Origin of the sequence: Pedobacter nyackensis (assembly GCF_900176505.1) — a bacterium.
Classification (GTDB): Bacteria; Bacteroidota; Bacteroidia; order Sphingobacteriales; family Sphingobacteriaceae; genus Pedobacter; species Pedobacter nyackensis.
Genome location: NZ_FWYB01000019.1, coordinates 57,672 through 100,044 on the forward strand (window position 1 = coordinate 57,672; position 42,373 = coordinate 100,044).

At 38.5% G+C, this 42,373-nt stretch carries 32 protein-coding genes; 28 read left to right on the forward strand and 4 right to left on the reverse strand.

Annotated elements, in window-relative coordinates:
* The first annotated feature begins 69 nt into the window (after positions 1-69).
* The 13 genes from B9A18_RS22880 to B9A18_RS22940 all read left to right on the forward strand — a co-directional run bounded on the left by B9A18_RS22880 (position 70) and on the right by B9A18_RS22940 (position 25,593).
* Positions 70-1,221, forward strand: coding sequence for a FecR family protein (locus B9A18_RS22880; protein ID WP_084291913.1), 1,152 nt, complete (start codon positions 70-72; stop codon positions 1,219-1,221).
* A 291-nt stretch (positions 1,222-1,512) separates the two neighbouring features.
* The gene (locus B9A18_RS22885; RefSeq protein ID WP_159452732.1) at positions 1,513-4,800 is read left to right on the forward strand and encodes a TonB-dependent receptor; all 3,288 of its coding nucleotides are present in this window, start codon (positions 1,513-1,515) and stop codon (positions 4,798-4,800) included.
* 19 nt (positions 4,801-4,819) lie between these two features.
* Positions 4,820-6,442, forward strand: a complete 1,623-nt coding sequence (locus B9A18_RS22890; protein ID WP_084291917.1) for a RagB/SusD family nutrient uptake outer membrane protein — start codon at positions 4,820-4,822, stop codon at positions 6,440-6,442.
* A gap of 17 nt (positions 6,443-6,459) precedes the next feature.
* Positions 6,460-7,806 (forward strand): IPT/TIG domain-containing protein, encoded by a 1,347-nt coding sequence (locus B9A18_RS22895; RefSeq protein ID WP_159452733.1) that lies wholly within the window; start codon positions 6,460-6,462, stop codon positions 7,804-7,806.
* A gap of 24 nt (positions 7,807-7,830) precedes the next feature.
* Positions 7,831-10,128, forward strand: coding sequence for a hypothetical protein (locus tag B9A18_RS22900; protein ID WP_084291921.1), 2,298 nt, complete (start codon positions 7,831-7,833; stop codon positions 10,126-10,128).
* Between the two features lie 21 nt (positions 10,129-10,149).
* Entirely contained in the window at positions 10,150-11,454 is a 1,305-nt protein-coding gene (locus tag B9A18_RS22905) for a hypothetical protein (RefSeq protein WP_084291923.1), read from the forward strand.
* A 33-nt stretch (positions 11,455-11,487) separates the two neighbouring features.
* Entirely contained in the window at positions 11,488-13,344 is a 1,857-nt protein-coding gene (locus B9A18_RS22910) for a beta-N-acetylhexosaminidase (RefSeq protein ID WP_084291925.1), read from the forward strand.
* A 29-nt stretch (positions 13,345-13,373) separates the two neighbouring features.
* Positions 13,374-15,479, forward strand: a complete 2,106-nt coding sequence (locus tag B9A18_RS22915) for an outer membrane protein assembly factor BamB family protein (protein ID WP_084291927.1) — start codon at positions 13,374-13,376, stop codon at positions 15,477-15,479.
* Between the two features lie 30 nt (positions 15,480-15,509).
* On the forward strand, positions 15,510-16,412 hold the full coding sequence (locus B9A18_RS22920) for an apurinic/apyrimidinic endonuclease family protein (RefSeq protein ID WP_144009595.1): 903 nt from the start codon (positions 15,510-15,512) through the stop codon (positions 16,410-16,412).
* Between the two features lie 73 nt (positions 16,413-16,485).
* Positions 16,486-19,266, forward strand: coding sequence for an alpha-L-rhamnosidase (locus tag B9A18_RS22925; RefSeq protein ID WP_159452734.1), 2,781 nt, complete (start codon positions 16,486-16,488; stop codon positions 19,264-19,266).
* Positions 19,266-22,103: a family 78 glycoside hydrolase catalytic domain gene (locus B9A18_RS22930; RefSeq protein ID WP_235005421.1), complete on the forward strand. Its 2,838-nt coding sequence runs from the start codon at positions 19,266-19,268 to the stop codon at positions 22,101-22,103. Before B9A18_RS22925 ends, B9A18_RS22930 begins: the two co-directional genes overlap by 1 nt.
* A 660-nt stretch (positions 22,104-22,763) precedes the next feature.
* A complete protein-coding gene (locus B9A18_RS22935; RefSeq protein WP_159452735.1) occupies positions 22,764-24,734 on the forward strand; it encodes an AbiJ-related protein in 1,971 nt (656 codons plus the stop codon).
* Positions 24,727-25,593 carry a hypothetical protein gene (locus B9A18_RS22940; RefSeq protein ID WP_084291933.1) on the forward strand — a complete coding sequence of 289 codons (867 nt, stop codon included), beginning with the start codon at positions 24,727-24,729 and terminating at the stop codon, positions 25,591-25,593. The genes B9A18_RS22935 and B9A18_RS22940 overlap by 8 nt, the downstream gene beginning before the upstream one ends.
* 429 nt (positions 25,594-26,022) lie before the next feature.
* Here B9A18_RS22940 and B9A18_RS22950 read toward each other — a convergent pair whose 3' ends face one another.
* Positions 26,023-26,199, reverse strand: a complete 177-nt coding sequence (locus tag B9A18_RS22950; protein ID WP_084291937.1) for an Arm DNA-binding domain-containing protein — start codon at positions 26,197-26,199, stop codon at positions 26,023-26,025.
* Between the two features lie 496 nt (positions 26,200-26,695).
* On the opposite strand from B9A18_RS22950, the gene B9A18_RS22955 reads away from it, so the two are divergent.
* The 8 genes from B9A18_RS22955 to B9A18_RS22990 all read left to right on the forward strand — a co-directional run bounded on the left by B9A18_RS22955 (position 26,696) and on the right by B9A18_RS22990 (position 33,873).
* A complete protein-coding gene (locus B9A18_RS22955) occupies positions 26,696-27,397 on the forward strand; it encodes a hypothetical protein (protein WP_084291938.1) in 702 nt (233 codons plus the stop codon).
* On the forward strand, positions 27,390-28,289 hold the full coding sequence (locus tag B9A18_RS22960; protein ID WP_084291940.1) for a PD-(D/E)XK nuclease domain-containing protein: 900 nt from the start codon (positions 27,390-27,392) through the stop codon (positions 28,287-28,289). The genes B9A18_RS22955 and B9A18_RS22960 overlap by 8 nt, the downstream gene beginning before the upstream one ends.
* Before the next feature lie 2 nt (positions 28,290-28,291).
* Positions 28,292-29,374 (forward strand): hypothetical protein, encoded by a 1,083-nt coding sequence (locus B9A18_RS22965; protein WP_084291942.1) that lies wholly within the window; start codon positions 28,292-28,294, stop codon positions 29,372-29,374.
* Between the two features lie 16 nt (positions 29,375-29,390).
* Positions 29,391-30,110, forward strand: a complete 720-nt coding sequence (locus B9A18_RS22970; RefSeq protein ID WP_084291944.1) for an abortive infection system antitoxin AbiGi family protein — start codon at positions 29,391-29,393, stop codon at positions 30,108-30,110.
* Positions 30,111-30,137: 27 nt separating this feature from the next.
* Complete coding sequence (locus B9A18_RS22975; protein ID WP_144009596.1) at positions 30,138-31,136, forward strand: hypothetical protein; 999 nt, start codon at positions 30,138-30,140, stop codon at positions 31,134-31,136.
* A gap of 325 nt (positions 31,137-31,461) precedes the next feature.
* Entirely contained in the window at positions 31,462-32,139 is a 678-nt protein-coding gene (locus B9A18_RS22980; RefSeq protein ID WP_084291948.1) for a Gabija anti-defense Gad2 family protein, read from the forward strand.
* Positions 32,139-33,038, forward strand: coding sequence for a phosphotransferase family protein (locus B9A18_RS22985; RefSeq protein WP_084291950.1), 900 nt, complete (start codon positions 32,139-32,141; stop codon positions 33,036-33,038). The genes B9A18_RS22980 and B9A18_RS22985 overlap by 1 nt, the downstream gene beginning before the upstream one ends.
* A gap of 1 nt (position 33,039) precedes the next feature.
* Positions 33,040-33,873: a hypothetical protein gene (locus B9A18_RS22990; RefSeq protein WP_084291952.1), complete on the forward strand. Its 834-nt coding sequence runs from the start codon at positions 33,040-33,042 to the stop codon at positions 33,871-33,873.
* A gap of 410 nt (positions 33,874-34,283) precedes the next feature.
* Here the strand turns inward: B9A18_RS22990 and B9A18_RS22995 are convergent, their stop codons facing one another.
* Positions 34,284-36,833, reverse strand: a complete 2,550-nt coding sequence (locus tag B9A18_RS22995; RefSeq protein WP_084291954.1) for an AAA family ATPase — start codon at positions 36,831-36,833, stop codon at positions 34,284-34,286.
* A gap of 207 nt (positions 36,834-37,040) precedes the next feature.
* Between B9A18_RS22995 and B9A18_RS23000 the strand changes: the two genes are divergently transcribed.
* From B9A18_RS23000 to B9A18_RS23020, 5 genes are all read left to right on the forward strand, one after another.
* On the forward strand, positions 37,041-37,799 hold the full coding sequence (locus tag B9A18_RS23000; RefSeq protein WP_084291956.1) for a hypothetical protein: 759 nt from the start codon (positions 37,041-37,043) through the stop codon (positions 37,797-37,799).
* A gap of 102 nt (positions 37,800-37,901) precedes the next feature.
* A complete protein-coding gene (locus B9A18_RS23005) occupies positions 37,902-38,168 on the forward strand; it encodes a helix-turn-helix domain-containing protein (protein WP_084291958.1) in 267 nt (88 codons plus the stop codon).
* Entirely contained in the window at positions 38,165-38,473 is a 309-nt protein-coding gene (locus B9A18_RS23010) for a hypothetical protein (protein WP_084291960.1), read from the forward strand. Before B9A18_RS23005 ends, B9A18_RS23010 begins: the two co-directional genes overlap by 4 nt.
* A gap of 252 nt (positions 38,474-38,725) precedes the next feature.
* Positions 38,726-39,298, forward strand: coding sequence for a BfmA/BtgA family mobilization protein (locus tag B9A18_RS23015; RefSeq protein WP_084291962.1), 573 nt, complete (start codon positions 38,726-38,728; stop codon positions 39,296-39,298).
* A 2-nt stretch (positions 39,299-39,300) separates the two neighbouring features.
* Positions 39,301-40,284 carry a DUF5712 family protein gene (locus tag B9A18_RS23020; RefSeq protein ID WP_084291964.1) on the forward strand — a complete coding sequence of 328 codons (984 nt, stop codon included), beginning with the start codon at positions 39,301-39,303 and terminating at the stop codon, positions 40,282-40,284.
* Between the two features lie 146 nt (positions 40,285-40,430).
* On the opposite strand, the gene B9A18_RS23025 is transcribed toward B9A18_RS23020, so the two are convergent.
* Positions 40,431-40,712 (reverse strand): hypothetical protein, encoded by a 282-nt coding sequence (locus B9A18_RS23025; RefSeq protein WP_084291966.1) that lies wholly within the window; start codon positions 40,710-40,712, stop codon positions 40,431-40,433.
* Positions 40,713-41,317: 605 nt separating this feature from the next.
* Here B9A18_RS23025 and B9A18_RS23030 point away from each other — a divergent pair.
* Both B9A18_RS23030 and B9A18_RS23035 read left to right on the forward strand, forming a co-directional pair.
* Positions 41,318-41,587 (forward strand): helix-turn-helix domain-containing protein, encoded by a 270-nt coding sequence (locus B9A18_RS23030; RefSeq protein WP_084291968.1) that lies wholly within the window; start codon positions 41,318-41,320, stop codon positions 41,585-41,587.
* Entirely contained in the window at positions 41,584-42,141 is a 558-nt protein-coding gene (locus tag B9A18_RS23035; protein WP_084291970.1) for a GNAT family N-acetyltransferase, read from the forward strand. The genes B9A18_RS23030 and B9A18_RS23035 overlap by 4 nt, the downstream gene beginning before the upstream one ends.
* 10 nt (positions 42,142-42,151) lie before the next feature.
* Here the strand turns inward: B9A18_RS23035 and B9A18_RS25485 are convergent.
* Positions 42,152-42,373: hypothetical protein (locus B9A18_RS25485; RefSeq protein ID WP_449415909.1), on the reverse strand; the 222-nt coding region annotated here is incomplete at its 5' end.

Here is a 42,373-nt window from a genome sequence, read left to right on the forward strand (position 1 = left end):
TTTATATTTTATCGGTACTTTTTCAACGCCATGTAGTTTAAGTATTAAAATCAGATATACAGAACTGGAATGAAACAGGATTACGATAAGATCATTACATTAATTGGTAATTACAATTCAGGGAAAATTGATGAAGCTGGTTGGAAAGAACTGGAGGCTTGGATTGCCCTTGATCAGAACAATCAATTGGTTTTTGACCGACTTACATCTGATGAAAAGCTTAGGGCCGAACTGGAAATTATGCATGAATTCAATGCGGAAGATAACTTTTCTGAGTTTGAACGTACGCATATGGCGCCTGTAAAAAGGCTTTGGATTAGGATTGCTGTAGCAGCTTCCATTGTTCTCGCTTGTACTATGGGTGGGTATTACTATTTCTTTTCGGAAAAAATCAATACACAATCTGATTTTGCAGTGACCAATGATATTGTTCCCGGTAAAAATGCGGCAACTTTAACACTGGCAAATGGTAAAAAGATAGCATTGGCAGATGCCCATAACGGAGAACTCGCTAAGGAGGCAGGAGTAGTAATCACAAAGACCAGCGACGGTCAGCTTATTTATGAAATTAAAGACCAGGGTGATTTAGCAGGATCTAAAAATAATACACTGTCAACTACCCGGGGAGAAACTTATCGCGTTCGTTTACCTGATGGAAGTCTGGTGTGGATAAATGCCGCGACAACTTTAAGCTATCCTGCATCTTTTGCTAGCTTGAAAAAACGAACAGTGGAATTGAATGGAGAAGCTTACTTTGAGGTTTCTAAAGATAAGACACGGCCCTTTGTTGTGAAAACAGCTAAACAGCAGCTTGTCGTGCTTGGAACACATTTCAATATCAATAGTTACGGCGATGAAGAGCAGACAGTAACAACTTTGCTGGAAGGTTCGGTAAAAATAAATGAAGGAACTTTGCTGAAACCTGGCGAACAAGCGCAGTTATCCGATAATGGAAACATTACAGTAAGCCCTGCCAATATAGAGGAGGCATTAGGCTGGAAGAATGGTTTTTTCCTATTTGATAAGGATGATTTACCTGCTGTAATGCGACAAATCTCGAGATGGTATAACATCAATGTGAAATATGAAGGAGAAATTCCTAAAGCAAGTTTTGATGGTAAAGTATACAGAAATCTTAATCTCTCAAAAGCCCTTGAAGTATTGAAGTATGCCAATGTCAAATTCAGAATTGAAGGAAAAACCATCATCATTATGCCTTAAAGGCAATTATAATAATTGAATTAAACAAAACCATAAAATAACCAAATAAACCAGAATATGAAGAAAAGCTTACGAAGCAGGGCTTAGCGCCCTATTGGTGACCGGTGAAAAACCGCAGAAGTGTTAGCGCACCTCTGCGGAAATAGCTTGGGTCAACCCTTCCCGGAAAGCCGGGATAAAATCTATATGAACCGATTTACGAATTAGCCCAAACCAATCAAAAGTATGAAAATAAATGCTTTTAACCTAGGCGTGCCCAAACTATGGCTGCCTCCCAAATTATTATTGATTATGAAGTTGACCGTTTTCATTATGATCATATCATTGGCACACGTATTTGCCAGTTCCTTTGGTCAGAATGTAAATCTAGAACAAAAAAATGTATCACTAAAAACTGTGTTGAATTCTATCGAGGCACAAACGGGGTATGTTTTTTTGAGTCGGGATTATGATCTGAATAAACCGAAAATAAGTGTTACGCTTAAAAATGCAAATATTGAAGAAGCCGTTAAAACGGTATTTAAAGGCCTTCCGATTAATTACAAAATTGTAGACAACAATATTATTCTGTCTAAAAAAATACCATCGTTTCTGGAGAAAGTAAGTAGTTATCTGGCTGCAATAGAAATTACAGGAAAAGTGGTGGATGAAAAAGGGATTCCACTTCCTGGAGCATCTGTAACTGTAAAAGGAGGTGGCGTTACAGCAAGTACCGATAAAGATGGTCGTTACAGTATTAAATTGCCAGAAGGAAATGTGGTGTTGGTTTATTCTTATATTGGATTTGTAAGTCAGGAAATTACAGTAGGAGCGGCTGATAAGGTGCTAAATGTAACGCTTAAAGCAAGTGATGAGTCTTTAGATGAGTTGGTTATCCTTGGCTTTGGACAAACACAAAAGAAGATTGCACAAACCGGATCTTCAGTTTCAATCGGACTTAAGGAATTGAAACAAAGTCCTACTGCTAATATTACCAATGCACTGGCAGGAAGGTTACCCGGATTAACTGCTATACAGATTAGTGGAGAACCTGGGAATGACAAATCGCAATTGCTGATCAGAGGGCGGGCCACGGTGAATGGCCAGGAACCATTGATTACTATTGATGGGGTAAAGAAAGACTACAGAGCTATCGCTTTACTCGATGTTAATGAAATTGACAATATTACTATACTTAAAGATGCATCAGCTACCGCATTATATGGTGTGAAAGGTGCAAATGGTGTGATCATTGTAACCACCCGAAGAGGTAAGCAAGGTAAGCCATCAGTTTCGGCAAGTGTCCAGCGTGCGGTACAAACCTCGATCCGTTTACCAGAGTATGTGGATTCCTATAATTATGCTGTTTTAGCCAATGAAGCTTACCTCAATGATCATCCGGGAGGAACTGTACCCTATAATGCAGAGGCCCTGAACGCCTACCGTACGGGATCAGATCCTTACAAATATCCTAATGTTGACTGGTTTGATGAGATGATGAAGCCCGCAATGCAGACACAAGCCAATTTTAACATTGGGGGTGGTGGACAACAGTCTCGTTACTTCGTGAACGTTGGTTATACTGATCAGGGAGGAATATATAAAACGGAAAAAGATCCAAAGTACGATCCCACTTCCAGTTTTAAACGCTATAATTTCCGTTCCAATGTCGATATCGATTTTGATGATAATTTTTCTATGTCCTTAAATCTATTTGGTGCGATAGAAAACAAAAGAGACCCTAATATTTCTGTTGCGGATCTTTTCTGGACTTTAAATCAGATACCACCAAATGCTTTTCCGGTAAAATTTCCTACTGGAAGCTACGGGGAAAAGTCGTTCATAAATCCAGCCCGGTTTTTAAACCAGTCTGGTTTCCGTGAGTCATTCAATTCATCTTTATCTGGAATGTTATCCTTAACAAGGAAACTGAATTTTATTACCCCTGGATTAACGCTTAAAGGGAATTATTCTTTTGATGGTTATTTTCAAAATGATTTTAGAAGGTCTAAATCAGTGATGACTGCTGATTATAAAGGAACAGGAGATTACAATGATCCTACCAGTTATACCTACAAAGGCGTTGATGCACCTCTTTCTGCGCCTAGTTCAGCTTTCAACCAAAAAAGAGACGTGTGGATGGATGTATCATTAAATTATACTAAACAGTATAAGGACCATGGCTTTACGGGCTTGTTGCTTGTAAATCGTTCACAGGAAGTAATCGGTAATCAAGTTCCTTATGTATCGCAGGGTATTGTAACGAGGTTAACTTATAATTACAAAACCAAGTATTTTGCTGAGTTTAATGCAGGGTATAATGGGACAGACAACTTCTCTGAAGAGAAGAGATATGGTTTTTTTCCAGCAGTTTCTGCAGGCTGGGTACTTTCTGAAGAATCCTTCTTAAAAGGAAATTCTGTTATTGACTTCTTAAAACTAAGAGGTTCTTATGGATTAACTGGAAATGACCAGTTACCTGGAAGAAGATGGTTGTATAGTTCTGAATATGTTCGAAGTGCAGGTAATGGTTATTTGTATGGAGATCAGCTTGTTGGGATAGAGGGTATTTACGAGGGAGCAATGGCAAATCCAGCTGTAACCTGGGAAACAGCACGTAAAGGAAATATTGGTTTTGAAATTAAATTACTGAAAGATCTTTTCTCGGTAACCGCAGATTTCTTTACTGAAAAGCGTAACAATATTTTGATTACCCGTAAATCCCTTCCCACAATGTTAGGGATGAGCGAAAATAATCTGCCTCCTGCTAATATGGGGAAAGTTAATAATAAAGGATTTGAAGTGGAGCTTACTCACCGCAACAGGTTCAATAATGGAGGGTACTTTTTGAGTGGCAATTTTGCCCTGGCTAAGAACAAAATCATATTTATGGATGAGGAAAACAGAAAGTATGATTATCAATACCAAACAGGTCATCCTTTGGGTCAGATTTTTGTGTTAGAAGCCGAAAGGTTTTTTAGAGATGAAATTGACATCCGTCTTAGTCCTGCACAATATGGCCGTCTGATTCCTGGAGATGTAAAGTATAAAGATTTGAATGGTGATGGGATTATTACTGATGACGATATGGGGCCAATGGGTAGAAGTAATATTCCTGAAATTACTTTTGGTTTGTCGGGGGGAGTGAATTGGAAGAATTTTGACATTAGTTTCCTTTTTCAGGGTGCTGCAAACAGTAGCAGAACACTTGTTGGAGGGATGTCATGGGAGTTTTATGAAGGAGGGAAAGCCAGGACCCAACATCTGGACAGATGGACACCTGAAACAGCAAATACAGCAACATGGCCTGCACTGCATTATGGCGGTAATAGTAACAACCATCGTATGTCCTCACTTTATCTGGAAGACAACAGTTATATCCGCTTAAAAAATTTAGAAATAGGTTATACGTTTAAAAATATCAGGCTGACAAAAAACGCCAGTTTATCTAGTTTTCGGATTTACGGAAATGGGATGAATTTATATACCTGGACGAAAGCTCAACCTATGTTTGACCCGGAATACTGGCAGCCAAATACCATTGGTAATGTGTACCCTGCCCAGCGGATAATCAACTTTGGTGTTTCTCTTAGTTTCTAACCCTAAAACTTATTTTCACATGAAATTTAAATTAATAATGATTTGCATCCTGGGCATATTGACATTTTCCGGGTGTAAAAAATTTGATGAATACCTGGACAAAGCTGAGACAGGGGGCTTGTCGGAACAAGAAGTTTTTGGAGACTATGTTCAGACAGAAAAATATCTGGCGAATGTATACAGTCATCTGCCAAATGAATGGATGCCTGCAAATAGTTTCACTTATGCAGCAGCATCGGATGAAGCGAAATGTCCGGTTGTGTATTTTAACGGTCCTCAGGTGTTTACCAGGGGTTTGATTAGCCCAAATCACAATCCTATTGATGTGTGGGCGTCACTTTATGCTGCTATTCGTAAAGTTAACCGCTTTATTGAGAAAATAGACGCTGTACCGGCAAAGAATGCTACGCAGATTGCCGGAAAAAGTCGTATGAAAGGTGAAGCTCACTTTTTAAGGGCCTTCTTCTACGCGGAATTACATAAGCGTTATGGCAGAGTGCCTTTGATAGACAGGGTTTTGCAAGTCAGTGATGATCTGAATATTCCTAGAAATTCTGAAGAAGAGCTGGTACGTTTTATTGTAGACGATTGTAATGAAGCTGCAGCTAATTTACTTCCTGTAAATACTGCGGCAAATATTGGCAGAGCTACTAAAGGAGCAGCTTTAATGTTAAAATCCCGCGTTTTACTATATGCTGCCAGCTTATTACACAATCCAGGTTCGGATGTTCAGAAATGGCAACGAGCTGCTGAGGCTGCTGAGGATGTGATGAAACTTAATTTGTATCAGGTTGATGGCGATTACAAGCAATTGTTTCATAAAAGAGCTGCTAATAATATCATATTTCAATCTACATTTAATAATACAAGTTGGGTTCAACAAATGTTTGTACCTAGTCAGGGTGGTTTGGGCTGGATTCAACCCTTGCAAAATCTGGTTGATGATTATGAAATGACCAATGGTTTAAAGCCTGATGAAGCAGGTTCGGGTTACGATGCTAATCATCCTTATGCCAATCGCGATCCCAGACTTGCCGCTTCGATCATTCACAACGGTAGCATTTGGAGAGGGAATGTGATCGAAACTTTTGTAAATGGGGTGGACGGACTGACTTCTGCTGAAGGTGCAAAAACTCAAACCGGTTATTACTTGCGTAAGCTGTTGGATGAAAATGGAAGCATGACTCCTGATAACAGGCCGGGTGATCATTTTTGGGTTTTTATGCGTTACGAGGAAACGCTATTGAACTTTGCTGAAGCTAAGAATGAGGCTTTGTCGAGTCCAGATAATAGTGTTTATGATGCTGTAAATGCTGTACGTACCCGAGTTGGCATTAATATGCCAGCATTGCCCGCAGGTCTTACCAAAGCGCAAATGAGAGAAAGAATCAGAAGAGAGAAAAGAGTTGAACTGGCTTTTGAAGGCTTCCGTTTTTGGGACATCAGGAGGTGGCGTATTGGCAAAAGCGTAATGCCTGAAGCACGAGGTATGCGTGCGGTAAAGCTGGGAGGAGGAGATTTTTCTTATGCACCATTCCTTGTAGAGTCGAGGATTTATGAAGATGCTTTTGATCTGTATCCAATTCCGCAGTCGGAGCGCAACAGAAATACTGCACTTGATCAAAATAATGGTTACAACTAATGTTAAAGATATTCAATATGAAAAGATATAAAGCAATGAAAGCCACTTTTTATGGCGTTGTGCTGCTCCTTCAATTGGGATTGGTCTCCTGTAAAGAACAGTTTTTTCAGCAAACTGATGATAGTTACATGCATAATAGTAATGCTCCTTTTGTGATCAGTAAATTTTCACCTATGGAAGGTAGTGAAGCTACTGAAGTAATGATCTACGGCGATAATTACAGCAGTAACTTAGCTGATGTCAGCGTGAAAATTAATGGAAAACCAGTGACTGTCTTGGGAGCCAATGGAAAGCGAATGATAGTTAAAATACCCGCAGGTTTGGGGACTGGCAATATCGAAATTACAATTGCGGGAAAGACGGTAACGAGTAAAGAACCATTTGTGTATACTTTAAAAAGAACGGTGAGCACATTGGCCGGGGCTGGTGTTGCCGGTTTTGCCGATGGATCTGCGGACCTTGCCAAGTTTGATTTTAGAAGTAATGCGGGGATGGATATAGATTCTAAAGGGAACCTTTACGTGGCCGATATTTTTAACAATTGTATCCGCAAAATTACCCCTGCCGGCGTGGTGAGTACTTTTATAGGTAAACCTGGCGTGGAAGGGTATGTAAATGGAAATAAAGATGTCGCGCTGTTTAACCACCCAATGGATGTAGCAGTTGATAAAGATGATAATCTTTATGTTGCTGATGCATGGAACTGGGCCGTACGTAAGGTTACTCCTGATGGTGTGGTCAGTTCTATCCGCGGGCAAGCATTTGCCTTCCCGCAAGGACTTGCTATAAATAAAAATACAGGCGTAATTTATATTAGCAGTGCATTAGCTGCAAATTATCACGGCGGGAAAATTTATGAGTTTTCTGCTTCGGGGGTATTGAACGAGCGTGGGGTAGACGTACCAATTTTTTCGGGAGGAATGGCCGTTGACAGCAAGGGTAACCTGATTATTGCTGACAATGTGAGCTCTGTGATATATAGCGTAAATACGACTACCTGGGCCCGAACAGCAATTGCTGGTACAGCTGGAGAAGCCGGTTTGGTAGATGGGGTGGGTGCAGTTGCTCGTTTTGATCATCCATGGGGTATTGCTGTAGATTCCAGGGATAACATTTATGTTGCGGGTTGCGGTCATAGATTTGAGGGACCGACTATTTCGGCTTCAGCATCTAATATCAGGATGATTGAAGCGGGGACTAACAAGGTTTCTACAATTGCCGGAAGTGATGTGCAAGGTTATACCAATGGTTTGGGCGGAGTAGCCAGGTTTGCAGTGCCTAGCGGCATTGCTATCGGAGCGGATGGTGCAATTTACGTATTGGACAAAGGAAATCACCGCATCAGAAAAATCGTATCACAATAAGTAGTTCATTTAATCTAACTAATTATGAATACTGGATCTTACATGAATAAGGGGCGCTTTGCGCTCCTTACACTGAGTTTTTTTGCTTTTATTTTTGCTGGTTGCCAGAAATTTATCACAGAGATGCCGGTCAAAGACATGGGCAGGGCTGACCAACAGATGTTACTTAATGGTGCTGAAGAGGAGATGCCAATAGGGATCTACATAGCTCCTCCATTTGAGTTTACAACAAGCTTGCAATATGGAGCGATTAGTGAAGCAAATATCGATGTGATACAAGATATCGCTGGCTGGATTTCACCGGTAGATAAGCTGACTATGCTGGATATGGCTGATAGCCATGGTTTAAAAATGGTTGTTGCAGACAACAGGATAAATGGTACTAATGCAGATATTACGGCTTTGGTTAACACCTATGTGAATCACCCTGCATTGGCCGGTTATTACGTTAAGGACGAACCAACAGTTAGCCAGCTTCAGGATGCTGCCAACCGTTATCAAAAGTTACTGACGCTCGACAATAACCATGATCCTCACGTGAACCTATTTCCCAGTTATGCTACAGGTGCTTTGGGAAGTATCAATTATGAACTGGATTATGTTGAAAACTGGATTCAGAAAGTGGTAGCTGCAAACCTGAGGTATCTGGCGATGGACAACTATCCTTTCCTATTAAATGGAACGTTTAGGGATGTCCCATATTTTCATGATCTGGATGTCATCAGACGTGTTGGTTTAAAATATAACATCAAAACTTCTGGCTACCTCCAATCTATAGGCAACTCAACAGATCTGAGAAGACCAAATGCCAATGAATTGAGGTACAGTGCTTATTCTCATCTTGCTTATGGAATAAAAAAGCCAGTTTGGTTTAGCTACTGGACACCAACAGGTGGAGCAGAAACCTTTACCAACGGAATTATAGACGCTGCGGGAAATAAGACTGACTTGTACATTCCATTTAAGGCTTTAAACTTTGAAATGAAGCAGCTTGGGAAAACGTTGGTTAAACTAAACGCCAATGCTGTTTACCATATTGGAACTACAATTCCGACAGGTACTGTCCGGCCTGCGGCAAATTTTGTCTGGCAGGCCCAGAATGCCGCCCAGTCTATGATCATCACACAATTTATAGATCCGGTTGTTGGAAAAGAGTACATTATGGTGGTCAATAAATCATTTACAGCAAGCAATACCTTTAGCTTTATAACCGCAAATCAGGTTGCCAATGTTAAGGTTATCTCTAAAGTTACAGGGCTGGAGGAAGCAACAAATTTTGTGGCAGCTAATCATTTATTGTCAGATACATTTTTACCTGGTGAAGGGAAATTGTATACATTGGAAAAAGCTACTTACACCACTACCGTAAGTACTTTCGCCGGTTCCGGAGTCGCTGGTTTCTTGAATGGTCAGGGGACTATAGCTAAGTTTAATTTCGTAACCAATGCAGGAATAACTACGGATAACAATGGCAATGTATACGTTGCTGACATCAACAACCATTGTATCAGAAAGATTACCCCAGCAGGTTTGGTTAGTACATTTGCGGGTAACCCAGGCGTTGCCGGCAATACCAATGGGGTAGGTACAGCAGCCTTATTTGACCATCCCTCGGCTGTGGTAGCAGATGCGAACAACAATATTTATGTAGCCGATACATGGAATTGGGCGCTTCGTAAAATAACGCCAACTGGTACGGTAACAACGATTCTTGGCTGGATTATTCCATTTCCGCAAGGAATTACGATAGATAGAAATACTGGTAAATTTTATCTGGTGAGTGCTTTGCCTGCGGCGAGTAACAATAAACTCTATGAAGTTAGTCCAGGAGGAGTAATGACCACCAGAACACTGAGCGTGCCAGTCATATCCGGAGGGATTGCAATGGATAGTCAGGGAAGCCTGGTTATTGCAGACAATGGCAGTTCGAATGTGTATAAGGTAAATACCAGCAATTGGGCTGTTACACAAATTGCGGGGCTAGCTGGTACAACAGGGCAGACAGACGGCGTAGGACTTAGTGCTCGGTTTGAGCATCCCTGGGGTATTGCTATTGACGCCAGTGATAATATTTATGTCGCAGGCTGTGGTCATTTATTTGATGCGCCGACGATAGCTGCGGATGCTTCAAATATCAGAAGGATTGAAGCTGGAACTAACAAAGTAACAACTATTGCTGGAGGCGCCGTACAGGGTTATTTAGACGGATCAGGAACGGCTGCAAAATTTACCGTTCCTACAGGAATTGCGATTACTCCTGCTGGTACCATGTATGTTGTGGATAAAGCGAACCACCGCATCAGAAAAATTGTATCACCCTAAAAAACGTCAAACAACACACAAATGAACAGATCAATTAAAACACTTTTAATGTGTACTGGAATGCTTGTGTTTTCAGGTATTTATAGCTGTAGCAAGGCTCAGACGGAAAATAAAGTAAAACCAGATCCGGTTAAACCGCCGGTAACTGAAATAAAAGAAGATATGATGATCGGGATTTATGTATCGCCGGGAATCGGCTACATTACTGATCATCATTTTAAGAATATCAGAGAAGCAAATGTTGACCTTATACAGGATATCTCTTTAAGCTACTCACAAGCGAATAAACTGGCGATGCTAAACATGGCTGCAGCAAATCAATTGAAAATGTTCGTTGCCGATCAACGGGTTGATGGTACAGATGCAGATATGGCTGCAATGGTGAATGCTTACAAAAAGCATACAGCAACAGCAGGATACTATATTAAAGACGAACCCAGGGTCCCTGATTTGCAGGATGCTGCTACCAGATATAAAAAACTGATTAATCTGGATCCTGAAAAGGTACCACATGTTAATCTTTTCCCAAGTTATGCTACCGGTGCCTTAGCAAATGTGGAGTATGAAACGGAGTATGTAGAGAAGTGGATAGAGCTGGTAGGTGCTGTTAATTTGAAATACCTTTCATTTGACAATTATCCTTTCATGAATGATGGAACTTTAAGGGAAGCTCCTTATTATAAGGACCTTGAAATCATTAGAAGAATAGGGTTGAAATACAAGATCAAGACCTCTGCTTACTTGCAGTCGATAGGCAGCTCTATAGGTTTAAGGCGACCAAATGCCGATGAACTTAGGTACAGTGCTTTTACTAATCTGGCCTATGGTATTAAATTGCCTGTATGGTTTACTTACTGGACTCCAATAGGTTCAACAGAACAATTTACTGAGGCGATAGTGGATACGCAGGGCAACAAAACAGACCTGTATGCACCATTTACAGTGATTAACGGTGAAATGAAACAAATGGGAAAAACACTGATGAAATTGGATGCTATAGCTGTTTACCATGCAGGTATTAGCATTCCTTCCGGTACCAAAAGAACACCCTCAGGTTTTATATGGAAGGCAGAAAATGAGGATGATGCAATGCTGATTACTCATTTTGTTAATCCCGTAGACAGCAGGGTTTACATCATGGTGGTGAACAAATCTTTAACAGAAAATAAGTCGTTTACATTTAATACAAGTAGTGCCGTTACGAATGTGAAAGGAATTTCTAAAGTCGACGGGTTGGAAAAGGCTGTTGATTATAAAACAGCTGATCATAAATTAACAGATAGTTTTTTACCTGGCGAGGGTAAACTGTATGCACTTTATAAATAATAAATCCTGGTTTTAGACATAATCTATTGATACATGAAAGCAATAAAGATATTATTGGCGGCTGTTTTTATTTTTGTAAACAGCGTTACAAAAGCGCAGGAACAATCGCGACAATTTTCAATTATTCCGGAACCGGAATTTGTAAAGGTAATGCCGGGAAACTTCAAGCTCAGTAGCGCTAACATTATCTTGTATGATGATCGGAATGCAGAGCTGAAGTTCATTGCGGACCAGCTTTCTGAAAAATTAAAAGTATATACAGGTTATAAATTGCCAGTTAAAAAGTTAACGGCTACAGCTGGCAAAAATCAGGTTATTTTTAAGCTTTCTGATAAACTGTCGGGAGTAGGTGCTGAAGGTTATACCATGGACATCAGCTCTGGAAATATTGTCATCACTTCAAATCAGCCCCAGGGATGTTTTTACGGTATGCAAACTTTATTACAGCTGTTACCTGTAAATCCAACGGAGGCAGCAAATATACCAGCGCTTCACATTCAGGATCAGCCCCGTTTTAGCTGGAGAGGATCTATGCTCGATGTATCAAGGCATTTTTATTCAGTGAAGCAAGTGAAGCAATACATAGATTTCCTGGCAGGTTATAAACTCAATACTTTCCACTGGCATTTAACGGATAACCAGGGCTGGCGGATTGAGATAAAGAAATATCCATTGCTGACTTCAATAGGGGCATGGAGGAAAAGATCGCTGATCGGACATTTTGAAGAACAGCCGGAGCGTTTTGATGCGGTGCCTCATGGTGGATTTTATACGCAGGAAGAGATTAAGGATATTGTTGCTTATGCACAACGAAAGTATGTTACGGTTGTTCCCGAAATAGATCTTCCAGGGCATTGTACTTCGGCGCTTGCAGGTTATCCGGAGTTGGGTTGTGGTGAAAACCCAGGACCTTTTGAGGTGAAAGACAAGTGGGGGGTATTTGACGATGTGTACTGTGCAGGAAAAGAAAACACATTTAAATTTCTGGAAGATGTGTTTACGGAGGTGGCTGAGCTTTTCCCCGGAAAGGTGATCCATATTGGTGGCGATGAATGTCGCAAAACGAATTGGAAGAGCTGTAAATACTGCCAGGCAAGGATGAAAAAGGAGGGACTGAAAAATGAGCATGAACTGCAGGGATATTTCATCAATCGTATAGCTCAGGTACTTAAATCTAAAAATAAAAGGGTAATTGGCTGGGATGAGATTCTGGAAGGAGATCATCTTAGTCCGGATGCACTTGTAATGTCTTGGAGAGGTACAACAGGTGGGGTTACAGCCGCTAAAAAACATCACGATGTGGTAATGACTCCGACTACTTATCTCTACCTGGATTATTATCAGGGAGCGCCTTACCTGGAGCCGCTTACCATTGATGGCTTCAATACACTGGAACGTGTTTATAATTATGAACCTATACCTTCAGTATTAAATGCTGATGAGGTAAAATACATTAAAGGTGTGCAGGGTAACATCTGGACAGAGTTTATCCCGAACTTTAACCAGCTGCAATATATGGCATTCCCACGTTTGTCCGCCTTGGCCGAAGTAGCCTGGTCTAAACCGGAAAAAAAGAACTGGGAGAGGTTTAAACTCAAAATGGAAACGGAGTACAGTCGCTATGAGGCCTTAGGTATCAATTATTCCAAAAGTGCCTATCAGGTAAGTTTTGAAATGGTCAGGGGTGCCAGGACACAGAAAATACAGATGGTATTAAAAACACAAAGTTATAATCCTGATATTTATTATACAATCGATGGAACAGAACCTAACCAAAATTCCAATAAATATGTCGGCCCGTTTAACGTGAATCCCAATGTGAAAATTAAAGCTGCAACTTTTAAAAATGGCGTGCAACAGGAAAAGACCACTGATTATGAGGTGAAGTAATCGCAGACATAACCTTTAAAGTTCAATGGATGAAAAATTTTAAATACGGATTGCCAGTGATTGTTCTGTTCTGTTTTGCCGCCGGAGTTGCTGATGTGCAGGATAAGGGAAACTGGGGATTTACCGGAGGTACAGAAGGACAAACTAAATACGCTGCGTTGGAACAAATCAATAAAAATAATGTTTCAAAACTGGAGGTCGCCTGGACTTATCATACAGGTAATAAGGCTGGGAATGTGCAAGGTAATCCTCTGGTTGTCGGCGGAAAGATGTACATCACTACACCTGCGCAAGAGCTCGTCGCATTAAATGCTGGTACGGGGAAGGAAATCTGGAAGTACAATCCTGCCCGCAAAAACGAAGGCTTCGGGGGGGTAAACCGGGGAATAGCCTATTGGGAAAAAGGGAACAAAACTTTGATATTTTATACCTCCGGACCGTATTTGAATGCGGTAAATGTTGCTACGGGACAAGCTGAGGAGGAGTTTGGAGATCATGGAAGGATTAATCTGAATGATGGTCTTTCCAAACCCGCAGATAAAATGGGTATATCAGCACCAGCCTCTCCCGTTATTTTCGGAGATCTGGTTATCGTGGGTACAATGAGTTGGAGTTCGCCTGCAAACGTCAGCGCATTCAATGCTAAAACAGGAAAAAGAGAATGGATATTTAATTGCATTCCTCAGCCTGGAGAAGAAGGGTACGACAGTTGGGGGGATAAGGATTTTTGGAAAAAAGGCGGAGGTGTGAATGTCTGGGGTGGATTATGTGTTGACAGTAAAAATAAAATGGTGTTTTTTGCAACCGGTCAGCCTAAAGATGATTTTTATCGACCCGATAATGCTGGAAAACATTTGTATGGGAATTGTATTGTTGCACTGAATGCGGTAACGGGTGAAAAGAAATGGCATTATCAGACGATACATCATGATCTTTGGGATTTGGATATGCCATGTGCACCGATTTTAGTGGAACTGAAAAGAAATGGGAAGCGGGTGTCAGGAGTAGCACAACTTACAAAAACAGGGAATACATTTCTGTTTAACCGGATTACCGGCGAGTTGCTTTCACAGGTTGAAGAACGGCCAGTTCCGAAAAGTCAGCTCGCCGGGGAAATTGCTTACCCCACTCAACCTTTCGTATTATGGCCGGAGCCTTTTTCGAAACAGGAGCTTACCGAAAAAGATCTGACCAGGTTAAACCCGGAAGCTTATCAGTTTGCATTGCAACGTTTTAAAACTGCTGATGTTGGTTGGTTTTTACCACCGACTGAAAAAGGTGTTCTTTTTTATGGAATACATGGTGGTGCGGAATGGGGCGGAGGGTCTTATGATCCCGAAAGTAATACTTTATTTGTGAATGCTAACGAATTAGCCTGGGACATTACCATGAAAGATTGGAACAGGTCGGCAAACACGACAGCATTGACCCAGGAACTGCCTGGTAAAAAATATTTTCTGACGGCTGGTTGTACAGGTTGCCACGGTGCAAACAAAGAAGGTATGGGAGCTATCCCAGCTTTAAAAGATCTGGAGAAAAAATATGAACTGAAGGACATTGTAAGTATCATCCGAAAAGGTAAAAATGCAATGCCTGCTTTTACGCAGATCCCAGAAGATGAGGTACAATTGATTGCACAATATCTTTTAGGGATATCGGGAAAAGGAAAAGATCAGCCTGTTGCTAAGAAACCAGTTTTTGGTGCAATAGCTTATACCAAGTTTTTAGATCCTCAAGGTTACCCGGCAACAGCCCCACCATGGGGAACAATGAATGCATTGGATTTGACCACGGGGAAAATAAAATGGAAAGTGCCTTTGGGGGAGTATGAGGAGCTAACAAAAAAGGGTATTCCACAAACAGGAACCGAGAACTTTGGAGGCTCTATAGTTACGCGTGGTGGACTCGTGTTTATCGGTGCTACAAGAGATGAGAAATTTAGAGCATTTGATAAGGATTCCGGTAAGCTATTATGGGAGATAAAGCTTCCATTTGGTGGCTATTCAATTCCAAGTACTTATCTGGTAAATGGTAAACAGTTCGTTGTCATCGCGGCCGCTGGCGGTGGTAAGCTCGGCACCACACAGGGAGATGCTTATGTCGCATTTGCTTTACCGGATTGTAAATCGAAATAACGTAACAATAGGATTTATAAGAAATATAAAATGATGAACCAACTGAAATTAAGTTTCGCCAAGTATCTTTTGAATTCGCTCGCTCTTTTATTTATGCTAATTGGAATTGGGTCAAAAGTATTCGCACAAAAGAAGGCTAAGCTGGCTATCTATGATAAGAAAAATCTTATTGCGTGGTGTATCGTACCGTTTGATAGCAAAAAGCGTGGGCCTGAAGAAAGGGCAGAGATGTTGAAAAAACTCGGGATTAATAAACTGGCTTATGATTGGAGAGATGAGCATATTCCTGTGTTTGATAAGGAATTGAAGGTTTTGAAGGAGAACAATATCAAACTTCAGGGCTTCTGGTTTGCCTCGGGGCCAAACCCTGAAAAAGACAAGAACCTCCAGGTTATACTGGATATGCTTAAACGAAATAAAGCTAAAACTCAATTGTGGTGTACATTCTGGGGTTTTGATCAGGAGTCGCAGATAGAAAAGGTTAAAACTGCATCAGTTGCGGTGGGTTACGTTGCTGGGAAATTGGCGGAGATTGGTTGTTCACTTGGACTTTATAATCATGGAGGGTGGTTTGGTGAACCCGAAAATCAGGTCCAGATTATCGATTATCTCAAAATGCCCAATATTGGGATTGTTTATAATTTTAGCCATTCCGAGCATCAGATAGATCGTTTCTCACAGTTCTATCCTAAAATTTTACCTCATTTATACGCTATAAATCTAACCGGACTAAAAGGTGGAATTCCGGCAACAGTGGTTCCTGTAGGAGAGGGTAACATGGAAGAAGGATTAATGCGAACTATTATGAACAGTAGTTATAAGGGGCCAATTGGAATTATCAATGAAAGTTTTGCTCCGGATGCAGAAGATGGATTAATGATGAATATGAAAGGGATAAAGGAAATTCTTGAGAAATTGAAAATCTCTAAATAGAGGGATCATACTTATTAAATAATCACCGCTATTAATAGTGTGTGCTAACCACAACTGAAACCAAATGTATCGAATGACAATCTACAAATATTTAATCGTGGCTGTATTTTTATTATTTGCAGTAAATGTATATGCGATTACTGAACCGATAAATTTAAGCTGCAATCAGAAAAATAGTCCGCTTGGTGCAGAAACAACCAGGCCTGAATTCAGTTGGAACATCAGTTCTGACCAACAATCATTTGAGCAAAATGCTTGGCAGGTGCAGGTTTTTAGCAGCCTTAGTTACGCTAAGTTGGGTAAGACGGATCTTTGGGATTCACAAAAAATCAGTGCTGATCGAGCGATGTCCACGGTTTACGGAGGGAAGTCACTTTCCTCGGGAAAACGTTACTATTGGCGGGTTAGAGTTTGGTCGTTAAACGGAAAAGTTTCTGAATGGAGTGGGCTAGCAACATTTTCTACGGGCATTTTACAAGCTAAAGAATGGGATAAAAGTAGGTGGATTGCTTATCAGGTGTTGGAAGATTCCATGAAAGTTGTTCCCGGATTACATGGTGATGGCAGCTCTTTGGGGAAAAAAGCTGTAGAACGTGCTGTCGTGCCTTATTTTAGAAAAGCTTTTGAGCTTAAAAAGCCAATAGCCGAGGCTTATGTATTTGTTTCGGGGCTAGGGCATTATGAGCTGCAGTTGAATGGAAAGAAAGTAGGTGATGATTTTTTGGCACCTGGATGGACCAATTATTCAAAAACAAATCTTTATAGTACTTATGATGTAACTGCTTCGCTGGTTATAGGTAAAAATGCATTGGGAGCTATTGTTGGTCCGGGTTTCATGTATGTAAACCGCGAGCGCTATCGGAAAATGGCAAGGGCTGAAGCCTTTCCTATGCTGAGATTAAAACTATTGATCCGTTACAAAGATGGTAGCACTACAGAAGTGGTAACGGATGACAGCTGGAAAACAAGTCCTTCAGCAATTGTGTACAGCAGCATCTATGGTGGTGAGGATTATGATGCCCGTAAGGAACAAACAGGATGGGACAAAGCTGGATTTAGTGATCAGGGCTGGAAAAAAGCCATTTTGCTTGACGGACTTGGGGGTAAAATGAAAGCAGAGTCCAGTTATCCTTTAAAAGTGATGCAGACTTTTGAACAGCAAACAATCAGAAAAATAACAGATAGTAGCTATTTATATGATTTTGGTCAGAATGCATCAGGAATTGTTCGTCTAAAAGTAAAAGGGAAGAAAGGAGATCGAATTCGTATTATTCCGGCTGAAATTCTGGATGATCAGGGAATGGTAGACCAAAGAGCATCGGGAAGCCCTTATTATTTTGATTATACGCTTAAAGGTAACCATGAAGAAATCTGGGAACCGCGTTTTAGTTATTATGGGTTTAGATATGCTTTAGTGGAGGGCGGTATTCCGGCCGGTCAACCGGCAATATCGGGAACACCAGTAGTAGAAAGGCTTCAAATGTTGCACACGCGCAATAGTGTACCAGAGATCGGTACATTTAGTTGTTCGAATACCCTGTTTAATCAAACTTTTAAGCTGATTGACTGGGCGATGAAGAGTAATATGAGTCATGTGAGTACCGATTGTCCGCATAGGGAGAAATTGGGTTGGCTGGAGCAAACACATCTTGTTGGTGGATCATTGAAATACAATTACGACATCCAGCTCTTCTATAATAAAATTATAGATGATATGATGGAGTCGCAGCTTTCTTCTGGTCTGGTACCTGACATTGTTCCAGAGTATGTTGTATTTGACGATGGTTTCAGGGATTCTCCGGAATGGGGCAGTGCTGCTGTTATTATACCCTGGTATTTGTATCAATGGTATGGCGACAAAAAGTCAATTGAAAAGGCTTATCCTATGATGAAACGTTATATCAGTTACCTGGAAAGTAAAGCGGATGCACATATTCTATCGCACGGTTTGGGTGACTGGTTTGATCTTGGTCCTAAAAGTCCGGGCGAATCACAGCTTACCCCAAAGGCTTTAACGGCTACTGCGACTTTTTACTACGACGCAATTCTGCTGGAGAAGGCCGCAGGAGTTCTTGGAAAAACAGAAGAAGCAAAAGGTTATCAGAAACTGGCTCAGCAGATCAAAGCAGCTTTCAACAAAAAGTTTTTCGAGCCTGAGACAGGGATTTATTCGACAGGAAGTCAGACCGCTTATGCTATGGCGATTTACATGGGATTGGTAGATGAGCCATTTAAGGAAAAGGTTTTTGCTAATCTAAAGGAATCTATACAGGCTAGCGGTTATGCACTTACGGCCGGCGACATTGGCTATAGATACCTTATCAGGGTATTGGAAGATGGGGGGGGGTCACAATTGTTATATCAAATGAATAATAGAGATGATGTGCCAGGTTATGGTTATCAGATTCGTAATGGAGCAACTGCCTTAACAGAATCCTGGCCAGCCTTAAAAAATGTTTCCAATAACCACATGATGCTGGGACACCTGATGGAATGGTTTTACAGTGGACTGGCTGGAATAAAACAGCAGGCAGATGATACGGGTTTTAGTAAAATTTTAATTGAACCTCAATTTGTGGAGGGGATTGATTGGGTTAAAGCAAGTTATAAAGCCATTACTGGTGATATAGTGGTTGACTGGAAAAAGGAGCAGGGTAAATTGGCATTGCAGGTTGCTATCCCTGCAAATACAGAGGCGCTGGTTGTTTTGCCAGTTGTTGATGCAAATCGATTAAGTTTAGATCAAAAGCCGTTAAGTCAACATAAAGCCGTCAAGAAACAATACGTGGAAAACGGTAAACTGAAAATTGTATTGGGTTCCGGATCTCATATGTTGAACTGGGTGAATAATTAATGATGATGAAGAAAAATCTGATTATACTGTTAGTATTGTTTATTTCGGGCGTACAATTTGCGTTCGCGAATGTTGTAGCAAGTAGTCTGCAGCCTGAAAATTTACGTTGTGAGTATTTGGAAAATCCTATTGGATTAGATGAACTGAGCCCACGTTTTAACTGGACTCATAAAGCTACAAATGCAGCTGCATTCGGACAAAAACAAACTGCCTATCGGATTATCGTGTCGTCTGCCATACAGATACTTCATCAAAATAGAGGAGATGAATGGGATTCTGGTTGGGTGAACTCTGATCAGATGCAGCAAATTGAATATAAAGGTAAGGCGCTTCGGTCCGATCGTTATTACTGTTGGAAAGTAGTAGTGAAAGATGAAAAGGGAGTGGTTTCAGCCTGGAGTAAAACCGCATTTTGGACGACGGGTTTACTTCAGCAGAATGATTGGAAAGCCAAATGGATTGGAACAAATGAATTGTTTGACCCTTCGCAAAAGGATTGTAATCTCTCCGATCCCTGGTTGCGGAAAACTTTTTTTTTACAACAAAAGCCAGGAAAGGCCATGCTGTTTCTTGCTTCTGTAGGTTACCACGAACTATATGTGAATGGAAAGAAGATTGGTGAGGATATACTGTCGCCGGCAGTAACGGATCATACCAAACGTGCACGTTATGTGGCTTATGACATCGCGACTGCGCTAAAGCCTGGAAAAAATGTAATCGCCATTTGGTTGGGGACTTCCTGGTCAATTTTTGGCCCTTACGTAACAACAGGTAGACCTAACACACCTATTGTAATTGCGCAAACATCTATTTACAATAGAAAAACACCTGTTTCAGGTACAAAACCTGTAATTGTTGTACAGACTGATGAAAGCTGGAAAACACATGCAAGTCCGAATAAGTTATTGGGAAGCTGGGATTTTGCAAAGATGGGGGGTGAGTTGTGGGACGCCAATAAGGAAATTTCGGATTGGAATGCCATCACTTGCAATGAAACAAAATGGAGTAAGGCAATCGTTTACCAACCTAACCTGATTTTATCTGCGCAAACTGTTGAACCAAATCGTCTGTTTAACGAAATTAAAGCCATTGGCATTGAGGCCAGACCAGATGGTTCGTACCGGGTGGATATGGGCGTTAATTTTGCCGGATGGACGGAGGTTGATCTGCGGGGGAATAAAGGCGATAAAATAGAGTTTGAATATTCGGAAAGGGAACAGATGGATCAGACTTTTAACCTGCATAGTGCCTATATTATTGGAGCGGCCGGTAAAGGAACTTTTCGTAACCGGTTTAACTATAGTTCAGGTAGGTGGATTACCATCCGGGGATTAAAGTATAAGCCACAATTATGTGATATCAGGGGTTGGCTGGTGAGAACGAATTTTCAGGCAGCGACTAATTTTGAATGTTCTGATACTTTGCAAAACTGGATATACGATAAGGTAAAATGGACTTTTGAAAACCTGTCTATCGGTGGTTTCGTAGTGGATTGTCCACAACGCGAAAGATTGGGATATGGAGGTGATGCACATGCAACCTGTGAGACTGGAATGTATAACTATAAACTGGGTGCATTTTATACCAAATGGATGCAGGATTGGCGGGATGTACAGGGAACGGAGTCTATTGTAGGTGATATGTATGATCTTAAGTTTGCCCGGAAACAAGTGATGAGCGGAAGGTTATTAAACAACGGCACTTTGCCACATACAGCACCTACCTATTCTGGTGGAGGTGGTCCTGCCTGGGGAGGTATAGTTGTGTCTTTACCTTGGTTTGTTTATCAGCATGAGGGAGATAAACGTATACTGGAAAAGAATTTTGAGCTGATTAAGGGTTGGCTTTCGTTCCTGGATTCACATACCAAGGATGATATCTTACAACGTTTTGGTGGGGATTGGGATTTTCTGGGCGATTGGTTATGGCCTAACGCAACTGCCCAGGGTATGAACAATAATAAGGAGGAAACTTTATGTTTAAACAACAGTTATAGGGTGTTTAATTTACGTACGGCGGCAAAAATAGCAAGGGCAATCGGAAAAGATGTGGAGGCCGAACGCTGGGGACAGCAAGCGGAACACTGCAGAGCTGCTATACATGCAAGGTTTTATCGTGCCGCCGATTATAGCTATGCAGATAGTTCCATGGCTAACCTGGCGGCAGCATTGCTGGCAGAGATACCTCCGGCAGATTTAAGGGCAGATGTAATGAAAAGATTGGAAAAGGATATTCTGGTTTTGCATAAAGGACACATCAATGTAGGAATTACTGGAGGTGCGATATTGTTCAAATTGCTGCGAAAAGAAGGAAGAGACGATTTGATTTACGCTATGACTTCGCAAAAGGATTATCCGGGATGGGGTTATATGAAAGCTAATGGCGCCACTACCATCTGGGAAATGTGGGAAAAAGATCTTCCGGGGCACTCGCTGCTGCATAGTTCATACCTTTATCCAGGGGCATGGTATGTAGAAGGTGTCGCTGGTATACAAAGGGATCCTGGAGCGCCAGGTTTTCAGAAGTTTTTGGTTCGTTTACCAGCGTTGAAAGCTACTTCTTTGGTCTGGGCGAAAGCTTCTTTTGATGCACCTGCAGGTTTAATTAAAACCTATTGGGAACGAAAAGGTGACAATTTAAGATTGGAAGTAACAGTTCCGCCAAACTGTACTGCTACTATACAGATAGCGGAAGCAGATGTTAAAAATAACATTAAAAGCAGTGATTATCTGAAAATTAAAGGCTTTAAAAATGGTTATGGTTTGTTAGAACTAAACAGCGGTAAACATATTTTAAACCTTAATGTAATTGATAAGTTAAGCTTCCGCAAGTTGTAATAGCAATGATCGTTATCTGATCCTCCTCCATTGGTCCGTTTAGAACACTAAACAGTGCCCGAAATGTCTTAAAAACACAAAAGCCCAACAATGTTGGGCTTTTAATTACTCTGGCGGAGAGTGGGGGAATTGTACCCTAACTCAAAATCCCGCTTTAATATGGTGTCTTGAAGGTTTGTAATTGTTGACTCACCGAATCACTCACCTTTTTTAATTTCTTTTATAGCTGCAAATGCTATAAATTAAAATTAGGTATAAATCTATTATAATCAAAGGTTTAAATGACAAAAATATTGCTAGCTGAAAACTGAATGTATATTCATTAATATGATCCCGATGGGATCATAACATAGTCCTGAAATCAACGTTTAAATAGTATTTAGTGTGGTTTTAAATTCGACTCACCGAATCGCTTACCACTTTTTTTATACGTTTTAACTGCAGGCTTCCCGCATCATTTTCGAATAAATAGAGGCTTAGTATTTGAGAAAAAGACAACATTCTACACTGGGCACCTGTCCTTAGAATGATTTGGAAGAAACTTAAATAGACAAAAAATTGGCGCTTAACCGAATGTCTATTTTATTGTTGCAATTCCGCATTGGTTGTGCATATATTTATCGCTTCGTTCTAATTTTAACGCATCAACAAATCACCTGCATGTTACCAATTCCAAAAAATGTCAAGATTGAAGTATTTAAGCATATTATTACGTTACAAAACCCTTTTGGTGACGGAGCTCAGGATCTTGTTGATTTCCTAAATAGTATCTGGGATTTAAGAATCCTTCCATCAACAGACGGTAGGTTTCAGGATGCATATGGGGATGCTGTTCAACACCTGATCAATAATGATGATTGGGATTTTGAATACATATTCTACACCCGTTTCAGTATCTTGGAAGACGATGATTACTTCGAGAAGTTTATCTCCAATTTTATCACTTTACACTTAAAAGTGGATGGTTCTATTGCTTCCCAATTTATTAACTCGATAAATGAGCTTATTACTCAGGTCGGATTCAAGCTGGTCAAATCTGGTTATGATGTTAACCACGATGACCTCTATACCATTCAGGCAAGTAATGAGATCGCAGGCTTACCACATGATGTAAAGCGGAACGATATTAAAATTTTTGTTGATAAGAATCCAAAGGGGAGAAGTGACAGGGCCTTTAATCATTTAAAACCGCAGGAGTTTCCCTCATTTGTCTTGGTTTATAATAATGGCTGGGACGATTATGATGTAAAAAGTTCGTTTAACCTTTTCTTTCATAAGGCCAATACAGAGGTAAGCCATCTAGGGGGGATCAAAATTATGATCGCAGATCAATCGAATATTGTTGATGCCCTGTCAGATAATTTTACCATGCTTACGACTAACTATTGTTCCATTGGTCAAACCCTATCATACTATCAAAATATGCTGTCAATTATGGGGTCAGAATATGAAAGTGTGCTGTTTGCTTTGAAGGATGCTGCAATTTTTCCAAAGATACAGGAGGATTTCGAGAATACCTCAATATTTAAAAATTCCCTAATTCGGGATGATGAGGCAGAAAGAATCTTGCGAACGGTAAAATTTAGCATGAAAGGAAGGAATTTGGTTAATCTTTACCAGTTTAGTTATATGTTCCAGCCAAATTTCGCTGATACTCCGGTCCAAATTGACTTGGATTTTAACAACCGAAATAAAAACCTGCCCGATCGGATCTTTGCCTTCATAGGCAAAAATGGAACTGGTAAAACGCAATTGGTCACCTCTTTACCCCTTGATATTGGTAATAAAGTAACAACCAAGTTTCTCCCAGACGTTCCAATTTTTAGTAAGGTGATCGCGGTGTCTTACAGCGCTTTTGATCATTTTTCTGTACCTGAAAGCTCGGCAGCATTCAATTATGTCTACTGTGGCTTGCGAAATTCATCCTCGGGGAATAACCTAATGAGCGAATTAGAGCTTACAATTAGGTTTGAAAAAACCGTGAAGGATATTTCCAGTAAAGAGCGTATTAATCGCTGGCGATCCATTTTGAGTAATTTTTTACATGAAGAGACCATCGAGGAGCTATTCATTAGGTTAAAGGAAAGTGAGGTGAAGAATTTTGATGAATATAAGTTCAATATGAAACATTTTTTGAGCTTTAAGAATCAATTGAGCTCCGGTCAACGCATTATTCTTTACATTATTTCCGAAATCGTATCCAATATTCGCTACGATTCTTTGATCATTTACGACGAACCCGAAACGCATCTTCATCCAAATGCCATAACCGACCTGATGAATACCATTTATGAACTTGTCAAGGAGTTCCAGTCTTATTGTATACTGGCAACGCATTCACCTTTGGTTATTAGAGAATTGATGTCTAGAAACGTTTTTGTGGTTGAAAAGATTGGGAATTTATCTTCGGTTAATAAAATTAATATTGAGTGCTTTGGGGAGAATCTCTCCGTACTGACCGATGAGGTTTTTATGAACAAAAGCGCTAAAAAACAATATAAGACTATCATTGAGCAATTGGTGGAAAAGAAAATGTCTTACGAGGAAATTATTTTGCAATTGGAAAGTGATAGAGCCCTGAGCTTAAATAGTAGATTGTTTATTGCAAGTTTAGTAGAACCGAATGATTAATCTTAAGCCTTACAAGAAAAAGAAATCAGCTGATTTTCTTAAAGAGATCATTGATAAGAAAAGTACAACGAAAGCAGATCCCGAATATCATTCAAGGCTTGTCTTAGTAAAGCCCCAGGTATTAGATCAATATGTAATCTTTGACCAATATTTTATAACAAACTCGCTGGAAAAAATTTCTGCTTTCGGGTTTAAAGATAAACAGTTGGCCGACCTCCTTAAATTATATTCTTATAAGAATAAATTCGTACAAGCACTCAAAGTTGATGTCACGACAACCGCCAGTAATAGGAAAATAGGTACTTGCCAAAATTGCACTATTAGTGAAGTTAATTCTATGGATCATATTCTACCAAAAATTGATTATGCTGAATTTTCCGTACATCCAAGTAATCTTTTTCCTAGCTGTACAATATGTAATTCATATAAAAGTACTATTTGGGAAAAGGATGGAACACGTTTTTTTTTAAATCTCTATTTGGATATTTTGCCCCCGCAGCAGTATTTGTTCGTTAAAATAATTGATGGTGGTAACACACCTCGCGCTCAATTTTATCTTGACAATCGCAATTCAATCGACAAGGATATTTTTAGGCTCATTAATAGTCATTATGATGGTTTACATCTTTGTGAAAGATTCTCCCAAAATATCGATCTAGTTGTCACTCCTTTGAAAAATGCAATCAAATCTTTTATTGGAGATCTGTCAATTGACCGTATCAAATCCATTAATTTAGAGAGGATCAAAAAGGACTTGGATAGCTTTGGATCGAATTACTGGAAGTCGATTCTCGAGGCTGCCTTATTAAATGACAAAGATTTTATTTCCTCCATTCAAAAACACTCCTTAACGGAGTAATATGCATACTACCTATAATACATTGGTTCATTATGCCGATCTAAAAGCTAACCTAACAGAAGTACCCAATATGCTTCTGATATCTTCTAAGATCCCGGTCGAATCGTACTGCATTGTCTTTAGTGGCAGATAGATGTTGTCGTGGTGTCGGTGAAAGCCAGTGCTTTGACATTTCAGTGGTTTCGAGACTTATAGTATTTTTAAGGTTCCAATCGGATATTGTTTGCCTACTAAAGCTTTCATTTGCCTATTGTGATTTTTAACAGCCTCAAAAAGGGTATGTGTTGTTGCATCCTTTCCCTGAAATTTGTTTCTGATACTTTCTGCTGTAATAGGAGAGCCAGCTTGGGCTATATCTTTGTGTGCCCGATAAACCATTACATTACCTGTAAGTTGTCCAAATACGCATTAAACTTTTTTATATCCTCTTTAGTTCCAGTTAATCGTCCCGGTTTTGGGATTCCAGCTTTCCGGTTTGCATCCCTGTCCTGTAGTAATTTCCACACGATTTCCCTCTACAGTAATCCTTAAATAGATAGGGGAATCACCACTAGAATAGTTTTTTTGCTTTTTCATGTAGAAGAGAATACTGAAATTCGTTTTCATAATCAACTGATTTAAGGTTAAACAAATGTAGCCTTGCAGTTAATGTGCGTCAAGTCGTTTAATGAATGAAATTTCTATATGTCAGAATGTTACGTATTTATTCGGTGAGTCGGGGGAACTTCATTTTACTTATCGAATCACTCACTTTTTATATGTGATTTATTGATCCTAGGATAGGAATTCGTGCGAGAATTGGTACTGTTCAAAAACAAAAAAGGCCGCTAATCTTACGACTTGCAGGCTTTTTGTTGGTTTTGATACCATTGGTATTCATCATTGCGTATGTTGTTTTTGACGATTTTATTTCTTTGTTTATTGCTTCTTTTTCAGATATATTATGGCTCATTGTTGTGATTCTGTATTTTCTAACAAAATATTGTATTGAAATTAATTTTATTGTGATTTGATTTTAAAATGCAGATTTTATTCTATAATTAATTATTAAATTGCAAAATATTATACATCAAAATAATTTGTGTCGTATAATTAAAATCGAATGAAAAGAGTCAAAAGTTTAGTTTTCAATTCATTATCTTTTGATGACCCCGAAGCATTTAAAGATCACCTTGTTGCCATCATTACTAATTTTGGTTTTAATGAGAAACTAGGATATGGACTTTCACTAAGTGATTTATCGGACAATGTTTTGACTGTTAAAGTAGTTAAACGAACGTCTACTTTTATCAATGATTTTGATAGCTCAGAAAATCAATTTGTTAGGAAGCAAATATATATTTTTAGTGATTTCGTTTTTTCTATCGATTTGAATTTCAATATACTGTATGTCATTGGAGGTATATCACATATGAACTGTGTTAAATATCTTTTCCGAACCATTCTTAGTACAGAGTATGAACTTAATCCTGTTAATTTGAATGTCTCCACTTTCTATAAATTGTTAGTGGGACAGAATGTAAGCAACAAGATTGATCATATAACCATCAATCACTTTAATTTTAATAATGAACTTGTAGGACGGTTTTCAGGTTTAGTGATGAATAATACGATTGGCCCGGAACTTATTGAATCTTACAAATCAGACATCGTAAAACTTTCTTTTTTGATTCAAATTAATGAAAATGAAAGTTTCACACTTCAAATTTTTCCAAATGGTGTGCTTAAGTTTCTGTCTGAAACAGACGATTTTGATTTTATTTTAGATTATTTAAAACAACTAATTTTTACAAAGAATGGCTGAAGATCAGGGTGTCAATGGAGACATGTGGAATGACCAAGCGACCGCTTTATTAACACAATTTAATTGGGAGAAACTGGGTGATTCCAATATTGATTTACCGAATGAGGAAAAAGGTAAGAGCGGGGTCGATGGACTTTTTACTTATGTAGATTCTTTGAAGACTAATGTTACAGAAGGTGTCATCGTTGAAGCTAAGAGATATAAAACTGATAGCTTTTCAGCTTCATCGCTGCAATCATGGATTACAATCCTCGATAAAAAATTAACAAACCTGAAAAATTCAGAAGAATTACAGGATAAATTCCCAATCCTAGCAGATATACCTTTAAGAACTGGAATTATAGTGATCTGGTTTCATAATGTTAGGGAATACCATAATTTCAAATCTACTTTTCAAACCTATCAGGCCAATGTCAAACTTGGCCGCAAAAACCAAGCGCCAAATAGAATTTATGTTTTAGAAAATGATTCCATTTTGAGATTGGCCTCACTGCATCTCAGCATAAAAGCCTTGGATGCTGAAACGGGTGGTCGTTTTCAATTTTATTATCCTTCCGTTGACTTAAATTCCGCTAAACGTTCCAGAATATTGAATATCAATTATATGGTTTCAAAGTTTATTCTGGGCGACTTTACGGATAAAAAGGGCATTGAGAATAAGGTGGTTTTTTATTTTGGGGGCTTAAATATTGAAAGCTTTCAGCGTTTAAAACACGCCTTAATCTATCATAGCTACATCGATACTGATAAACCGCTGATTATTTTTACCTATCACAGGGATGATGAGGAATTTAGAAAAGTCAAACCAGAGGTGATGAAACTTTTTAAGGGTCACGTGGATTTGAGAGAAATGGAAATATTAGGTGACCTACCAACATTTATGAGATCTTAGAAATGGCAAAAGTTAATATATACCCAACGAAATACGAATTGGTTGAAGTGTTGTCTTCAATTACCAATCGCGGATTTCTAAATGCATTTGCACAGGAGCGTGGAATTTTTATAACTAATATTGATACCCTTGCGCTTGCTAATGAGATCTCAAATCTGTTTTTGGATAATGATGATTTAGAGGTCATCCGTAAGGAGGCTTACAGCAGTACTAGCAGTCATGCACTTTCAGGATTTGTTCTAAAATCAAAAGACAAAGGCTTTAACCTGCAAAATTCCTATCAATATCTCTTTGACGAAGGAAAGCAAAAAATGGGACAGACATTAACCCAATTGACGAAAGTTAAGGGCACAAACATTTACAAAGGTTCTATTGAGTATAATAAAACAAGAGCTGGCAGAATGGAATTCTTGCAGGATGAGGTGAGTAGCTTTGATTTTTATATGGAGGAAAAGGAACCCGGTGTCTGGCAGGTGGAAGTTGATGGCAATAGGTCTACGGATTCAAAGGAATTAAAAGACTTATTTAATGAGGTGCTCGCGTCTAATGTAGAGGTATTAAATATTGAACAATCGCTCTTAGGTACAGATTCATCAATTCTTTATTTTGACAGGCTCGCGACTTCTGGTATGTCTGAGCAGTGGAATTTTAAAACCGTTAGGCATCTTACGCTCAAAGAGGGGACGATAGTTGAGTCAAGTACATCAGAAACTAATACTCAAGAAGTGGCCAACACTAATGATTTAATCGGAATTACTCAAGCAATTCTCCAGGGACAAAACCTTCGTGAAAATTCGTTTGTAAAACAATCCGTGGAAAGTGGTTACCGCTTTAATGCCATGACTTATGAATTTCAACATGTGAGTGAACCTTACTTTATTCAGATAAAGGCTGAATTTAAAGGTCGTCCTAAAGTATTTGAAGTCACCATTGCAGACTACGAAGAGGTAATTGGAGAAACCCCAACAAGGCAGAAGGTTAGTATTCCAGAAGTACATAGCCGAAATATAAGGTCACTTTTTTGGAATAACAGCAAAGTCGTCTTTAATGATATTGTCAAAAGGGGTAGTTTATCATTGAGTTAAGTTACTTAAATATCTAATGGTAAAAATTTCCCAAAATGTAAGCAGCGACAGTTTATTTCACTTTATTAGGAAAATTGATTGGTTGCTGGAAATATTGGAAAAGAGATCTTTTCAGGCAAGGTATGTTTACGAGAACACGCTAGAGGCAGACTACAAGGCTGGAATTGCTATGAAGTGCTTTTGTGATATCCCTTTAGGGGTAATTAAAAAGCATATTCATAGTTATGGTAAATTTGGTATAGGAATAAAGAAGTCTTTTGCTAAGAAAAACTACGTAACGCCAGTTATATACTTCCACAAAAATTCGGATACCTATTACCGATATATTAGTTCGATTGGAAAAAACGATATTTTCGGAAGTCGATTTAGTTTGTTTCCATATTTCAAAGTCGATTCGCGTACAATTGTTAAAGATGGTAGAAAAAGGATTGAAAGGTTTTATGATGAAAGGGAGTGGCGGTTCATTCCTGGAGAAGCCGATCTTATTGACTGCACAAAATTAACTGATGTTGAGATCGAACAAAGGCTTAAAAAACTAAATAACAAATTAGTAAAAGAAAGAAAAGCCTTTCTATTACCATTCGACTTTGAAGATATTACTTATATATTCGTTCAATTTGAGAAAGATATCGATTCGGTGATAAATGTCATTAAAAAAATAGATGCCACTGAAAAGCAAAGGGATCGTTTAATTGCAAAAATCACCACAAGCAGACAGATGGAGAGGGACTTTTAAATGGGTATATCGCTTAAAACACATAAGATGATTTGGGGACGCTCTGGGAATATGTGTGCGTTTCCAGGATGCAAGAAGATTTTAGTTGTTGACGAAACTGCAACGGATGATCCTTCAATTATAGGAGAAGAAGCACATATTGTCGCACAAAAGGAAGATGGGCCAAGAGGAAAAAGCCCTTTAACAAATGATCAACGAGATAAGTATGATAATTTAATCTTATTATGCAGCGCAGATCATAAAACTGTAGATGACCAAGAACTCGAATATACAGTAGAAAAACTTAAGGCTTTTAAAAGCTCACATGAGAAATGGGTTAAAGAAAACCTAATTGTTGATGGCAAAAAAATTAAGGATGATGAACTCTATGCGTCCTATATAGAGAAGTTCATTTCATTATCTGACTTGAATAATTGGCAAAATTGGACATCTTGGATTTTAGGGGCAAGCGAAATTTTCCCCAAGCAACAATTTGATTCGCTTCAGGAACTTCCTGATTATGTCGTTTCTAGGATCTGGCCAGGGAGATATCAACTTTTAGAATCATCGCTGATAAATTTCAAGAATGTGGTCAACGACTTAATGAAAGTTTATTATAAATATCCCAACGAAAGACCAGATGGTTATACAGTTGAGAAGTTTTATAAACTATATTACAGAGATAAATTCAGGGACGATACAGATTGGAGCCACGAAGCTGAAGAAGATGCATTAAGGAGGTATGAATATCATGTGGCATTATTAGAGGATCTAGTTTTAGAATTGACCAGAGCAGCTAATTACATCTGTGACCAAATCAGAGAATACGTTTTTGAAGGGTTTAGAATTGAAGAAGGTGCGTTGCTAGTTTCCCGAGGAGATTTTTTAGGTTACAAGACATTTAGACTCGAATATCGTGGAGAAGAACGAAATGAACATCCTTATGCCGGTCTAAAGCCCTTTATGAATCAAAGAGCTGAGCGGGATTTACATATCGGTGAAGGTGTTGAAGAAAGCTATTTCAGGAAAATGCCTTGGGAAGATTAAGCTTTAGGTTATTGACGATTTTTCTATTCAATACATTAGAAGCTCCTTATAACCAAACTCCAAAATATCTTCTAATGATAAAAAAACATAAGAATTATGGGGTGATTTTGCTCTTAATTTTACGTGATTCCATCAGTTTTCCAAGCGCTCAATATTTTATCACTTTCTTACATAATTCGGCTAGATGCCTCAAAAAAGTTTTAAACGACTATTGATTTCCCTTATTGTTTCTTGTTTAGCGGATATACTGTGAGTCGGAGCCTGTTTGACAATTATGCCCTATTAAATTATATATGTACCTTTATTATTGATACAATAACCAATAATGAATCCAAAGGATATATTTGAACGCTTAGTTACTGATTTGCAACTCGGAATTCCGAGCTTTTCTGGATTTGTTGGAATTGTGCAGGAGCTGAATATAAACGGCGTTTATTTAGCTGGAGGAGCAGTGCGAGATGCATTTTTAAACCCGGACTTTCATGCTAAAGATTTGGATGTTTTTTTCACGCCAGCTGCATTTGAACGTATTCATGATTATTTGAAGAAACATGGAGATCTATTTTTGAATCAATTTGGAACTCATAGATGGCATGCTTATGGAGATGGTGAATTTTATTATGACATCATCGTTATTCCAGAATTTTATAACGGGCTATGGATCTGCCGAAATATTACTGACGCTTTGAATCAGTTTGATATTACAGCTAATGCACTAGCGTTTGACTTACTTCTCGGAAGTTTTTATGACCCCCAAAATGGATTATTAGATATACAGCAACGAATATTAAGAGCTGTCCGCTTTGATTATCCTGAAATTTCGGTATCAAAAAATATCCCACTATCTAGAAACACGGTCCTATGGTTTCGATATCTTCATTATGCAAAAAAACTGGATTTGAGAATTGAATCTATTACTGCGCTGTGGATAGAAAAAAACTCTTTTCGTGAGGCCAGCATAGAAGAATTTGCATTTCATTTTTTTACCCCCTCGTTTGCCTAATGATTTCTGAATATGAAATAAGACAATTAATTGAACAGTATTGGGGAGCGCAGCCAGTATCTATTGAAACTGTTTATCGGGGTGGAATGAATTTCGTATACGAAATTAATTTAGGAGATTCCAAAATTATGCTTAAGGTTCATCCATTCTCAAGAGCAAGCGTTGCAGAAAAAGAATATTCTGTTCTCAAATGCGCCAGCGAGAATGGAGTAAAGGTTCCAAAGGTTATAACTTGCGGTATACATAAAAATTTAGGTTATATATTTTATCATAATGTACCTGGTGAAAATCTTTTGTTTGAAAAGCTCGATAGTCAGCAACAAGATGTTTTCAGTATGACATTGGTTAAAAACCTTAAAAATTTCAGCGAATTGGCTTCAAATCATTTCGGAAGTGTAACCGAACAGGAATCAACTTATCACAGTTGGAAAGCATTTCTTCAGGCAACAGTGAGTGAAGGACTTGCAAGTTTAAAGTCTGTTGATGCAATGAGTACTAATGAATTCAAGAGTATAGCTAATTACATTCAACATCAGCTATCATTAAACAAAAATTGGTTCACTGGAATGGTCTGGGGAGATGTAAAATCAGAAAACATTATTGTCTCCAAAGGGGAACTTGCTGCAATCCTAGATTTTGAATCTTGTTTTTACGGTGATCCAGTACTTTCACTTGGCTACCTATTTGCTAAGGAGGGGCGAAGCTCGTTTTACGTTTCAGTCGCCAAACATTTTAAAAATTTCATTCCTTTTAAAGAGGAAGATGTTTACTTCTATGCGCTGATAAGACTTCTTAGAATTAGTAAATATCTGAATAGCCCTCTGCCGACTGGAAAGGCAAGAGATCCAATCGCAACTTATTTTAAAGGCATTAGTGAAGCAATTAACGACATTGTTTAATATGAAAGACGAGTTTGTTTTATTAGCCTGCGGTGGGCTACTAGTAGTTATTGTGGCATTATTGCCCATGATTTTATTATGGTTTAACCGAAATGCTATCAGAACGTTGGGTTCAAATGCCAATCAAGCGATGGCCGCAAACCCGACAACACCTGCTGCCCATAATATTAACACCCGCAAGGCTACAATATATACCGCCACATTTGTAACATGCACTACCATTTTAGCATTGGTAATGTTTTATGATGTTCATCAAACTGTGACCGAGAAAGTTAAACCAATTACGGTTAATTGGTTAAAAACTGACTCCTTAAAGATTAAGCCTGGACCAGTTTGGTTTTATTATGATTCCAAATTAGGAACGTTAAGTGCCTTACACGGAATTACCGAGAATGATAAAGCGTTGCTAATTGCATTGGTAGATAGTGGAGATAAAAACTATTATTCCTTTACCCGGGCAATCGACAAATTAACCTTTCTTTCCAATAAAAGCGATGATGGCAATTTTTACAGATGGGTTATTTTGTTATATGGCATTGCTGGCCTTATTGGTGTACAGCTACGTACAATCAATAATTTCGTTGGTGTAGCCTGTTTTAAGAATGAATTCGATTTTCATAGGTGGTGGCCTTGGTACCTTGTCCGCCCGCTCTTAGGATTTATAACTGGAGCAGTTGTTTTTTTATTAATTGATGGAAAACAGTTATTAACTGGGCAATTATCAGGAGGTATAAGTACCGTTGTTTTGGCTGTTGCTTTTTTGGGCGGGTTTAGCGCAGATGACTTTTATGAACTGCTTCGAAAAATCTCAAAAAGGGTTTTCGGGGCACCCTAAAACTAGCCAATTTTAATTAATTACCTCATTTTATAATAGTACCAACTTTGAACTTCATCTCAGAATAGAGCATAAAACTCCAAGTTGGCAAATGGATGATTATTTGATGATCGGGTCATTTTTGATCATCGAACTTAGTTTGATATAGTCAATCAGTGTCATTTGGTTTTCGAACTTTAATTGGAAAGTTTTTACGTCTGTCGAAAAATAAGAAATCGTGATGACCCATACCAGCAGTGATTCTGCCTATTAGATGATTGACAACACGCTTACCTCGCGTAGCAATTAAAAACGCATTAGATCTCCTTTCCTTGGAACAAGAAGAATAGGAGATGCTAAAGAATTTATCAACCATTACTATCAGTTAAAAATTGACCTAGATCAGAAGTAGGCACCAAAGTGTTAAATGATTAAGAAGTAAATATCTTTCTGATATCCTTGAATTCAGTAAAATCAGCTTTTAATCCTATAATTGTAGGGTTATTGTCGATCTCAATAGGATTGCTGTGTCCAACGAGAAAGCCACAACATCTTTCAAAAATCTCATTCAATTTTTCTTTATGGTCGTTAATCGACTGCCCGTCAACTTTGGCAAAGGATGTTAAGGCTACATTCTTTTGGTAACGTTTTACTGTTCCTTGAAAAATTTCATGTTCCACGCAAAGCTCAATAGCGGAGCGGAGATGACCGTAGGCTTCTCCCGCAATTTCACTTTCAGTTCGCCCTTTTGGTGCATTGTTCAAAAGAACCTCGATCTTTTTAACTACGCTTAATGTAGTATTTATTTCTTCTGCTTCTGTAATAAAGCCAGTTTCCTGGAATTCATTTTTTGTGTTGAAAAATTTGCAACCTAAACCTTTGAATGAAGACAGTTTAGAAGTATATAATAAGCTATTAAAAAGAAGTACGCTATGTGTAAATATCACTACTTGTCGGTCTTTTGATAGCTTAATAAATCTTTTTGCAACATCGTCAATGATATGATGATCAAGACTATTTACAGGATCATCAAAAATTACGGGTGCTTGAGAATTGTCAAGCTGTAGTTCTGTTAAAAACTCTGCCAGAGCAATTGCTTTTTGTTCACCTTCACTTAGTATGTCTGTAAGCTGATATTGGTTTATCTTTTGAGATATTTTGGAGTTTCCTTTATCAGTACCAAAACTAAGATCAATTTTAAGATGGGACTTACGGAAAGCTTTAAGTTCGTTTTGAAAAATATCGTCAAAATTTTGACTGATTAGTTCATCCCGTGCTTCACTGGTCTTCCGGCTTATCGAATTGCTACTGAAATCAGAAGCTTTGGAGTTTAACAGTTTTAGGCTCTTTTTGTTCTGAATTACCTTCTTAATATCTGCTTCATGGTCTGCGAGCAATTTCCTGTCTTTTAACTCGTTTATTTCTTTTTGCATTGCGAGTACTTTATCCGATATGGTTAATAAAGATTCGTTTTTTGAAGCAAGAGCTTTTGTTAGTGAGGTTTGTTTACTCTCAAGAATTTTAATTATTATCGGGTAATCCGTATCAAAAGTTAAGTCATTTGTCAGAGTGTTGTTGACGAAGTGAGTTTTAAACCCTTTTAGTTTTTTATTAAATGCAGTTAATTCAGATGGCTGTAAGATTTTAGATTCAGCATCCATGCCAAATGAGGGTTGATTAAGTATATGGCTATCTTCAATTAATTTAACTTTATTGACCATTTCAACTCTGCTTTGAACCAGTTTCTTTAAATCATTTTCTGTGAGATCGTTTAAGAGGTTCTTATAGGATAGCAATAATTTTTGTGCGGGCGCTTCTAAGGGCTGATTACAATAAGCGCAATTGTCTCCCTCTTTAGGGTAAGGTTGCTCTAAAAGATTGATGTAGTGGTCGGCTGAGGTTAGGAAATCTTTAAATTGCTGAGTCTCGTAAAACTGAATTCCATTGGCTTCAGCTATATCTTTCAACCCAAGTTTAGTTTTTCCTTCGAGTGTGGCTATGTCTTCATTTAGCTTAATAAGTGCTTTCCATTCAGTTTGGGTAAACGCAGACTGGATACTTTTAATTTTTGTCACTAATAATCCCAACTCAGTGAGTTGGCTATTTAAATCTCTAATCTGAGTATTTAAAAGCTCTTGATTTAAGCCAATAAGATCTTTTTCCTTTTGCTCTATCGCTTTTGTAATGTCTGTTGGAAAGTCAGAGAGTTCTTTTAGCTTTAAGTCCGTTGATTTTTCTGAAAGTTCGTTGATGAATTTGTATTGAGGTGTACCATCGTTCAATGCTGCTGCAAAAAGTAACGTCTCAGGATATGCCAATTTTTTCAGGGTTAACAAAGCAGAAAGTTCAGCTAGTTCGCTCGTGACAATATCAAACAAATGAAAGCCAATTGGTGAAACAATTAGTTTTCTATTTGATAATGATATTTGGACACAATTATTGTTAAACACGGAAATATTGGATAGTGCATTATCAGTATTAGTTCCATTCCAAGTGAAACTTTTTGCTAAACCATTTATGCTAAAATCAACGAGAGCGGACTTAGGTTCCGTTGTACCGAAAATATTATGATGAATCGTTGTTTGTTGCTCGTAACTGAAACCGAGTGATCTTAATATCCTGCCATATCCTGTTTTTCCTGTGCCATTTTCCCCATAGATAACGGTTAAATTATCGGCAAAGAGCATTTTTTGATTTTTGGCAAGCCTATTTACTCCAGTAATATTAGATAAAGATGCTAGCTTTATATCCTTACTGATAGCAGTAAATGTAGGCTTAACTATAGCCACTGAGGTTAATTTTTTAGTTGTTCTTAAAGAATCAATAAAGTAATCAAATACATCCTGTCGTTCGATAGAAGACAATGCCGCCTCGCTCTTAACAATTTTGTCTACTAGTAATTTAGCCCAGTCGCCTTTTGGATCGGCCCATTCCCATAAAAAATCAATTATTTCTTTTTTTGCATTAGTTGTTGAAGCCATAGTGTGGAGGTTAATTATTGATGTATTTAAAGATAGGCTAAAGTATTATTATATTGATTTAAATATTATTTATAATATCAGAAAGTTTATCAACAAAACTTATTTAGTTAAAGATTATTTTAATTAAGCCCAAGTCGTCGGTTGTAGGGTACCAATCATAATTTTTTTCTGAAAAATCTTAATTTAGCTTTAATCAGAATTTTGCTTATGAAAACTAGCTACTTCAAACCCCGCAAACCATTTTCATTTTCCCCACATCCATTTGATTTAGGAACCTTTATGGGTTTATGGGACGGCCACGATGATAATCATTTTCTATTGAAGATCTACAGAATGGAGGAAAAGAAGTTTCCCGATTATTACATTCATCATCAGAATTATGCTTTGGAAAACAATCTCGATAGCGAAGAAGATTTTTTCCGACACGTCTTGCGGATTGTACAGAACAGAATCAAACATTATGAATTGCAGGATCCATTTTCACGAAACCATGCAATGCATAGAAACAGTGTCCAGAAACTGCAACAGTTCCAAAAATATCTAAATAGGATAGACCAATGGAACGCAAGGCCATCACATATTGTTATTGCTGAAAAAGAAGAACTCATTCAGAAGCAAAAGGAAGAAATTGAAAAACTCACAGCAAGATTATCCGAACTGAATGAATACGAGGTCTTACAGAAAATCAGCATAGAAGATAATGCCCTTCCAACTTTGGTTGATTTGCTTAAACAAATGAGTCGATTAACCCTGCCATCAGGGAGAAACTTCTTGGCTTGTGACAAGAAAAGTCCCTATTCCAAAATGATCAGTAAATATTTTTCGCAGGATGGTAAAGATATTCCGTTGGAAACTTCACGTAATTATTTTGTCGAGAAGAAGGGTGAGATACCTATAAAGGGTACAACAGTGCGTAAAGAACATCAGATTTTTGAAATTATTCCTGTAACAGAGCTTAAAAAATAGCAACAGGTTTAACTATCGTACATGACCGATACGAATCGATGGTCATTATTTATCTGTACGCTGATTTGACATTTGCTTCGTAAACTTAAAACGAAGGCAAATATGCAGATCGAAATTTTCACTAAAGAGGAACTGTTAAAGTTCAAGTCCGAACTTATTCAGGAAATTAAACAAGCCATCAAATCTGATGATGGGCAACCCAAAGAATGGCTTAGAAGTTCGGAAGTCAGAAAGCTGTTAAAGATTTCATCGGGTACACTTCAAAACTTACGCATTAAAGGCATTATACCCTATGAAAAAGTTGGCGGTATTTTCTATTACGCCTATGCGGATATTGTCCAGTTGTTGGGCGAAATCGGGAACTCATGATGGAAACAGGAAAACAACTCACCAGCTTTTTGAATGCTGCCAGTAAAAACAAGCGCTTCCATCAATCACACCTTAGCCTTTATTCAGCCATACTGATGTGCTATACTAAAGGTTTGTGCAAAAATCCTTTTCGCATATCAAGGCGTGAGTTGATGAAACACTCGGCAATCCATTCTTTCGCTACTTACCACAAGTGTATGAAGGATTTGGTGATATACGGATTTGTAGATTATCAGCCATCATACCACCCACACTTGGCCAGCCAGATCACTTTGTTAAATGACAATGAAATTGATGAGGGGTAAGCTCCATGCAGGTCAAGTCCTTTTCCTCTTCTGGAAAAGGAGCAAGCGGTGGTTATGCAGAGCATGACCATAAGCCTTTAAGCCATGCTTAAGGCTGTTTCACGAACCCTCCGGAGGTTCGATAGGCCGCCAGAGGCGGTAAGAGCAAGGTAAAACGAACCCCGTAGGGGTGTCTTTATATCTGGATATACGGATAACAACATATCTGGATATACAAATAAAGGAATAGGTAACAATATAACAAGATAATATATGGAGCATGAAACCTTAAGGACTGTTAAATTTACAGAGGCGGTGGCGCTGAAATTTGACAAGATTGCACTAAAGCTGGGCAGAAGTAAACGCCAGCTCTTTACCCAAATGGTAGACTACTTTTTTAGAAGTAAAAAAGACCCATCAGATTTAAACGATGAATTTTTAAAAACTACACTGCTTAAAAGCCATAAGGATTATATCGGTTTTATCCGAACACAAGAAAATGAACTGCTCATTCCGATAAAGACGGATGTAACTAGAATGCTCGTTAAATTGGGGGAAATAGTGGATCGTTTCAATACCCAGGTGCTAAAGCATAATGATAATTTGATGGCTAAACAGATGGTTCTATTAAATAATCAGGATACCCAGATTAGGAAATTTTCGCAAACAGATGAATTCATGAAGCTAGTTTTTAACAAGCTGGAAACCAAAGAGCAATTGAAAGGGAAGTTCATTCTTATTCTGGAGTCTTATATTAAAGCCAGAAATTCCTTTGGTATTACAACTGCAGGTAAGGAAAAGGACGAATTAATTCAAAAGACCAAAGAACTGATCAACCGTCTATAATCATGTACATCAACATTACCGATAAAGTAACGGCCGACAACAAAGGTAGTAGTGGGGGACTGGTTCATTATTTGGAAAAGGAAAACAGGACTTGCAATAAAGAAACGCCTGAATGCTGGTTTAATCAGGAGCGTAGAGATTTTGAGCCTTATGAGGTCCGGCGAAAGATCGACAGCAATAAGGCGCAACTGCGCAATGATGAGGCTAAGTTTTTCCTCATCAATATTAGTCCAAGCCAAAAGGAGATTAACCACCTGATGGAGCAATATGGCGAGCTGAGTGCAAAGGAAAAGTTAAAACAGTATGCTGAAAAGGCAATGACGGAATACGCCAAGAATTTTAAAAAGTCGGGAGTGACCAGCAACAAGGATCTGGTGTGGTTTGCCAAGTTGGAAAACAACAGGTATTATACCTATAAAGATGCAGAAGTGAAGAATGGCGATAAGAAAAGGGGTGAACTAAAGGCAGGCCAACAGATGCATATTCAGGTGATTGTAAGCCGAAAAGATGCAACCAATAAGATTAGGCTTAGTCCCATGAATAGTTCTAGGGGTAGGAATGTAACGCATTCGAAAAAGATGGGGCAATTTGATAGGGTAGCCTTTAAACAAAGTGGTGAAAAGCTGTTTGATCAGTTATTCGATTTTAAACGAAACCTGAATGAAACCATAGCATACGCAAATATTAAGAAAAATGGAAACTTAGCGCAACGGGAACAGCTCATGATATTGGAAAAGGGATTAGAAATAAATTACGAGTCAAAATCTATGGCCAATGAGTTGGTTAAAGGTGTTGCTGATGGTGTATTTAAAACCGCCACAGTTATGCTGGAAAGTGTTGGACAAACCGTTTCCAGTTTTCTTCAAGTCATTATGGAGCCTGTTTATAATGCAGGGTCAGGAATGAATCCTAAGGAGGGCGTTGGAAAAAGAAGGAAAAAACGAAAACAAAACGAGCAGGAACAGGAGCAAGGGCTAAGTCGATAAGGGTGGAGTAAAAATGATTTTTGCCCCACCCGCATTTGCGGCCTGCAAAAAACCTTACCCACATAGCCCTGCTTCGTTTTTGCTTTGGTGTTTACGAAAAACCTTTTTGGCATACTATTAATTGGATCGTCTTTTCTGTTCATCCGTTAGGGGGTAATTTCCAGTTTTCTCCTTTCGGTATGTATAAAAGCCGCGTTTATAAATTCAATGAGCTGGGTGTAGAAATATAGCATATCAGCATTTTCGTCCCCCTCGGCAAAATCGACTGAGTTATTCACCCATCCTTTGTAGAGTTGCCAAGCTTTTTCCCTTACATCGTGGAGCTCATTGTTATCAAAAAAGTCAGTCATTGTGCTTAAAGGGCTCTCTAATTCGTAATCTGTTAGATTTGCGGGCTGGTAATCCAGTTTTTTCATAATGTTTTCCATAATCTTAAGTTTTAAATCAGTATTGAATAGTAAATTGATTGTATAGCCTGATGGGCTAAATGCGTTATTGTCTCTTCAGACATTCCTTTGGTAAGTGTGACAAATTCTGAAACCTTAAACGGCCTTGATCATCTTGGGGGTAGCTGTTTTTAGAAAAGGTGAAGATTTTAAGAGGCTTGAACTTTTGGTCAAGCTGAAGGATAAACTCTCTAGAGTAAATCGCATGATCTTCTGTTGGTGATAAGATTTGTAGTTCCATATTGATCTCATTTAATTGGTTTACTAGTTAAATGAGTCTCAAAGTAGCAGAAACAATAAATGTGGAATCTGCCAACCATGGTTACCATTAAAGTTTCTGACGCCTTACGTTAACATGGATTTACAGCAGATCCCACATCTATCTCAATGCGCAAATATAGCACATCTACACATAGATATGGCATTACTCTGCTGTCCTACGTTAACGGCGTCAGATTTTGTAACCGTAAGACTCTTAATAATATTCTGTTAGTGTTTTATTTCATATGTCTAATTTAAGAATAAAATAACAAACCCTGCTATATCAGGGTGAATTTATTTTTAATATTGTTTTACTTAGCCATTAGATGAGTGAAATTTCCAAAATAGAACAATTTGTGATTGATAGAGTTAGAGAGCTAAGAATGAAAGCTGGGATCAGTCAAGTGAGCTTGTCTGTGGATATGGAGCTCAATGCAAAATTTGTAGGGAATGTGGAAAGCGGTAAAACGCCCGACAAGTACAATCTGAACCATTTAAATAAAATCTCTGAAATTCTGAATTGCTCTATGAAGGATTTTTTTCCTGATGAGGCTTTACCAGGGGAAATTTCAAAAAGGAAAAGAATGCCTAAATGATGACTGAAATTATAAATTTAACGACAGATCGTTTGATAATTAGAGATTTAAATTATGATGATTTAGATTTTATTTATGTAATCCATTCAAAACCTGAAGTTCAAAAGTATGCCACCCTTGATATACCCGAATCTATAGAGGAGTCAAAAGACTATCTTAGAAAATATATGGAACAGCAGAATCATAGCCCTAGAAAAGAATATGGTTTTTGTGTGTCGTTAGTTAATCAGGAACCAATCGGCTTAATTGGACTTAGTAATGGTTTAGGTAAGTTTAAAAGTGCCGAACTGTGGTTTAAATTGCATCCTAAGTATTGGGGCAAGGGATACATTACGGAGGCTGCGCTATTAGTCATGAAATTTGGTTTTGAAAGATTGCTTCTTCATAGAATTGAGGCAGGTGTGGCTACAGAAAATGTTGCATCTATTAGAGTTCTTGAAAAAATTGGGATGCAGAAAGAGGGATTACGAAGAAAAATCCTGCCAATAAGAGGAGAATGGAAAGATAATTTTCATTATGCAGTTTTAGAGGATGATTTTATTCAAATCCATTGATCCTGAATACTTATAACTCAAATTTAATTTTAACCGCTGAAATAATATCTGTTTCAATTTTCTCGTCCATTACAATAAAGCTATTTTTCAGATAGAATTGCATTGGTGTATAATAGGTTGAGCCATCTTGTTTCAGGTCATTATTATGATCGATTACCCAACCGCATAATTTTTTGGAATTCTGTTTTAAACTGTCAATTAGCATTTTTCCGCACCCCTTGTTTTGATTTGA

Coding starts and splice junctions, on each gene's coding strand:
- B9A18_RS22925 (WP_159452734.1), top strand. CDS start 16,486: ATGACAATCTACAAATATTTAATCGTGGCTGTATTTTTATTATTTGCA.
- B9A18_RS23020 (WP_084291964.1), top strand. CDS start 39,301: ATGTACATCAACATTACCGATAAAGTAACGGCCGACAACAAAGGTAGT.
- B9A18_RS22915 (WP_084291927.1), top strand. CDS start 13,374: ATGAAAAATTTTAAATACGGATTGCCAGTGATTGTTCTGTTCTGTTTT.
- B9A18_RS23030 (WP_084291968.1), top strand. CDS start 41,318: ATGAGTGAAATTTCCAAAATAGAACAATTTGTGATTGATAGAGTTAGA.
- B9A18_RS22940 (WP_084291933.1), top strand. CDS start 24,727: ATGATTAATCTTAAGCCTTACAAGAAAAAGAAATCAGCTGATTTTCTT.
- B9A18_RS22975 (WP_144009596.1), top strand. CDS start 30,138: ATGATTTGGGGACGCTCTGGGAATATGTGTGCGTTTCCAGGATGCAAG.
- B9A18_RS22995 (WP_084291954.1), bottom strand. CDS start 36,833: ATGGCTTCAACAACTAATGCAAAAAAAGAAATAATTGATTTTTTATGG.
- B9A18_RS22950 (WP_084291937.1), bottom strand. CDS start 26,199: ATGAAAACGAATTTCAGTATTCTCTTCTACATGAAAAAGCAAAAAAAC.
- B9A18_RS22930 (WP_235005421.1), top strand. CDS start 19,266: ATGATGATGAAGAAAAATCTGATTATACTGTTAGTATTGTTTATTTCG.
- B9A18_RS23035 (WP_084291970.1), top strand. CDS start 41,584: ATGATGACTGAAATTATAAATTTAACGACAGATCGTTTGATAATTAGA.
- B9A18_RS22935 (WP_159452735.1), top strand. CDS start 22,764: ATGTTACCAATTCCAAAAAATGTCAAGATTGAAGTATTTAAGCATATT.
- B9A18_RS22955 (WP_084291938.1), top strand. CDS start 26,696: ATGAAAAGAGTCAAAAGTTTAGTTTTCAATTCATTATCTTTTGATGAC.
- B9A18_RS23005 (WP_084291958.1), top strand. CDS start 37,902: ATGCAGATCGAAATTTTCACTAAAGAGGAACTGTTAAAGTTCAAGTCC.
- B9A18_RS22965 (WP_084291942.1), top strand. CDS start 28,292: ATGGCAAAAGTTAATATATACCCAACGAAATACGAATTGGTTGAAGTG.
- B9A18_RS23015 (WP_084291962.1), top strand. CDS start 38,726: ATGGAGCATGAAACCTTAAGGACTGTTAAATTTACAGAGGCGGTGGCG.
- B9A18_RS22910 (WP_084291925.1), top strand. CDS start 11,488: ATGAAAGCAATAAAGATATTATTGGCGGCTGTTTTTATTTTTGTAAAC.
- B9A18_RS23010 (WP_084291960.1), top strand. CDS start 38,165: ATGATGGAAACAGGAAAACAACTCACCAGCTTTTTGAATGCTGCCAGT.
- B9A18_RS22900 (WP_084291921.1), top strand. CDS start 7,831: ATGAATACTGGATCTTACATGAATAAGGGGCGCTTTGCGCTCCTTACA.
- B9A18_RS22890 (WP_084291917.1), top strand. CDS start 4,820: ATGAAATTTAAATTAATAATGATTTGCATCCTGGGCATATTGACATTT.
- B9A18_RS23000 (WP_084291956.1), top strand. CDS start 37,041: ATGAAAACTAGCTACTTCAAACCCCGCAAACCATTTTCATTTTCCCCA.
- B9A18_RS22990 (WP_084291952.1), top strand. CDS start 33,040: ATGAAAGACGAGTTTGTTTTATTAGCCTGCGGTGGGCTACTAGTAGTT.
- B9A18_RS22980 (WP_084291948.1), top strand. CDS start 31,462: ATGAATCCAAAGGATATATTTGAACGCTTAGTTACTGATTTGCAACTC.
- B9A18_RS22895 (WP_159452733.1), top strand. CDS start 6,460: ATGAAAAGATATAAAGCAATGAAAGCCACTTTTTATGGCGTTGTGCTG.
- B9A18_RS22905 (WP_084291923.1), top strand. CDS start 10,150: ATGAACAGATCAATTAAAACACTTTTAATGTGTACTGGAATGCTTGTG.
- B9A18_RS22920 (WP_144009595.1), top strand. CDS start 15,510: ATGATGAACCAACTGAAATTAAGTTTCGCCAAGTATCTTTTGAATTCG.
- B9A18_RS22970 (WP_084291944.1), top strand. CDS start 29,391: ATGGTAAAAATTTCCCAAAATGTAAGCAGCGACAGTTTATTTCACTTT.
- B9A18_RS22985 (WP_084291950.1), top strand. CDS start 32,139: ATGATTTCTGAATATGAAATAAGACAATTAATTGAACAGTATTGGGGA.
- B9A18_RS22880 (WP_084291913.1), top strand. CDS start 70: ATGAAACAGGATTACGATAAGATCATTACATTAATTGGTAATTACAAT.
- B9A18_RS22885 (WP_159452732.1), top strand. CDS start 1,513: ATGAAGTTGACCGTTTTCATTATGATCATATCATTGGCACACGTATTT.
- B9A18_RS23025 (WP_084291966.1), bottom strand. CDS start 40,712: ATGGAAAACATTATGAAAAAACTGGATTACCAGCCCGCAAATCTAACA.
- B9A18_RS22960 (WP_084291940.1), top strand. CDS start 27,390: ATGGCTGAAGATCAGGGTGTCAATGGAGACATGTGGAATGACCAAGCG.